This is a genomic window from Arthrobacter koreensis, from assembly GCF_009193255.1.
GTDB classification, from domain to species: Bacteria; Actinomycetota; Actinomycetes; order Actinomycetales; family Micrococcaceae; genus Arthrobacter_B; species Arthrobacter_B koreensis.
In genome coordinates this window covers 401,413-459,083 of record NZ_WACG01000002.1, presented here as the reverse complement: position 1 = coordinate 459,083, position 57,671 = coordinate 401,413, and the positions used below count along the sequence as shown (strand labels likewise).

Sequence of the window (57,671 nt, the reverse complement as noted above, 5' to 3'; positions counted from 1 at the left end):
GGGTCCCGCACCGGGACGGTAAAGCTCGCGGGAGATACCTGGACCGCGCGCACCGGAGACGGCTCCCTGCTGCCTGCGGGCGAGCAGGTGGAGGTAACCCGGATCGAAGGCGCCACCGCGGTCGTGGAGCCGCTGCGCGCCGCTGATACCCGGTCCATCGACGGGCACCCCGAAGACGACGGCGGTGTGAACGGCCGCCGCTAACTACCACCACGGGAACCCCGCCAACCGGACGGGGTCCCAGCGCTCCTTGGCACGGGGCAACAACCAGGCCGGACACCAATGCTGTCCGGCCGCAATGCAAGGGGGAATATGGAAACCACCGTCCTGTTAGTCATCCTGGCTGTCCTGGTCATCTTTGTCCTGGTCGTCCTGGTCAAGTCCATCCGGATCATTCCGCAGGCCCGGGCCGGCGTCGTTGAACGCCTTGGCAAGTACCTGCGCACGCTGAATCCGGGCCTGAATATCCTCATCCCGTTCGTGGACCGGCTGCTTCCGCTGCTGGACCTCCGCGAGCAGGTTGTGTCCTTCCCGCCGCAGCAGGTGATCACCGAGGACAGCCTCGTGGTCTCCATCGACACCGTGGTCTACTTCCAGGTCACTGACGCCCGTGCCGCGACCTACGAGATTGCCAACTACATCCATGCCGTGGAACAGCTGACCACGACGACCCTCCGCAACGTCGTCGGCGGCCTGAACCTCGAAGAAGCGCTGACCTCCCGCGACCGGATCAACGGCCAGCTGCGCGGCGTGCTCGACGAAGCCACCGGACGCTGGGGCATCCGGGTTTCCCGGGTTGAGCTCAAGGCCATTGAGCCGCCCCTGTCCATCCAGGACTCGATGGAAAAGCAGATGCGCGCCGAGCGTGAGCGCCGGGCAACGATCCTCACTGCCGAAGGTACGAAGCAGTCACAGATCCTCACCGCTGAGGGCCGTCGCCAGGCAGCCATCCTTGCCGCCGAGGGTGATGCCAAGGCTGCGATCCTCCGCGCTGACGGTGAAGCCCAGGCCATTCAGAAGGTCTTTGACGCGATCCACAAGGGCAACCCGGACCAGAAGCTCCTGGCGTACCAGTACCTTCAAACACTGCCCAAACTCGCCGAAGGTGATTCAAACAAGCTGTGGATCATCCCCAGCGAACTCGGTGAAGCGCTCCGCGGTGTCGGTTCGGCCCTGGGCGACTACCTGCCGGATGTCCGGCCGGCGGCTGGCTCCGGGACCGGAAGGCCTGCCGACGCCGGAACCGCGTCTACCGATACCACCGCAACCCTCCGTGCCGACACCGGCGACGGCGCTTCCTAGGCTGCCAGTCGCCGCAGTGCCCGTCTCCGGCTATAATTGACTGTTCGCCGGGGTTCTGGGTCTGACGGGAACAGGATTCGCGGTTCTGGCGTTGAACCGGATGAGAAAAGCCGGTGTGCAGCCGGCAGCAGCTTGAGCGGCTGTCCCTACGGGCAGCGGGCATTACTGATGGGCCCCTGGGCCTTTCGAAACTGATGAGGGAGAAAAGATGAGCGATCGTAGCCTGCGGGGTATGCGACTGGGTGCGCAGAGCATGGAGACGGAATCCGGCGTCGAGCCGGCTCCCCGCCAGCGTGTCGAGTACCGCTGCGAGGACGGCGAACGCGTGTTCGTAACCTTCGCCGCCGAGGCAGAGGTTCCCCCGGTCTGGGTTTCCAAGACCGGTAAGGAAGCGCTGCTGGTTGACGGCGAGAAGCCGGACACCAGCAACGACAAGCCGGTGCGTACGCACTGGGACATGCTGCTCGAACGCCGCAGCATCGAAGAACTCGAAGTGATTCTCCAGGACCGGCTGGACAAGCTCCGCGAACGCCGCGGAGAACGCGCCGCGTCCTAGGCAGGTGCCGCACGGCATCCCCCACGGCGAAGGCCGGCAGCTCAACGCTGCCGGCCTTCGCCGTTTCCCGCGGCAGCCTCCTCCAGGCCGCCGGGATGGGCCTACCCCCGCTTCGTCAGTTTGTTCCAGCGAGCTGCCATCCCCCACTTGGTGACGTTGGCAATCGCCTCGAAAACGATGTTGCCGCTCATCTTGGAGGCACCGAACTCGCGCTCAACGAAGGTGATGGGCACTTCGGTGATCTTCAGGCCGAGCCGGGCCACCCGGAAGGTCATATCAACCTGGAAGCCGTAGCCCACTGATTCAACGGCGGACAGGTCCAGCTTCTCCAGGGTGGTCCGCTTGAAGGCACGGTATCCTGCGGTGATGTCCCGGACCGGGATGCCGAGCATCAGCCGGCTGTAGGTGCTGCCTGCACGGGAGAGCAGCTTGCGGCGCAGCGGCCAGTTCACTACCGATCCGCCGGGAACCCAGCGCGAGCCGATCACGAGGTCAGCACCTGCAGCGGAGGCCTCCAGCAGCAGCGGGAGCTGCTCCGGTTTGTGGGAACCGTCAGCGTCCATTTCCACCAGGACGTCGTAGCCGTGTTCAAGGCCCCAGCGGAACCCTGCAATGTATGCCGCTCCCAGGCCTTCCTTGCCCTTGCGGTGCAGCACGTGCACCGCCGGATCGAGTGCCGCCTGTTCGTCGGCGTAGGCGCCGGTGCCATCCGGGCTGTTGTCGTCGGCAATGAGCACATCCGAGTCCGGTACGGCCGCGCGGAGCCGCTGAAGCGTTTTGGGCAGCGATTCTATCTCGTTGTAGGTGGGGATGATGGTGAGGACGCGCACTCAAAGGCCTTTCAACGAACACGAGCCGCGCTGATCGCGGCTCGGAAGGGGTCTGCGGACGGGGGCAGAACCACCAGTATATGGGACGGTGCCCGACGCCGGCCTGGCGAGGCGTGCGCCTGGTCCGGACGCAGGCGCACAAAGGGACAGGCACCTCCGTCTTCGGGCCAGTTCCGGAGGCTCCGGACCTGTTTTCTACTGACGGTTGAACCTGTCCCCAAGTGCGCAGCGAAAGTTGCTGCAGATGGCCCTGCACCGCTTCCGGGTGGAGGACCATCACCCCCACACAAACGTGCCCGGGCCGGGGCAGCTGGGTTCCGGCGTGGTGCCGGTCCGTGCCGCGGTCTGTCTAGACTACGTCCTGAGCGGGAGGTGTCAACATGTTTCCTGACTAGGCGCTAATGTGTATCGCCGCAGGTCAGAAGCCACTTCATAGGTAAGTAGACGTACTAATTTTTTTCGGGGGCCTAGCTAAAATCGGCTGCCCGGTACAGCTCGGTCCCCAGGTGGACGGTCTGCAGGCAGCGCGGCAGCTGCTCGGTGTCCAGTGCGGGCAACAGCGGAGTGCCGGCACGCGGATCGGTGCTCCAGGAAGCTACCGATGCATCCGGGGTCTGCACCATCAGCTCATCGGCCTCCCACACGGCGAAGGAGGCCGGCGTACCCGGAGCGAGCTGCCCGAGCATGGGATTGCCGGTTCCTGCGGCACGCCAGCCTGCACGCGTATGCGCAATGAACGCTGCACGGGCGGAGATGCGCTGTGCGGGATTGTTGTGCATGACTGCAGCGCGGACGGCGCGCCACGGATCGAGGGCCGTTACCGGGGCATCGGAGCCGAAGACGACGGGGACGCCGGCGGAGAACAGAGACGCGAACCGGTTCATTGCCGTGCTGCGCTCCCCCAGCCGCTGGGCGTACATGCCGCCCTCGTTGCCCCAGAGCGCGTCAAAGGCAGGCTGCATGCTCGCAGTGGTCCCGAACCGGACCAGGTCCGCAATGGCTGAGTCGTCACTGAGCTCAAGGTGCTCCAGCCGGTGGTGTGCGGCACGGATGGCCGGCTCGCCAACGGAAGCTGCCGCCAGGTCCAGTGCCTGGATGACGGTGTCCAGTCCGGCGTCGCCGATGACATGGAAACCCGCCTGCAGGCCCGCCCGCGTTGCGAGTTCCACGTGCCTGGCTGCCTGCTCCGCGCTGAGGTACAGGCTGCCCTCCGTCTCCGGAGCGTCAGCGTAGGGTGCGCGCAGCGAAGCCGTCCGCGCACCGATGGAACCGTCAATGTTCAGGTCCCCGGCCAGCCCCAGCAGGCGGCCGTCGAAGGAGGAAACAATCTCCGCGAGTTCGGACTCGCTCTGCGCCAGCTGGCCCCAGTACGGCAGCACCTGCGGTGACGGTGCCTCGCCGAGGCTGCCTTCAAGTCCCAGGAGCTGCCGGAGGTCCTCTGCCGGAGCAATATGCGGGGCGGCCATCTCTGCCACGGCAACAATTCCCTGCGAAGCGGCGAGGTCCAGGGCCGCGCGCTGGTAGCGGGCCCGCTCGGTCAGGGAGAGGCTGCGGGAGACGGTACGCGCAGTTTCGTGCGCATCCCGGATTACAAAGCCGTCCTCCCAGCCGTCCCGTGCCGAGAGCCCAAGTTCGGCGGCAAGGGTGCCGGACACCACCGCGCAGTGCACATCTGCGCGTGCCAGGTAAACGCTGCGGTTCCCCGATGCCCGGTCCAGTTCAGCGGCGGTAGGCACGCGGCGGTCGGGCCAGCCGGACTCGTCCCAGCCGTGCCCAATAATCAGGCCGGTCGTTCGCCCAGCCTCGGCCGCCACGGCGTCCAGCATCTCGGCCAGGCTTCGCACACCGGAGAGGTCCACTGACGAGGCCGCCAGTCCGGTCTCCGTCAGGTGGACGTGGGAATCCACGAAGCCGGGGGCTACCAGCGCACCCTGCAGGTCCACCACCTGCATCTTGTCATCCTGGATGGAAGTGGCTGCCTGCTCTGAACCGACCCAGGCGACTGTGCCGCCGTCCACCAGCATGGCCGTGGCGAAGGGATCTGCTGAGCTGTAGACCGAACCGTTGCGGTAAAGGGTCAGGGCATTGGCCGGGGCCGTGCTGTTCAAGGACTCACCTGTTCTGTGGTTTGTTTCGAGGTTCTCGTGGAAGGGAACGCAGACGGGCCGGAAGTTATTCACTCACTGCGGAGTAGGCGACGACTCCGCGCTTGATCAGGTCGATTGCTTCACGGCAGCGCCGGCGCAGGTCGGTGGAAATATCCGGAACCTTGGCCAGCTGGTCGATCAGGTCGATGACCTGCTTGGACCACCTGACGAAGTCGCCGGCAGCCAGCTCGGTGCCGTTCAGCGCCACCTGCAGGTGCTTGCCCCGGACCCACTTGTACATTGGCCACACCAGGCCCAGTTCCGGTTCGCCCGTGACGGGGAGCTTATCCGCTTCCTCCAGGTCCGTCAGCTCGGACCACTGCCGGATGAGGATGTCCACGGCTCCGTCCAGGACGGCGCTGGGCATCTTCGGGCGCAGGCCCCGTTCTTCCCGCTTGGGCTGGTACACCAGTGCGGTGGCGAGGCAGGCCAGCTCGACGGCGTCGACGTCGTCGAAGGCCCCGTTCTCCAGGCCGAGGGCGGCCAGCAGGTCCTTCTCGCCGTAAATTCGACGAAGCTTGCTGCCGGCGGAGGTAACCTTCAGGGCGTCCTCTCCGTCCGACGCAACGTAGCCGTAGTGTTCCAGGACTGAGCTGACGCGGTCGAAGGTCTTCGCGATCGTGTTGGTACGGCCGCGGATTTGCGCCGCGAGGTTGTCTGTTTCGCGGCGCAGCTTCCACCAGCGTTCGGCCCAGCGGGCATGGTCCTCACGGTCGCTGCAGCCGTGGCAGGGGTGGGCGCGCATCTTGCGGCGCAGCTCGGCTATGGCCTGTTCCTGCCGGTCGGTGCCACCGGCGTGCAGGGATGCGCCGCGGGTGCCTGCTGGACGCGGCGGACGGTGCTCCCGCAGCGCGTTGCGCAGGGACGCGGCCAGGTCCCGGCGGTCCTTGGGGCTCCGGGCGTTGAAGGACTTCGGGATGCGGATTTGGGACACCACATTCACGGCGCCGTCCAGGTCCTGGACGTGCAGGCGGCGCAGCTGCTTGTCCTCGGTCAGGATGGCCGGGCGTGGATCGCGGGCACCGGAGTCTGTGGAGAGCACCACCGCGTGGCCCGGGTTCCGCCCGCCGGGGATGTCCACGACGTCGCCGGGACGAAGAGTTTCCAGGGACGCGGCGGCAGCGCTGCGCTGGCTTCGTGCCCTGGACCGCGACGCATTGTGCTCCAGGTCCGAAAGCTGGCGCCGCAGCGCGGCGTACTCGGTGAAGTCTCCCAGATGGCAGGTCATTGCCTTCTCGTAGCCGGCCAGGGATTCCTCGCGTGAGCGGACCTGGCGGGCCAGGCCCACCACCGAACGGTCGGCCTGGAACTGGGCAAAGGACGATTCAAGGATCTCCCGCGCACGGTCCCGGCCGAACTGGGCGATCAGGTTGATGCTCATGTTGTAGGTGGGGCGGAAGGATGAGTTCAGCGGATACGTCCGGCGGGACGCGAGCCCGGCTACAGCCGCGGGATCAGTGCCCGGCTGCCAGAGCACCACGGCGTGGCCTTCGACGTCGATTCCGCGCCGGCCCGCGCGCCCCGTGAGCTGGGTGTACTCCCCTGCCGTCACATCGACGTGGGCTTCCCCGTTGAATTTGTCCAGCTTCTCCAGGACCACTGAGCGTGCGGGCATGTTGACGCCCAGGGCCAGGGTTTCAGTCGCGAACACCGCCCGTACCAGGCCGGCAGCGAAGAGCTTCTCCACTACTTCCTTGAAAGTCGGCAGCATCCCGGCGTGGTGGGCGGCAAAACCACGGATCAGCCCTTCACGCCAGGTCCAGAAGCCCAGGACTTCCAGGTCATCCTCGGGGATGTCCCGGGCGGCCTGATCCACGGTCCTGGCGATGACCTGGCGCTCCGCCTCACTGGTGAGGGTCAGGCCGGAATCCACGCACTGGCGGACAGCGCCGTCACAGGCGTTCCGGGAAAAAATGAAGGTGATGGCCGGAAGCAGTCCCCGCTTGTCCAGCTGGCTGATCACCTGCGGGCGGGACGCCCTCGGGGTACGGGTCAGAGCGTTGGAGCCGGACGGCCCGCGGCGGGCATTGGCGGGCTTGCGGCCGCCCGGACCGGACCGCGGCCCGGACCACCGGCCGCGCTGGTTCAGCCGCGACTCGCTGCGGGCCAGCTCCTGCAGTTCGGGGTTGACCTTGACCTTGCCTCCGGAGCCGGACGGTCCGGCATCGGCACCGGCCGTCTCGTCAAAGGACACGTCAGTGGCGAACAGGTCCAGGATGTCCCGGCCAACCATCACGTGCTGCCAGAGCGGCACCGGACGGTGTTCGGTCACGACGACGTCGGTATCACCGCGCACTGTGTCCAGCCAGGCGCCGAACTCCTCGGCGTTGGACACGGTGGCGCTCAGCGAGACGAGCTGGACGTCGGAACCCAGGTGGATGATGACTTCTTCCCAGACGGCGCCGCGGAAACGGTCGGCGAGGTAGTGCACCTCGTCCATCACCACGTAGCCGAGGTCATCCAGGGTGTCCGAGTTCGCGTAGAGCATGTTGCGAAGCACCTCGGTGGTCATCACGACGACGGGCGCGTCCGGATTGATGCTGGTGTCTCCGGTGAGCAGGCCTACGTTTTCAGCGCCGTAGGACGCGGAGAGTTCCGTGTACTTCTGGTTGCTCAGGGCCTTGATCGGCGTGGTGTAGAACGCCTTTAGCCCGCGTTCGAGGGCCATGTAAACGGCGAACTCCCCCACCACGGTCTTTCCGGCACCGGTCGGGGCGGCAACCAGGACGCCGCGGCCTGCCTCCACCGAGCGGCACGCCTCGAGCTGGAAGGGATCAAGCTCGAATCCCAGGGACTGCTCGAAGACTCCCAGACGGGTACGTGCGTGGCCGGTGCGTTCCTTGGCGGCGAGATACCGTTCAGACGGGGAAGTCATATCTCCAGCCTAGACGCTCCGGCGAGCGTCTTCGTCCTGCCGGCTGCGGGTACCGGCCCCGAGCGAAGCACGGAACCGCTCCCCCCCCCCCCCCCCGGGGGGCCGGGGCAGCTACGCGTCCGGGAGGACCGATGCCTTGTCCGCCTCGGCCTCGACGGCGGCTTCACGCGCTGCACTGCGCCGTGCCCGCCGTTTGTCATTGATGAAGCACAGGCCCGCCGCTACGGCGAAGAGCACCAGCAGCGGCGCCGCAAGGTAGAACATGCTCAGCGCGTCTCCGCCCGGCGCTGCCATGGCAGCGAAGAGGCAGATGATGAAGACCGTGATCCGCCAGTACTTCACGATTGTCCTGCCGCTGAGCAGGCCCAGGAGGTTCAGCCCGACCATGACCACCGGGATCAGGAAGGCAATGCCGAATGCCAGCAGCAGCCTCAGGACGAAGGCCAGGTACACCGAGGCGGTGATGACGTTCGCTGCACCTTCCGGCGTGAAATCAGTGAGGACGCCGACGGCGTTGGGCAGGATCAGCCACGCCAGGTACACGCCAGCCAGGAACAGCGGAACTGCGGCGGAAAGGAAGCCCAGGGCAGCGCGCCGTTCCTTGGTCTTCAGGCCAGGCGTGATGAAGGCCCAGAGCTGGTAGAGCCAGAAGGGGCTCGAAACCAGCACGCCAATGAACACGGAGACCTGGATCATCTGGTCGAACGATGTAGCCACACCGTCGAAGTTGATGGTCGCCAGCCGGCCCTGTTCCTCGGAGAGTTCCCGCACCGGGCGCGTCAGTTCGTTGAAGACGGGCATGTAGAGGAAGAACCCGCCTACGGTGCCCAGGACCACCGCGATGGCAGCCTTGAACAGCCGGTTGCGGAACTCCTTCAGATGCTCCTTGAGGGCCATCCGCCCTTCAGGGTTGGATTTGCGCCCCCGTTTCAGCGCCACAGCCGCTACGGGTTGGCGGGCGGGTTACCGCTGCCGGTATGGGGCCCGGAAGGCGGCGTGTGTCCCGCGGCCGGTCCCTGCTGGCCCGTCGCCTGGCCGGGGTTGTTGACCACGCGGCCTTCGACCGGGTCGCCGTCAGCGGCGGAAGAGGTGTTCTCGTCCTTCATCTGGCGTACTTCTGACTTGAAGATACGCAGTGACTGCCCCACGCTCCGCGCAAGTCCCGGCAGCTTCGGAGCACCAAAGAGCAGGATCGCAATAACAATGATGATGACAATGTGCCAGCCTTCTAGGCGCATGCCGGTGTCCTTTCGTTTACGTGCATTTTATGTCAGAGCCCGGGAATGTCGCGCCAGGCCCGCGGTTGTCCGCGCAGGATCCGGCGCTGTACACGGCGTTCGCGCCGTGCTTCTTTCCTGGCTAGTTTGCCCTCGTCGTACCGGCGGCGTTCAGCCGCCGGATCTTCGAAGACCGCCGGCCGGAACTCCAGGGAAGTATCGGGCTGAACAGGTCCCGGGGCGAAGGACAGCCGGGCTCCGGCTGACTGGACTTCGCGCAGCACTGCCATGAACTTGCGGAAGAGCCGGTAGCCGATCAGGACATAGAGCAGCAGGGCAACCGCTGTAAGAGCAACCCATATCAGAATCCACGACCACCAAGGCATGCTTCCAGCATAGTGGAGGGTTCTGGGAAAGCAGTGTCAATGGCGGCGTGCCGAAACGGGGCTTCACCGGCTGTTCACGCGTAGTTCGCTGCCGCTGCGGACAACCAGGCGGCGGTTTCGTCCCGCAGTGCGGCAGGTTCCAGGACCGCCGCTGATCCGCGCAGACGTGCAATGAAACCCGGAATCCAGCCGGTGCTGGCCGTCCGCAGCACCACGGCCTGGCCGCCGTCGGGCAGCTGGGCGCGCTTCTCGGCGTGGTAGGCGTCGGCGACCCAGGAAGCGTCCGGGAGAAGGCGGATTGTGACAAACTCGTCGGACTCCCCCGGGGTGAAAAGACTGGACGGGAACTGTGCATCCGGTTGCGGAAGCCCGGTTGCGGCTTTCCCGCTGTCCGTCGCTGACAGGATTCTGTCCACCCGGAAGAACCGTCCTGCCTGGGCCCGGTGGCACCACGCGTCCAGGTACCACGTGTTGTTGTCGGAGAAGATGCGTCGCGGATCGACAACCCTTTCGGAGACTTCGTCCCGGCTCGGCACGACGTAGCGGATTGTCAGGCTCCTGGCACCGGTGACGGCTTGCTGGAGCTCAGTGAGCAGATCCGGCGGCGTGCCGGCCGGCAGGAGTTCTGCCGCGAGAGAGGTGCCGGCGGCAGCCGCAGTCCCGGCAGCCTCGGTGAGCTTGGCATGGGCCGAGGCGACGGCGTCCGTGGGGGCGGCGCCGGGCAGCGCAGCCAGGGTATCCAGGCCTACTACCAGGGCTGCGGCTTCGTCCATGGAGAGGCGTACCGGCTGGGAGAGGTTCTCCGCGTTATCGATGTAGATGTCCCCGGTCTCGAAGTTCACGTCCATCAGGCCGTTCGGGTAGTACCGTGGTCCGCTCACGAAGAGCAGGTTCAGGTCCGAGGCCAGCTGCTCCTGGCTGATACCGAACCGGTCGGCGGTTTCCGCCATTCCGGCTCCCTGGTTGGCCAGGATGTAGGGAACCAGGTCCAGGAGCCGGCTGAGGCGCTCCTGCGCCCCGGCGGTCTTGGCGGCCGTTCCGCGCGCCGCTGCTGCCGGGACGTATTCCGGAACCGGTTCCGCCTGGAACTTTTGGGCCTGGTCCAGTGCCGCGGAAACGGCGTCCCTGAGTTCGGGCGGATGGACTGCGCGTGCAGCAGTACCCAGGGCAGCGGCGTCGGACGCCAGGGACTCCAGGTCCGTGACTGCGAACCAGAGGCGGTCCCATCCGGCTGGCGGTTCCGCCAGGCCCGCGGCTGGATCGGCGTCGCCGCCGGCGCGGAGACGGAGTTCGGCGCCTGCGCCGGACTGGACATCCACTGCAGCCGAACGGGGGGCAAAAACGTGGTCCAGGGAAGCCAGCGACGCATGGATGTCGAAGTCCGGCGGAACACTGTAGTTTCCCCTTCCGGCCTGAACTGCGGTGGTCATGCGGGAGAGCCGGAACCACCGTTCTGCGTTCCTGCCGGTGTCCCAGCCAACCAGGTACCAGTGGCCGTAGCGGGAGCCCATGCCCCAGGGCTGGACGCTTCGCGTCGATTCCTCGCCGGCGGATGCCCGGTAGCCGAAGGAGATCGGGGTCCGGTCCGTAACGGCACGGAAGACCTTGGCGAAGTTTGGGTCCGATGTCCGGATCGCCGGATGAACCGGGCTGGATGCTGCGTCTTCGGCCAGGACACCGCGGGCGCGGAGCTTGCGGAGCGCCCGTGCCGCGGCTGATCCAAGAGCCGCCTGCTCCCACATCTGGGCCGCCAGGGCCAGCACGGCCGATTCGGCGGGTGTGAAGGAAACTTCGGGCAGCCGGTACTCCTCGCTGCGGATGCGGTAGCGCTGCAGCGAGTTGTCCTGCTCGTAGAGCGGGTCTTCGCCGTAGGACTCCACCGGAATGCCCTGCTCGCGCAGGAAGGCCTTGTCCCGGTCGAAGAGCTTCTCACGGGCTTCAAGCGATGCTGCCTCGGAGTAGAGCTCGATTTCCTCGAACAGTTCGGCCTTGGTGAACCCGCGCCGGGAAGAGAGCAGGGCTATGACAAGGTTCAGCAGGCGTTCGGTGCGTTGTTCGGCTGGTTTCGGAGACACACGGCTAATCTACAGCCGTTGGCGCCCGAAGCGCGCAAAGGGCGGCCCTCCGGTGGCATGCTGACCGGAGGGCCGCCCTGTAGCGAGCGGGGTTTTCCCTGCTAGCGGACCCCGAGCAGGTCCACGACGAAGATGAGGGACTCGCCCGGCGCGATTGCCGAGCCGGCTCCCCTGTCGCCGTACGCCATGTGGGAAGGGATCTCGAGCCGGCGGCGTCCGCCGACCTTCATGCCCAGCAGGCCCTGGTCCCAGCCCTGGATGACCTGGCCGATGCCGACCGTGAAGTCCAGCGGGGCGCCGCGGTTCCAGGACGCATCAAACTCTTCACCGGTGGAAAAGGCCACGCCCACGTAGTGGGTTGAGACGGTATCTCCGGGCTTTGCCTCGGCTCCGTCACCGACAATGAGGTCTTCGATGACGAGTTCCGTCGGGGCATCGTGCTCCGGGAAATCGATCTCCGGCTTCTGGCGGTCGTACTCGCGCTTTCCGAATGACATGGGACTCCTTCGTTTTGGGACTGCCAGCAATCTTATCCGGATTATCCGGCTACTTGGCCTCGAGGATGTCGACGACGAAGACCAGGGTTTCGTTCTGGAGTTCGTTGCCCTCGGAGGAACCGTAGGCGGTGGCCGGCGGCGCCACGATCAGGACCTGGGATCCGACCGTCTTGCCGGCAAGGCCGTCGGTCCAGGCGGAGATGACCTGGTTCAGTCCGAAGGAGGTGGGGGCGCCGCGTTCCCAGCTGGAGTCGAAGACGGAACCGTCGGACCACTTCACGCCGTGGTACTGGACGGTCACGGTGTCGTCGGCTTCCACGACCTTGCCGTCGCCCTTCTTCAGTTCCTGGGCGATGAGCTCGGTGGGTGCGTCGGTGTCAGGGACGGTGATGGTCGGCTTGCCGTCGTCATCCAGTGTCACGGTGGGCTGGCCCTCGACCGGGTCGACGTCGGTGCCCCAGGCACGGGTGGGAATGTCCCGGGCGTCGGTCAGCGTGAAGACGATGAACTGCGTGGCAGTGCCGGCCTCCTCGTTGCCGGGAACGTAGTAGGCGAAGTCGGATCCGACCGGGGCGCCAACGAGGGCGCTGTACATCTGCTCGTTGCCCTGCTTGAGGGTCTCATCCACGGCAATGTCTTCAGCGGTTTCCGCGGTGTAGGTTTCCTGGCCCGCTTCGCCGCTTTCGGGGTCCATGACCACGAGCCGCACGGAAGCGGTCTGGCCGTCAACCAGTTCAGCGCCGTCGCCGTCGTTCACCCGAACCAGGGTCGGTTCCTCCGCAGTGAGGGGCGTGTCAAACTCCACCGTGGGGACGGAGCCGTCACCGTTGGAGGTGACCTTGACGGAGGAGAGCGGATCGCTGCTGCCGTCCCCGGAGCATGCGGTGAGCAGCAGGAGCGCGGGCAGGAGCAGGGCTAGTACTTTTCGCACAGTACTTCTTTCAGTGGCGGACAAATGTCTTCTGCCGGCAGCATGCGGGAACGGATGTGCCCGCACCCTCTCCGGGCAGCAAGACCAACCCTAACGCCTCCACCTGAAAGGAGCCTAGATTCGCTCCGGGGCTGCCCGGGCGGCCAGCCGGCTCACAGAGTGGACAGCAGTGCCTCCACTCTTTCATCCACCGCGGCGAACGGGTCCTTGCACAGGACGGTCTGCTGGGCCCGGTCATTGAGCTTCAGGTGGACCCAGTCCACGGTGAAGTCGCGGTTGGCGGCCTTGGCCCGGCGTACGAAGTCCCCGCGCAGCTTGGCACGCGTACTCTGCGGCGGCACGTCCACGGCCTCCTTGACCGCGCTGTCCTCCACCACCCTGGCCGTTTCACCGCGCGACTGCAGCAGGTAGAACAGACCGCGGCGGCGCGAAATGTCGTGGTACGTGAGGTCTATCTGGGCCAGGCGGGGCGAACCCATGTCCAGTCCTCCCCGTTCCGCGTACCGGTCCACCAGCTTCTTCTTGATGGCCCAGTCGATTTCAGTGTCGATGCCCGAAGTGTCCCCGGACTCCACGGCGTCCAGCGTCCGCTCCCACAGGTCCAGCACCCTCGGCACGTGCCGGTTGTGCGGGCCGTTGTCCCGGACGAAGTCCTGCACCCGTTCCAGGTAGATGCGCTGGAGTTCGAGGGCCGTCATGGTGGAACCGTTGGCCAGCTTGAGCGGTGCCGAACCGGTGAGGTCGTGGGAAATCTCGCGGATACTGCGGATCGGGTTCTCGAGGCGCAGGTCCCGCATGATGACCCCGGCTTCGATCATGCGCAGCATGAGGTCTACGGAGCCGATCTTGAGCATGGAGGTGGTCTCGGACATGTTCGAATCCCCGGCGATCACGTGCAGGCGCCGGTAGTGCTCGGCGTCGGCATGCGGTTCGTCCCGGGTGTTGATGATGGGCCGCGACCGCGTCGTGGCTGATGACACGCCTTCCCAGATGTGGTCTGCCCGCTGGGAGAACGCGTAGAGGGAACCTGACTGGGTCCGCAGCACCTTGCCGGCGCCGACCAGCAGCTGGCGCGTGACCAGGAACGGGATCAGGATGTCCGCCAGCCGGGAGAATTCGAGGCGCCGCGGAATGAGGTAGTTCTCATGGCTGCCGTAGGAGTTCCCCGCCGAGTCGGTGTTGTTCTTGAAGAGATACACGCTGCCGTTGAACCCCTCGGCGGCAAGGCGTTCCTCCGCCTCTTCCACCAGGTCGTTCAGGATCAGCTCTCCGGCGCGGTCATGGGCGATGAGCTGCGCCAGGTCATCGCACTCGGCAGTCGCGTACTCCGGATGGGACCCTACATCCAGGTAAAGCCTGGAGCCGTTGGTGAGGAAGACGTTTGAGGAACGCCCCCAGCTCACCACCTTCCGGAACAGGTAGCGGGCAACCTCTTCCGGTGAGAGCGGCCGAGAATCCGGACCGGAGTAGGCAATGCCGAATTCGGTTTCGACGCCGAAGATCCTGCGTTCCATCAGTCTCCTTCCGCGCTGGACAGCAAACGGTCCAGCTCGACGGTCCCTATCCTGCGGAACGCCCTGACGGTTCCCCGGGTCGACAGCGGATCACGGTCCAGGACCGCGACTTCCAGCAGGCCGGCACCGAGGACTTCCGTTCCCTGCGCCGGGTCCTGTGCCGCCTGGACGGCCTCTGCCGCCTGCCCGGATGTGCCCTCCGGCGGCTGGCGAGTCGCGGAAAGCGCCCGTACGGCCACCCTGATGGCTTCATGGAAGGTGGTGTCCGGAGACCAGGTGCGCGCGAGTGAGTCGTTGACCACCTCGGCCTGCCCGCCCATCACCACGTAGTTGCTTTCATCCGCTATCGAACCGTCATAGGTGAGGCGGTACAGATGGTCCGCGTAGGGCTCCTTGCCTACTTCAGCCACAGCCAGCTCAACCTCGAACGGCTTGCCGTCCGCGGTGAAGACGGAGCCCAGGCTCTGGGCGTAGACACTGGCCAGCCCCCGGGCCGTAACGTCCTCCCGCGCGTAGGAGTAGCCGCGGACATCCGCGTACCGCACCCCCGCCTGGCGAAGGCTTTCGAACTCGTTGTACTTCCCGACGGCGGCGAAACCGATCCGGTCGTAGATCTCGCCGAGCTTGTGCAGTGACGGCGAGGGGTTCTCCGCCACGAAGGCGATCCCGTCGCGGCAGGTCAAAACCACCACTGACCGGCCCCGGGCGATTCCCTTGCGGGCAAAATCGGCCCGGTCCTTCATGAGCTGCTCGGGCGAGACGTAGAACTGCTGTGTCATCTCCTACGCCTCCCGTCCGGCGGCTGAGCGGCGGGAGACCAGGTCCTCGGCGAGCTGGTGCAGTTCGCGTTCGGGGATCTCCCGCATGCCGGCGGAGTTGACCACGTAGACCACGGGCCACAACTGGCGGACCAGGTCCGGCCCGCCCGTGGCGGAATCGTCGTCCGCCGCGTCATAAAGGGATTCGACGGCGATCCGCACCGCTTCGTCCTGGTCCAGCCCGGGGCGCCAGAGTTTCTTGAGGGCCCCCCGCGCGAAGACCGAGCCGGATCCCACGCTGTGGTGTTCGTACTCCTCGTACCGTCCGCCGGTCACGTCGTAGGAGAACATGCGTCCGGTGTGCCGTTCGAGGTCGAAGCCGGCAAAGAGCGGGATGACCGCCAGGCCCTGGAGTGCCAGCGGAAGGTTTTGGCGGACCATTGCCGCGAGCCGGTTGGACTTGCCGTCCAGGCTCATCGGTGTGCCCTCGATCTTTTCGTAATGCTCCAGTTCAACCTGGAAGAGCCGGATCATGTCCAGCGCCAGTCCTGCGGTTCCGGCGATGCCCAGCACTGAATAGCTGTCCGCCGGAAAAACCTTGCGGATGTGCCGGCTGGCGATCATGTTTCCCATGGTTGCCCGCCGGTCCCCTGCCATGAGGACGCCGCCGGCGTACGTCAGGGAAACGATGGTGGTGGCCTGGGGCGCAGCGGCGGATGCCGATCCTGCGGGAGCTGTTCCGAGCCTGCGCGCCGAAGGCAGCAGCTCCGGGTGGTGGCGGCTGAGGTGTTCGCTGAAGGATGAGCCCGCCTCCGCGGCCACCGTGTGTGCAGGATCCGTTGGCACCATCCCCTACTGACCGCCCTTCTGGATGAACCCGCGGACGAACTCTTCGGCGTTGTTCTCCAGCACGCCGTCAATCTCGTCCAGCAGGTCGTCGACACCTTCGGTCTGTGCCGAAGACTGCTCAGCCGGTTCGGCGGCGGGAGGAGCGGTCTCTTCGGTTTCCTCCACGTCCTGGGGACGTGCTCCGGTATTCCTGCGGTCCTGGGTTGCCATGATGCCTGCCCTTTCCGGCTCACGCCGTGCTGCGGAATGTGTCCTGGGTCCTATGGTGCCACGGTAGGTTCCGGACCGGTCAGCAGACGGGCCACAAAATCCTCCGCATCAGCGGAAACGTCAAACAGTTCACCCGTGAGTTCCCTCGTCCCCCGAAGCGGCTCCCGCGTGGGGATACGCTGCAGCCGGCGCCGGGACGGGAGCTCGAAGATGATCGAGTCCCAGCTGGCACCAATCACTTCGGCCGGGAACCGGGTGATGCACCGGCCGCGGAAATAGGCCCGGGTATCTTCCGGAGGCTCCGCCACGGCGGCCGCTATCTGCTCGTCCGTGAGGATCCGTTCCATCTGCCCGCGCGCGGCCAGGCGGTAATAGAGACCCTTCTCCGGGCGCATGTCCGAATACTGCAGGTCGATCAGGTTCAGCCGGGCATCGTTCCAGGCCAGCCCGTCGCGGTCCCGGTACGCCTGCAGCAGCCGGAGCTTCGCAACCCAGTCAACCTGGGCGGATGCAGCCATGGGGTCCCGTTTGAGGGTTCCCACCACAGATGTCCACCGGCTGAGGATGTCCTCCGTGGCGGCGTCGGCCCCGCCCTCCCTGCGAGCATGGGTGGCGGCGGCCTCGAGGTACATTTCCTGGAGGTCCAGGCCGGTGACGCTTCGGCCGTCCTTCAGCTCCACCAGCGCGGTAAGCGTCGGGTCGTGGCTGATGGCCTGCAGCGCGCCCACCGGGTCGCGGAGTTCGATCTGCGGAGCGGCTGCGTCCTCAATCAGGGACAGCACCGCGGACGTGGTTCCCATTTTCAGCAGTGCCGAAACTTCGCTGAGGTTGCCGTCGCCGATGATGACATGCAGGCGCCGGTACTTCTCCGCCACTGCATGCGGTTCGTCCCGGGTGTTGATGATCGGCCGCCGGATGGTGGTTTCGAGGCCCACTTCGGTTTCAAAGAAGTCTGCCCGCTGGCTCAGCTGGTAGCCCTGGCGCTGGTTGCTGGTCCCGATTCCCACGCGGCCGGAGCCGCAGATCACCTGCCGGGAAACGAAGAACGGCAGCAGGCCCGCCACCAGGCGGGTAAACGGAACGCTGCGCGGCACCAGGTAGTTCTCATGTGCGCCGTAGGAGACGCCCTTGTTGTCGGTGTTGTTCTTGTACAGGTGCACCGGCGCGAAGCCCGGGGTCCTGGCGATATGCCGCATGGCCGTCAGCACAACCGCGTCCCCCGCCTTGTCCCAAAGCACCGCGTCATGGGGATTGGTGGTCTCGGGCGAGGAGTATTCCGGGTGGGCGTGGTCCACGTACAGCCGTGCACCGTTTCCCAGCACCATGTTCATCAGCACCGAGTTGTCTTCCTGCTCCCCGTACAGGGCTGACGGTCCCCCGCCTTCCATCGCGATCTGCTCGGCGTCCAGCACGGGCGGTGCGTCCGTGAGCTGGGTGGGGTCCGCTGCCGTCCGGGGCACCGTGTATCCGCGGGCGTCGTTCAGCGGCGCTTCGTCCGTGTAGTCCCAGCGCGTGCCGGACAGGTTGCCCAATCCGGCACGGACGCTGGCGGCGTAGGCATTCACTACCTGGCTCGAAAGCACGGTGGCGTTGGCGTTCGGCAGGGCCGGAGCCAGTACGCCGTACTCGGTCTCCGTGCCCATCACCCTCCGGACCGTCACAGATACTGTCCCGGATTGGCTGCGGTCTCGATGGTCCGGCCCGGTTCCTGCCCCGCCTTGCCCTGGATGATCGTGCGGATGTAGGTGATGCGTTCGCCCTTCTTGCCGGAGATGCGTGCCCAGTCGTCCGGGTTGGTGGTGTTGGGCATGTCTTCGTGTTCGCGGAACTCGTCGACGACGGCGCGCATCAGGTGCTCGATGCGCAGGCCCCGCTGGTGCAGCATCAGGAAGTCCTTGATAGCGTATTTCTTGGCCCGGTCAACGACGTTCTGGATCACTGCCCCGGAATTGAAGTCCTTGAAGTAGAGCATTTCGGTGTCGCCGTTGGCGTAGGTGACTTCCAGGTACTCGTTGGACTTGTCCTCGGCGTACATCTTCTCCACGGTCCGCCGGATCATCTCCTTGACCGTAGCCACGGGGTCATACCCGTGCTCGGCGAGGTCATCGCGGTGCAGCGGGAGGTCCGGCGTGAGGTATTTGGCGAAGATTTCACCCGCGCCCTCGGCATCGGGGCGCATGATCTTGATCTTTACGTCCAGCCGACCGGGCCGGAGGATGGCCGGGTCGATCATGTCTTCCCGGTTGGAGGCGCCAATGACGATGACGTTCTCGAGTTTCTCAACCCCGTCGATCTCGCTCAGCAGCTGGGGAACAATCGTGGTTTCGACGTCGGAGGACACACCGGTGCCTCGGGTACGGAACAGTGAGTCCATTTCGTCGAAGAAGACGACGACGGGGCTCCCGTCCGATGCCTTCTCGCGGGCGCGGGAGAAGATCAGCCGGATGTGCCGCTCGGTCTCCCCCACATACTTGTCCAGCAGCTCCGGACCCTTGATGTTCAGGAAGTAGCTGCGTGTGCCGGGCGTGCCGGTCTGTTCCATGACGCGGGCTGCCAGGGAGTGCGCCACCGCCTTGGCAATCAGGGTCTTGCCGCACCCGGGAGGACCGTACAGCAGGATGCCCTTGGGGGCTTTCAGCCCGTGTTCCCTATACAGGTCCGGGTGCATGAAGGGCAGTTCCACTGCGTCGCGGATCTGCTCGATCTGCGGGCCAAGGCCGCCGATGTCCGAATAGGAAATATCCGGTACTTCTTCCAGGACCAGGTTTTCAACTTCGCTGCGCGGGATCTTCTCCAGCGCGTAGCCGATCCGGGTATCAACGGTGAGGGCGTCCCCCACGCGTATCCTTTCCTGAACCAGGGGGCCGTTGAGCCGGACCACCCGTTCGTCGTCGGCCCGCCCCACAACCAGGGCGCGGTCGCCGTCGAGCAGTTCCTGGACGGTGAAAAGCTCTCCAGCCTTTTCAAACCCGAGCCCCGCCACAACGGTCAGCGACTCGTTGAGCAGCACTTCCTGGCCCGGGACCAGCAATCCCAGGTCCAGCAGGGGGCTCACGGCTACCCGCAGCTTGCGGCCGGACTGGATGATGTCCACGCTCTCCTGAACCGTGGCCGCGGTAGTCACTCCCGGCGCGGCCTCGGACCGCGGATTGACGGCAATCACCGTCCCAAAACTGAACGGCGTGGCCCCCTCTTTCTCCAGGGCATCCTTGAGGCGCACGATCTCCGCCCGGGCCGTCTCCAGCATGGCCACGAGGCGGGCGTTGTTGTGGGTCAGCGCTGCGAGCTGGCGGTCCAGGTTCCGCAGCTTGTCCCGAAGAACGTTGAGCTGCCGTGATTCCTGGCCGTCAGTGCCGTATCCGCCGTCCATTCCGCCGCCCACCGGGGCCCCGCTGGTGTTTTCCGCATCAACCATTTTCCGACCGCCTTTATCGCTGTGGTCCCTTCGTTTGACGATAACGCAGTGACGCACGCAATACACCGGGGGCGGTCTCTTGAGTTGAGCCGCGGCCCGGATCAGGCGCCGGGTTAGCCCTGGGGGCCGTCGTCGGAGTGCTCTTCCTGGAAGCGTTCAGCCTTGGCCAGCGCGCCCCGCTGGACGGTGGAGCTGGCGTCCTTCGCTGCGCGGCGCAGCTTCTTGTCGGAGACCTCGCGCTCCCCCACGGCTGCAGGGGTCCAGGCGTTCAGGTCTTCCTGGCTGAAGTCGGTCTTGGAGGCGCGGCGCTTCGCCACCAGGCCGGTGGCTCCTTCGGCCAGGCGGCGGGCGGAGAGGAGGAATCCGGTGTGGGCCACCATGCGGTGGTCGGGGCGGACGGCCAGGCCTTCGAGGTGCCAGCCGCGGACCATCGACTCCCACCCTTCCGGTTCGGTGAACCGGCCGTCGGCCCGGATCGCCTCCGCGGTGCGGGAGAGCTGGGTGACAGTCGCGACGTAGGAAATCCAGACCCCGCCCGGTGCCAGCACGGTAGCCACCGCGTCGGTGCATTCCCAGGGCGCCAGCATGTCCAGTACCACGCGGTCCACGCTGCCCGGTTCCTGGGTGCGGACCACCTCGTCCTGGAAGTCGCCAAGCGTAATGTTCCAGGCCGGGTGCGGTCCGCCGAAGAAGGTCTCAACGTTGCCGCGGGCAATGTCCGCGAATTCCTCGCGGCGTTCGTAGGAGTGCAGGGATCCGTTGTCGCCCACCGCGCGGAGCAGGGAGATGCTGAGCGCGCCGGAGCCGACTCCGGCTTCCACGACGCGGGCACCGGGGTAAATGTCCGCCATCGTCACGATCTGGCCGGCATCCTTCGGATAGACGACGGCTGCACCGCGCGGCATGGACAGAACGAAGTCGGACAGCAGCGGGCGCAGCACCTGGTACTGGTGCCCGGTGGTGTTGGTGACGATGGTTCCCTCGGGGACACCGATAACCGCCTCATGCGGGAGGTAGCCGCGGTGGGTGTGGAATGCTCCGCCCTCGGTGAGGGTGATGGTGTTCCGGCGTCCTTTTTCGTCGGTGAGCTGGACGCGTTCACCGGGCCGCAGCGGTCCGCGGCGCATGTCGGCGCCGTGCGCGGCAGGGGTTTCGGGGGTACCCGGGTTGTTCATGAGTGGCTGTCCTTTAGTTTCTGACGGGCTTGTCTGGTCTGTCTGGCTGGTGCCTCAGGCGCGGCGGTTGGGTGTCCTGCCGGTGATGGCGGCTACCACGGTGTCCTGGCGCAGAAGGCCCACGACGGTGCCTTCGCGGTTGATGACTGCGTACTCGCTGCCTTCAAGCTTGGAGAGGTACGCAATGAGTTCCTGGCCGCTGGCGGCGTCCGGAACATAGGCGCCGGGCGCCAGTGCGCGGGCGACGGCGCTGGCCGGTGTCTGGCCCGAGAGGTGTTCCGGTACGGCGAAGAGGGCTCCTGCGTCCACCACGGCCTCCGGCTGCCCGGTGGGAGCCGTGAGGATGATTGCCGTACCAGGCCCGGCTGCTTCCGCCGCCTGGCGGACGTAGCTGACCGTTGCTGCGGCGGGGACCTGGGCTGCCGGTTCCATAAGGGCCGCGGCGGAAACCGACGGCAGGCGCATCCGCATCCGTGCATTGCTGATGGATGCCCCGGCCCCCATCCACAGGAACCCGGACACCACGGCCGTGATCAGCAGCAGGCCGAAGTCGGGAGTCCTGCCCTGGAGGAACGGGGGAACGATGATGGCCGCCGCCAGTGCGGCGGCGATGATCCGGCCGGCCCAGCCAGCGGCGAGCGTCCCGCGGTCCTGGCTTCCGGTTGCCTTCCAGACAATCGTCTCCACGATCCTGCCGCCGTCCAGGGGAAGCCCCGGTAGGACGTTGAAGATGGCCACCAGGAAGTTGGCCCACACGAAGATGTCCGCCAGCAGCCAGGACACGGTGCCCGGCTCCAGGAACACCAGCAGGCCGAGTCCCGCCACAGCGAGCAGGAAGTTTGCCGCCGGGCCGGCCAGTGCGACGACGAGGGACTTCCCCGGGGTGGCGCGGACATCGCCGAACTGGGTGTGCCCGCCCCACAGGGTCAGCACGATCCGCGGTGTTGGCCAGTTCCAGGCCTTCGCTGTGAGCGCGTGGGCGAGCTCATGCACCAGGACCGAGAACAGAAGCAGCAGCGCGTAGCCCAGTGCAACGCCGTAGGCGGCCGCAGTGCCGAGCCCGGAAACTGCCCCGGCGACCCGGGGGCCGAAGAGGAAAACGATCACCGCGGCGATGACGAACCAGGACCAGGCAAGGGTTACCGGGACTCCGCCGATTCTGCCCAGCGGAATGCCTTCGCTGCGCTGTTTCCGCGTTGGATCCTGGGTCAACGTGCCGCTCCTTCCCACGATGAGACCAGGGCTTCCAGGTCCCGGACACTCCGGCCTTCCAAGGTGTCCCATTGGATACGCCGAGGGTCTGCCGGAAGGGCGGTGATATGCGGAACGGCTACAGCGCACAATCCGGCCGCATGTGCCGAGGTATATCCCGGGTAGGAGTCTTCCAGCGCGGCACAACGCGCCTTGGACAGGCCGGGCACCTCTGCTGAAAGCTGGTCGAAGGCCAGCTGGTACGGGTCCGGGTGCGGTTTGCCGCGTTCGGTCATCTCTCCGGTCACGAGCAGCCGGAAGGTGCCCGCCGGGAGCTGCTCGGCGATGATCTGTGCCAGGAAGCGGGGAGACATGGTGACCATCGCGCAGGGAATTCCGGCCGTTGCCAGTTCTTCCAGGAGCTCGCGCGCGCCGGGGCGCCAGGGGACCTGCCGCCGAATGTGTACGGCCACAGCATCAGTGAGAGCCCCGATGACTCCCTCCACGGTGAGGCGCACCCCGGCCTGCTGGAGGCGCCGGGCCGAATACGGAAGCGCCTGCCCCACAGACTCGATGGCGTCCTCGTCGGTCCAGGTTCCGCCGTGCTGCCGCGCCAGGTCCTTCTCTGCCTGGATCCAGTACGGCTCGGTGTCCACGATCGTTCCGTCCAGGTCCCAGAACACGGCCTGCAGCGCAGGTGCGGGTCCGTCGGGCAGGACGGGAATTCCAGGCAGGGGCATAACGCCAGTCTACGGGGCGGGGCGCCGGATCCTCGCGCAGCGCCCGGGCTCCGGCGGCGCGCGGGACTGACAGTGCGCAGCGGGGGGCATAAGGTGAAATCGTGAGTTATACCGAAAATGGCCCGGCAGCAGGCCTCCAGGACTTCTTCGCCGGTGGAACCGGTGAACGGGTAACCGTGATGCTGGCTGCCTTCGAAGGCTGGAATGACGCCGGAGAAGCGGCGTCGGACGCCCTGAACTTCCTGTCGCTGTACTGGGACAGCGAGAAGATCGCCGGGATCGACGCCGACGAGTACTATGACTTCCAGTTCACTCGTCCGGCGATCGAGCGCACCACCTCCGGCAAGCGGCGCATCAAGTGGCCCACCACACGGATTTCGCGTGCAGAAGTGCCCGGGTCCAACCTGGACCTCATCCTGGTAACCGGCGTCGAGCCGTCATACAAGTGGCGGGCGTACACGGCAGAGCTGATCGGGCTGGCCAAAGAACTCGACGTCGACTGCCTCGTGCTGGCAGGCGCGCTTCTGGCGGACGTGCCGCACACGCGGCCCATTCCTGTCACCGCAACCTGCGAGGAAGAGGACCTGCGCGCCCATCTCGATGTTGAACCGTCAGAGTACGAGGGCCCGATTGGCATTGTGGGAGTCCTGGCCGAGGTGGCCGCGCTGGCGGACATCCCCACGCTTTCACTCTGGGCAGCAGTACCCCACTACGTAGGCCAGCCGCCGTCGCCCAAGGCACAGCTGGCCCTGCTGCACCGGATCGAAGAGCTCCTGCAGGTTCCCGTGGACACGTCGGTGCTCACCGAGGAAGCGGAAGCCTGGGAACGCGGAGTGGATGAACTCGCCACCGAGGATCCGGAGATCGCCGCCTATGTCCGGCAGCTGGAAGAAGCGAAGGACACTGCCGAGCTTCCCGAGGCAACCGGCGAATCGATTGCCAGGGAGTTCGAGCGCTACCTGAAGCGACGCCGCCGGGACTAGCTGTGGCGCGGTGCCGCCCGGTTGCCGGCACCGCACCTTCGCTAGCGGAGGGTAATGCCCAGCAGGGCGTCGAAGGCAGCTGCGGCCAGGTCCGCCCCGGAGCCGGCTGATGCCGCCGGTTCGGAGAGTGGAAGGCGTGCGGCCCATTCATCGGCGGCGGCCAGTGCCGCCGGTGCGTTCAGGTCATCGGCGAGGCAGAGCCGGAAGCGGCTGAGGAGATCCTCGGCGGCCTGGACGTCGGTGAGGGCCAGAGCCTGGCGGTAACGGCTGAGCCGTTCCTCGGAGCGCGCCAGGTCCCCGGCCGTCCAGAACCAGTCCGAACGGTAGTGGTGTCCGGCCAGGGTGAGTCGGATAGCCGCCGGGTCGACTCCCTCGGCACGCAGTTTCGAGACCAGCACCAGGTTGCCCAGGGACTTGCTCATCTTTTCCCCGTCCAGCCCTACCATGCCTGCGTGGGCGTAGTGCTCGGCCAGGGGTTCACCCGAGCAGGCCCAGGCGTGTCCGGCGCTCATTTCGTGGTGCGGGAAGACGAGGTCCGATCCCCCCGCCTGCACCGTGAACGGCGCGGGCAGGAACCGTCGGGCGATGACTGAGCACTCAATGTGCCAGCCGGGGCGTCCGTCACCAAGGGCGCCGCCGGGCCACTGCGGTTCGCCCGGGCGGGCCACCCGCCACAACAGGGCATCCAGGGGATTGCGCTTGCCGGGACGTTCCGGGTCTCCGCCGCGTTCGGCAAACACGGGCATCATTTGTTCCGGGGTCAGGTTTGACACCTGTCCAAGCCACCACGCGTCGCTGCCGTCCGCGGGCATTGCCGCGGCGGCGTCGACGGAGAAGTACACATCGCCGTCGGGCTCCTGGCCGGTGCCGGGAACACGGTAGGCGATGCCCCGCTCCAGGAGGTCTTCAACCACCGGAACGATCCATTCGATCGATTCGACGGCGCCGATGTAGCTGCGCGGCGCCAGCACGTTGAGGGCTTCCATGTCTTCCCGGAAGAGCTGCGTCTGTTCCTTGGCCAGGATGGTCCAGTCAACACCGGTGGCGTTCGCGCGCTCCAGGAGCGGATCGTCGATGTCCGTGACGTTCTGCACGTAGTTCACAGTGTGACCGGCGTCCCGCCACTGGCGGTTCAGCAGGTCGAACGCTGCGTAGGTTGCCGCATGGCCCATGTGGGTTGCGTCGTAGGGGGTAATTCCGCAGACATAAAGCCCGGCCTCGGGGCCCGGAGTCACGGGGACGGTGCGGCGCAGCGCTGTGTCGAAAAGGACCAGTTCCGGGGAATGTCCGGGCAGTTCGGGAAGGGGGCGGGAGTTCCAGGCGATCACGTATTCACTCTACTTACTTGGCAGGCTTGGTTCATTTCGCGGCGGACGGGGCCGGCGGCGTCAGGGCTGCAGGACGCCGAAGGCCAGGGCGATGTAAATCGCGACGCCGAGTCCGATGCGGTACCAGACGAACAGCTGGTAGCTGCGCGTGGAAACGTACCGCAGGAACCAGCCGATGATGACGAATCCGACAACAAAAGCCACGACGGTGGCCAGCGCGGTTTCGGCGCCGCCATACGGGCCGGTATCGCCCCAGGACTTCGCCAGCTGGTAGAGGCCGCTGCCGAAGACGGCCGGTATAGCCAGGAGAAAGGCGTAGCGGGCTGCTGCTTCACGGGTGTAGCCCATGAGCAGGCCTGCCGTGATGGTTCCGCCCGAGCGGGAGACGCCCGGGATGAGGGCCAGTGCCTGGGCGAAGCCGTAGAGGATGCCGTGCTTGTAGGTGAGCTGGTCCAGCGTGCGCTGCTGCTTCCCGACGGCGTCCGCTACCGCCAGGATCACACCGAAGACGATGAGCATGGTCGCGACGATCCACAGGCTGCGGAAGGTTGATTCAATCTGGTCCTGGAACAGGAGGCCAAGGATCACAATGGGCAGGGTTCCCACGATGATCAGCCAGCCCATCCGGGCATCGGGGTCTGAGCGGGGCACCCGTCCGGCGAGGGAGCCGAACCAGGCCTTGACGATCCGGACAATGTCTTTCCAGAAGTACACGGCCACGGCGGTCTCCGTGCCCAGCTGGGTAATAGCCGTGAAGGCCGCCCCCGGGTCCTGGGCTCCGGGAAGGAGTTCCCCGGCGATGCGCAGGTGGGCGCTGGAGGAAATGGGCAGGAACTCTGTCAGGCCTTGCAGAAAGCCCAGAAAAATTGCTTCGAACCAGTTCACCCTACGACTCTAGGGCACACCCGGCCCACGTTCCGCCAGGCAGGGCCGCGGCCGGTGCCGGCTAGCGGTCGCTCCGCGTGTGCGGGTAGGAGGACCGGCTGCCGGCCGTGCCGTCCTCGGCATCATCCGGCTCGGAGCCGTACGCCACGCCGTCGACGCCGAAGTCCGGTCTGCGCAGGAGCTCCTCGTCCTCGTCCAGCAGGTCCTCGTCGACTTCTTCTTCGTCGTCGTAGATCTCCAGCGGAGTCACCTCGCCGTAGGCGTCGTACAGGACCTCCTCGTAGACTTCGAACGCGTCGGCGATGGCCAGGTACGCGTCCTCTACGGCCGGATCCTTTTCTCCGCGGCGTGCGGCGGCAGCAGCGAGGTGCTCTTCGAAGGCAGCGACCAGGGACTGGAGTGCAACGCGCGGATCTATGGTCATGGACTAGACGTTAGCCCCAAAGGAGGCAAAATGGGATGGAAATGCGAGAACAAATTCTGAGACCGGACGTCTCGTTCAAGACCGCTCCCGCCAAGGACTATGAGTATCTGGTCCTCTCCGTAGGGCCCCATGAGTCGCTTCCCGATGCCCGGAGGCTCATCACAGACCACGCCGAATACGGCAAGTGGGAACTGCAGCGAACCCGCATTTACCGCGGAGGTACCCACCGGTACTGGCTGCGGCGCAAGATCATGCGGGTAACGCGCACCGCCTAGCGCACGTACTGTGCAGGCTACTGTCCGTCCACCGGCCCCAGTACTGCCCTGGCCATCGAGTCATGGGCCGAGTCTTCGCTGGAGGGATGGAACATTCCGGCGAGGACATCGCGGTAGAGGCGTTCGATCTCGCTGCCCCTGAAGTAGCCTGCTCCCCCGGCCACCTGCATGGCTGTCTCCACGATGCCGCGGGCGGTGTCGGTGGTTCGCAGTTTGAGGCCGGAGAGCCGCGGGAACCAGAAGGGGCCGTGGTCGGTACCGGACTCAAGGTCGCGTGCCACGGCGTCGAGCTGGAGGATCGCCCCGTCGAGGCGGATGGCGGCGTCGGCCACCCGCCAGCGCGTGTGCGGATCGCGGGACGCGGGCTCACCCTGGACGCGCCGCTTCCCCGCGGCCTCTGCGGCCAGGTCCAGCGCGCGCCCTGCAAGCCCTGCGTAGACGGCGGAAAGCAGGGTTTCGAAGAGGCTGAAAATACCGAACACAAAGGCATCCGCATGTGGCCCAACGGGAGTGTGCCGCACTATCCGCGCGGCCGGAACCACGGCCTCCTCCAGCAGGGTGGTCCGGGACTGGGACGCGCGCATTCCCATGGTGTTCCAGTCGTCCAGCGCGCTGATGCCTGCCGTGCTGCGGTCCGCGAAGCCGAAAACCAGCCGCGGTTCCTCCTCACTGGAACTGTCCTTGCCGAAGATGCCCAGCCTGGTCCAGGCCGGGGACAGGCTGGTGAAGATCTTGCGGCCGGTAAACGCGTACCCGCCGCCGTCCTGCGGGACGGCGGCGGTCTTCGAGTCGAAGAGGACCGCCGGGTTGCCGGGTTCCGAAATTCCGAACGCGAACAGTTCCCCCTGGGCGGCTTCCTCGAGGACGAAGGAGAGCGAGTCATCCCCGCCGCGTGCCAGCAGGTGGGCGACGCCGCACCAGACCAGGTGCATGTTCACGGCCAGCGCGGTGGCCGGGGCCGCAGACGCCAGCCGGCGCTGGCACTTCACGACGGCGGGAATGTCCAGGCCGTACCCGCCCTGCTCCACCGGGGTGAACAGCGCCAGGTAGCCTGCGCTGCGGAGGTCTTCCAGGTCCTCGGAAAAGAAGGAGTTGTCCCGGTCATAGCGTGCTGCACGTCCGCGCAGCGTCTCCAGGAGGTCCGGCGGCAGGATTTCTTCAGGGGACGTCAAAGCAGCTTCCTTTCAGTTGGCGGGGGCCGGGCCGGAACCTACGATCCGCGCAGCAGCCGGCCCAGGACGCGGGTTCCGAACTTGAGGGACTCAACCGGGACACGCTCGTCCACGCCGTGGAACATGCCCGTAAAGTCCAGGTCCTCGGGCAGGCGCAGCGGCGCGAAACCGTAGCCGGTGATGCCCAGCCGGGACAGCGACTTGTTGTCGGTGCCGCCGGAGAGCGTGTACGGGAGTACCGGAGCGCCGGGATCTTCGGCCTGGAGTGCTGCCACCATCGAGTCGACGAGGTTCCCGGTGAAGGGAACTTCAAGTGAAACGTCGTTGTGTTCGTAGCTTACGTCTATGCCCTCGCCCGCCAGCGACTTCACGATTTCCAGCAGCTGTTCCTCCTGGCCGGGAAGGGTTCGGGCGTCGATGAACGCTTCTGCCGTGCCCGGAATGACGTTGTGCTTGTAGCCGGCTTCCAGGAGCGTCGGGTTGGCGGTGTTCTGCAGCGTCGCGCCCACAAAACGGGCAACCGTGCCCAGTTCGGCCAGGAGCTTCTCCGGATTCTCCGGATCGAATTCGACGCCGGTGAGTTCGGTGACCCCGTCAAGGAACGCACGGGTGGTATCCGTCAGTTCGATAGGCCACTCATAGGAGCCGATGCGTGAGACGGCGCCGGCCAGGCGGGTAACCGCATTGTCCGTGTTGATCTGGGAACCGTGCCCGGCCCTCCCATGTGCCTTGAGGCGCAGCCAGGAGATTCCCTTCTCCGCGGTCTGCAGGAGGTAGGTGCGGCGTCCGCCAATGGTCGCCGAGAACCCTCCCACTTCGGAAATGGCTTCGCTGGCGCCTTCGAACAGCTCAGGCCGGTTTTCAACGGCCCATCCGGCTCCATAGCTGCCGCCGGCTTCCTCATCGGCGAAGAAGGCGAAGATGATGTCCCGGCGGGGCCGGGTTCCGGTGCGTGCCATCTCCCGCATGACCGCCAGGATCATGGCGTCCATGTCCTTCATGTCCACCGCGCCGCGGCCCCAGATCAGTCCGTCCAGTTCCTCGCCGCTGAACGGGTCCACACTCCAGTCCTGCTTCTGCGCCGGCACTACGTCCAGGTGCCCGTGGACCACCAGTGCGGGCAGCGAAGAGTCCGTGCCGGCCATCCGGGTGACAACGGATGCGCGTCCGGGCGCGGATTCGAAGACGTCGGCTTCGAGGCCCACCTCTTCGATGAGGGCGGCAACGTACTCTGCCGCCTTGCGCTCGCCCGGCCCGGACCCGTCGCCGTAGTTGGAGGTGTCGATGCGGATCAGGTCCCGGCAGATGCGGGCGACTTCGTCTTCGGCGCGGATGCTCATGGGGCTCTCTCCTTGCTGGGCAGCTTTACGGCCCAGCCTAGCCACCTTGGACCGTTTCGGCGGATCTTTGTTCCGGCCCATGTCCCGTAACACTCGGGCCCGAAATGCCCGATTCGTTGTTCTCGTGGAAACCGTGTTAGAGTTTTTCCCGTTGCAAACGAAGAAACGGAATAAAAAACGCTCTTCGGAAGACACCTAAGCGCGGGTGGCGGAATGGCAGACGCGCTAGCTTGAGGTGCTAGTCCTCTTATTGAGGGTGGGGGTTCAAGTCCCCCTCCGCGCACAACTGATGGTCCTCACATCAACGAACACCCCGGTCCCTGGACCGGGGTGTTTTTGTTTCCCCGACGTCCTTCCGTTACTGGTGTGTATCTGCTTCCAACAACCTCGCCCGCCTGCTGCTGTGGCCCGGACCCGCGGTTGATACCCTCGCACTATGGACGGCAGCGGGTTACTGAACGTCATACTGGTGCTCTTCTTCATCCTGCTCGGTGGTTTGTTTGCGGGCGCGGAGATGGCACTTGTGTCCCTGCGAGAGGGACAGATCCTCCGCTTGGAGGCTTCCGGGCGCAGGGGCGCCAAAATCGCAGCCCTGGCCCGCAACCCGAACCTGTTCCTGTCAGCGATCCAGATCGGCGTGACCCTCTCCGGCTTCTTCTCAGCTGCATACGGGGCCTCCGCCCTTGCCCCTGCCGTGTCCCCCGTGCTGGAAGGCTGGGGGCTGAACGCCGCAGCAGCGCAGACGTCGGCGTTCATTGCCATGACCCTGGTTGTTGCCTACCTGTCCCTGGTGTTCTCGGAGCTTGTACCCAAACGCCTTGCGATGCAGAACGCCGAAGGATTTGTCCGGGCCCTTGCCCCGCCGCTTTCGGTGTTTGCCGCCGTGATGCGTCCGGTCATCAAGCTGCTCTCAGTCTCTACCAACGGCGTCGTACGTGCCCTGGGCGGTGACCCTAACCTGAAGAGCGTTCCGATCTCCCAGCAGGAGCTCCTGGAGATGGTGAAGGCGAGTCCGGTCCTGGCCGATGAGAGCCGGAGCATCCTCGCTGACGTTTTCGGGGCCGGCCAGCGGCTGCTGCAGGAGGTGATGCGGCCCCGGCCGCAGGTCCGGTTTCTCCAGGCCAGCCTGAGCGTGGCAGAGGCGCGAGCAGCAGTCCATCTCCTGCCCTACTCGCGGTATCCGGTGATTGCTGACTCGCCGGACGATGTCCTGGGCTTCGTCCACGTCCGGGACCTGCTTGGCCAGGACCCGGTGGCTGCCGGGCAGACCCGGCTCAGCGCGATCCTGCGTCCAATCCTCTTCCTCCCCGGCACCGCCACCGTACTGCCCACCCTGACCCGGATGCGCAGGGAGAACAGCCACATCGCCGTCGTTGCTGACGAATACGGCGGAACCGACGGGATAGTTACCCTCGAGGACCTCGTAGAGGAACTGGTCGGTGAAATCTACGACGAATATGACACGGGCAAGGATCCGGAGGACCAGCACCGGGCAATGGAGGGCGAACTGGTTGTTGACGGAGGCCTGATCCTGCAGGAGTTCGACCGGCTTACCGGAATCCAGCTGCCTGAAGGGCAGTATGAGACCGTGGCGGGCTACATTCTGGACCGGCTGGGGCGGATGGCGGTGCCGTCGGATACCGTGGCGGCGCCCGGCGGCAGGCTCCGGGTCCTTGAGGTTGAGCACCACCGGATCCGTTCGGTTCGGGTGATTCCCGACCCCGGTGCAGGCTAGCCGCTCCTGTTCCGCACCACCGGCACACGCGGCGATTCAGGATGCGGGGAGGATAAATGTCCCCGGTGCATTGCAGGGCGGCAGACTGCGCGCGCAGAATACCGGGCATGAGTGCACCCGGAACAGGCGAGGGGAAGACTGCCAGCGGCGTGCCGCAGTCCGGCAGCGGTCCGCAGCTGAAGCGGGTGATGGGCACCAGGCTCCTGCTGCTGTTTATTATCGGTGACATCCTTGGCACCGGTGTGTACGCCCTGACCGGGCGGATCGCCGGCGAGATCGGCGGAGCCGCCTGGGCGCCCATCCTCATCGCCTTCGCCGTGGCTACCATTACTGCACTTTCCTACCTGGAACTGGTCACCAAGTATCCGCAGGCGGCAGGCGCGGCGCTCTACACGCACAAGGCCTTTGGAATCCACTTCGTCACCTTCCTCGTGACCTTCGCGGTCCTGTGCTCCGGGATTACTTCGGCGTCTACGGCAGCGAAGTTCCTGGCCGAGAACTTCCTGGTTGGCTTCGGCCTCGGCTGGGGACAGTTCGGCGTCACGGCGATCGCCGTCGGGTTCATGGTCCTGCTGGCCCTGATCAACCTGCGCGGGGTGGGCGAAAGCATCAAGTTCAACGTGTTCCTCACCGTCGTCGAGCTCACCGGACTGCTGATTGTGATTGGCATCGGCTTCTGGGCCATGGGGCAGGGCAACGTGGACTTTTCCCGCACGGTGGTCTTTGAGACGGAGAGCGGCAAGTCGATTTTCCTGGCCCTGACGGCAGCGACGTCCCTCGCCTTCTTCTCGATGGTCGGATTCGAAGACAGCGTGAACATGGCGGAAGAAACGAGGGATCCGGCACGCATCTTTCCCAAGGTGATGCTCACGGGACTGGGGATCACGGTGTTCATCTACCTGCTGGTCTCCGTGGCCGCCGTGGCAGTCGTCCCGGTGGGACAGCTTGCCGAAAGCCAGACGCCCCTGCTCGAGGTGGTGCAGGCAGGTGCCCCCGACTTCCCCATTGACGTCTTCTATCCGTTCCTGTCCATCTTCGCGGTCGCGAATACGGCGCTGATCAACATGCTCATGGCCAGCCGCCTGCTCTACGGGATGTCCAAGCAGGAGGTCCTGCCGCGCCCCCTGGCGCTGGTCCTGCCCGGCCGCCGGACACCGTGGGCCTCGATTGTGTTCACTACGCTGATCGCCGTCGGCGTTATTGTCCTGGTGACCAACGCCATGGGACCGGATACCGTTTCAGCCCTTGGCGGCACCACTGCCCTGCTGCTGCTGTGCGTCTTCACCGTGGTGAATGTTGCCTGCCTCGTTTTGCGGAAGTCTCCGCCGGACCCCGTGGAGGGCGAGGACGTGGAGGACGGCGGCGCCGGACGGAAGACGTTCCGCTCCCCCGGCATCATGCCCTGGATCGGCGCGCTGAGCTGCGCCTTCCTGGTTGGGCCATGGGCTCAGGACCCCATTGAGTATTCAATTGCGGGAATCCTGCTCGCGATTGGCGTGGTGCTGTGGTTCTTCACCTGGCTCTGGAACCGCGGAGTCAAGGCCAAGCGCACCCGCTTTACAGACCCGGAGGAGCTCCATGGCTAGCGTGATTGTTGGATACGTCCCCGCGCCGGAAGGCGCAGCAGCCCTGGACCACGCCCGCCGCGAGGCCGACCTTTCCAAGAACAGGCTGGTGATCGTCAGCGTCCGCACAACGGGGCGGGGACTTGGCCACGGGCACGGCCACGAAGACGCCTCGGATGAACTCGAGAGGATTGCCGGTGAACTCGAAGCCTCGGGCTCGGACTTTATGGTGATTCATCCGGAGGGCGACTACGACCCGGCGGACGAGATTCTCTCCGCGGCCGCCCTGAACGACGGCCGGCTGATCGTCGTCGGCCTGCGCCACCGCACACCGGTGGGAAAGCTCATCCTGGGCAGCACCGCCCAGCGGGTGCTGCTGGAGGCACCCTGCCCGGTGCTCTGCGTCAAGGCCGGGCAGTAGCGCCCAGCCCGGCAGCCACCGCCTCGATGCCGGTCCGGGTTTCCTCGAAGGACGTGGAGAGCGGTGAGAGGCCCAGCCGGATGCCGTTCGGATTCCGGTAGTCCGGAATCACGCCCTGCTCCCACAGGCGGGCAGTAACGTCCCGGGACAGCGGATGGTCAATGGTGATGTGGCTGCCGCGCAGGGCCGGGTCCCGGGGAGACGCGAGGACGCCCCCCAGCGGGGCAAGGAGTTCGTCGAAGGCTGCGACGGCGAAGGACGTCAGCTGCACGGACTTCTGCCGCACTGCGTCCATGCCGGCTTCGGCAATGAGCCCAATCATGTCCTGCATGGCAAGCATGCCCAGGATGGGCGGCGTTCCGGAGACAACCCGCTGGATGCCGGCTGCGGGAACGAACTCCCGGCCCATGCCGAAGGGATCCCCAGCCCCAAGCCAGCCGCGGATGGGCTGGTTGAAGTCCGCCAGGTGACGGGAGGCGACGTAGGCCCACGCGGGAGCTCCGGGGCCGCCGTTCAGGTATTTGTAGCTGCAGCCGGCCGCGTAATCAACATTCCAGGCATCCAGTTCGGCGGGCACGGAACCGGCGGAGTGGCACAGGTCCCAGAGGACCCGTCCCCCGGCGCGGTGGACCACGTCGGTGATCGCAGGGACGTCTGCGGCGAACCCGGAACGGTAGGCAACGTGGCTGAGCACCACAAGCGCGGTCTGCGGGCCCACGGCACTGGCTACCGCTTCCGGGGTGACGCCGCCGTCGTACTCCGCCTCGACCCAGCGAAGGGTCATGCCGCATTCTGCTGCGATGCCCTCCATGACGTAGCGGTCCGTGGGGAAGTTGTCCCGGTCCAGGACAATTTCATTCCGGACCCCGTCGCCTGAGACGGCTGCCACCGCAGCGCGGGCCAGCTTGTAGAGCAGGACGGTGGTTGAATCGGCGACCACACACTGTCCGGCCGCCGCGCCGAGCACGTGCTCCCCCAGCTGGTCACCGATCTGCCGGGGAAGCGCGAGCCAGCCCTCGTCCCAGCCCCGGATGAGGCGGCCGCCCCACTGGTGGCGCACAAAGTCGTTCAGGCGCTCCAGGGTGGCGGCCAGCGGCCGGCCGAGTGAGTTGCCGTCCAGATAGGCCGGAACACCGGCGTCGTCGTGGCCCAGGAACCGCTTCCGCAGTCCTGCCAGCGGATCGGCGGAGTCGAGTTCCCGGGCGCGGACAGACAGGCGCGAAGTAGTTTCCATGGCGGGAACTTTAGCAGCCGCTCCTAGGCTCCGGCGGGTTGTGTCCCGGCGTCCAGCGGACGTGCCCAGCCGTGGAAGTGGCGGCGCCGGCTGCGCTGGTTCCACCCGGTGAAGGTGGTGGTACCGCGCTCCCCCGGGCTGCCGGATTCGGAGATGCGGATGCTGACCGTTGCCGGCAGGAAGACCGGTGACTCAAACTCGATGTTCCACTCGAACGGTTCCTGCATGGCGGGGCCCGTTTCACCTACTACCCGCGAAGCCATGTACATGCCGTGGGCAATCGAACGCTTCAGGCCCAGGGCCTTGGCCGAGAGCGCGCTGAGGTGGATCGGGTTGAAGTCGCCGGAAACGCGGGCGTAGTTGCGTCCCGCGTCCGGGCCCAGCCGCCATTGGGCAGTGGGATTCGGCGGGACGAACTCCGGCCGGGGACCCGGAGCAGCAGGACGGTCGAACCGCGGAAGGAAGACTCCCTTGGCCAGGTAGACCGAACGCCCCGTCCATACCAGTTCATCCCCGGAACGTACCTCGGCAACCAGATCTACCTGCGTGCCGGCACGGTGGCCGGCGAGGTTCTCCGCCCACGCCGTCACGGACAGCGGTTCAGCGTAATGGATGGGCCGCAGGTGCTGCACCTCGTTGCGCAGGTGGACCAGGCCCAGCAGCGGCAGCGGGAAGTCCTCCCGGGCCATCACGCTCATCGCAACCGGAAACGCAAACGTGTGCACGTAGCCCGAGGGCAGGCTGTCCTGTGCGCTGTGCAGGACCAGCCGCTGGAAATTGGTCAGGTTCTCCAGGTCAACCCGGGCCCGCTGCACGGTGTGCCGGGCGGAGGGGAGAGTCTTCGGTGCTGCGGCGGAGGAAAGGCGGCTGCGCGCGGCGTTCGATGCAGCGGTGAGGTACAGCCGTCCAAGCGCCGGTATGGCTTCGAGTTCCTGGACGCTCATGCCCCCACCATATTCTGTCCGCACACCCGCAGCACCTGGCCATTGACGCCTGCTGCGGCGTCGGAGGCGAGGAACGCAATGGCCTCGGCAACGTCAACGGGCTTGCCGCCCTGCTGCAGGCTCGAAAGCCGCCGTGCAACCTGGCGGGTCAGCGCAGGCATCCGGGCCGTCATGTCCGTTTCAATGAACCCGGGGGCGACGGCGTTGATGGATCCGCCGCGCGGCGCGAGCAGCGGAGCCGTGGCCCGCACCATGCCGATGATGCCGGCCTTGGACGCAGCGTAGTTGGTCTGTCCGCGGTTTCCCGCGATGCCGCTGGTGGAAGCCAGGGAGACGATCCGCCCATCGGGGCTGAAGGTCTCCGATTCCAGGAAACGCTCGTTCATCCGCAGCTGTGAGGCGACATTCACGGCAATAACGGAGTCCCAGCGGGACGCATCCATGTTGGCCAGCAGCTTGTCCCGGGTGATACCGGCGTTGTGAATGACAATGTCCAACTTGCCGTAGCGCTCGGCGGCATGGGCCAGGATCCTGTCCGCCGCGTCGTCGCGGGTGATGTCCACCTGCAGTGCGGTGCCGTGGATTTCATTCGCGACGGCGGCAAGCTGCTCACCGGCGGCCGGCACGTCCACCACAATCACGTTGGCGCCTTCGCGGTGGAGGACGCGGGCAATCGAGGCGCCGATGCCGCGTGCGGCACCGGTGACGACGGCGGTCTTGCCCGCCAGTGAGGCGTTCCAGTCCTCCGGCAGCTGCCCGGCGTCGGACCCGACGGTGATGAACTGGCCGCTGACGTAGGCACTGCGTCCCGAAAGCAGGAAGTGCAGGGCGGCAGCAACGGACGGTGCCGTCGCTCCGGTCCCGTTGGCGAGCACGATTCCGTTGGCGGTCGCACCGCCGCGCAGCTCGTGGGCCAGCGAACGCAGCGTGCCGTCTACGCCCTGGCGCGCGGCGGCCGCGGCAGGATCCTGGGCCTCGGAGGCCGGACGGGAGACGGTGACCACCCGTCCGCCCGGTGCCAGGTCCCGCAGGCTGGCTCCGGCGTCCAGGCTGACGGCGCCCAGGTCTTCGGGACCAGAGGCTTCGTCAAGCACCATCAGGATGGCACCGAGCTTCTCCTTGGGCGTCGCGTGCCTTCGCACGTCCTGCTGCCAGGAGAGCAGCAGCGACGCCAGGGTGTCTGCGCTTTCACCCTTTCCCAGGACCAGGACCGGGCCCGGAACCAGCGGCTTGGACGGATCGAAGCGGCGCAGTACGGCGGGACGGGGCAGGCCGAGCTTCTTGGCAATCTCCTTGGTGATGCCTGAATTGACGAGGGTCAGGTAGGTATCCGTCATGGTCAGCGTGCCTCCAGGATCGCTACGAGGCCCTGGCCGCCTGCAGCGCAGACGGAGATCAGGCCGCGGCCGGAACCCTTTTCGGCGAGCATCTTGGCGAGGGAAGCAACAATGCGCCCGCCGGTTGCGGCAAACGGGTGGCCGGCGGCAAGGGAAGAGCCATTGACATTGAGCTTGCTTCGGTCGATGCTGCCCAGCGGTCCCTCGAGTCCAAGGCGGGTGCGGCAGAACTCGTCGTCCTCCCAGGCCGCGAGCGTGCTCAGGACCGTGCCGGCAAAGGCTTCGTGGATCTCGAAGAAATCGAAGTCGGCGAAGGTCAGGCCGTTTCGTGCCAGCAGGCGCGGTACTGCAAAGGCGGGTGCCATCAGCAGGCCGTCGCGGCCATGGACGAAGTCCACGGCGCCGGCTTCCGCATCGACGATGTTCGCGAGCATGGGCAGGTCATTGGCCCGTGCGTAGTCCTCGGAACCGAGCAGGACCACGGAGGCCCCGTCGGTGAGCGGCGTTGAGTTGCCGGCCGTCATGGTGGCTTCATCGCCCAGGGAGCGGCCGAAGACCGGCTTGAGCTTAGCGAGCTTCTCCAGCGAGGTGTCAGCGCGGAGGGGCGAGTCCCGGGACAGGCCGCGGTAGGGGGTGATCAGGTCATCGAAGAAACCGCGGTCGTAGGCGGCAGCAAGGTTGCGGTGGCTGTTGTAGGCCAGCTCGTCCTGGCTTTCGCGGGTGATCTTCCACTGGGCGGTGGTCAGCGCCTGGTGCTCCCCCATGGAGAGGCCGGTGCGCGGCTCACCCGTGGTGGGTGCGTTCGGTGCCAGGTCCCGGGGGCGGATCTTCGCGATGGCAGCGAGCTTTTGCTTGGTGGACCGTGCACGGGACAGGTCCAGCAGTGCGCGGCGCAGGCCTTCGCTCACGGCAATCGGGGCATCGGAGGCGGAGTCCACGCCGCCGGCAATTCCGGATTCGAGCTGGCCCAGCTTGATCTTGTTGGCGAGGGAGACGACGGTTTCGAGTCCGGTGGCGCAGGCCTGCTGGACGTCGTAGGCCGGGGTCTCGGGCGAAAGGGCAGATCCGAGGACGGCCTCACGGGTGAGGTTGAAGTCACGGGAGTGCTTCAGGACAGCACCGGCAGCGACGGCGCCGATTCTCTCATCCTGCAGTCCGAAACGTGCCACGAGTCCGTCCAGCGCAGCGGTCAGCATGTCCTGGTTGGAGCTGTGTGCGTAGGCGCCGCCGGAGCGCGCGAAGGGGATGCGGTTGCCGCCAATAACGACGGCGTTGCGGACGGCGGGTCCGGCGCCGGGGGCGGGTGCCGGGGCGGACGTGGATTGTGCAGCCATTCGAGCGTCTCCTTGGGGGATCAATATGTGACAGGAATTACTGTAACCCACCGTACCTGATACGCTGGGTATCGTGAACATGGCAGTGAAACAAGACACACCCTCCCCGGACGGGCGCTCCGTCCGCTGGGAGGCGCACCGCATCGAACGCCGCAGTGCCTTGATTAAGGCCGCCCGCCGTGCAGTCCACACGCTGGGCGCGCAGGCTTCCATGGAGGAAATTGCCGCAGCTTCCGGAACCTCCAAGTCTGTGTACTACCGGTACTTCGGAGACAAATCCGGGCTGCAGCAGGCCATGGGCGAGGTGGTCATCAAACAGATGCAGGACAAAATCCTGGCTGCCGGCCGCAGTGCGGACTCCCCGCGGTCCGGACTCCGGGCGATGGTCTCCGCTTACCTCCAGATGGCACAGACCTCCCCCAACGTGTACGCCTTCGTCACCGGCAGCGCGGGAGAAGCCCCCGGCACGAGCGAGCCGGGCGTCGCCGTCGCGCTCTCCGATTTCTTCGCCAACATCAGCGCAATGATGGACCACGCCGTGCAGGCATATCTTGAGGGCCACGGAACCCGTTCCCTGACCCAGGCCGCCGCCGCCTTCTGGCCCAGCGCCGCGCTCGGCATGGTCCGGGCCGCCGGTGAGCGCTGGCTTGCCGCGCCTGCCCAGGACCGGCCTTCCGAAGCCGAGATGACGGACCAGCTCACCGCCTGGCTGTTTGACGGAATCGGCTGGGACTCCCCCGGCCGCCAGGCCCGCGAAACCTCTTCATCCACCACTGCGCCCGGAAGCAGCGGAATATCCTCCGCAGCGCCGAACGCCGACCAGTAAGGACACGCAATGACGCAATCAGTCTCTACCCCGCAGCGCCAGCTTCCCGCCAGCACCGTCATCCGCGAAGACGACTCGGCAACGGTCAACGTCGAAGCGCTGGGCCGCACCCTGCTGGGCAAGTGGCATGACATTCGCCTTCAGGCGCGCAGGCTGGCCGGAACGGAAGAGCTGCACGCCCCCGCCGGGCTCTCCCACACCGAGCACCGCCTCCGCGTCATGGACCAGCTCAAGGTACTGGTGGACGCGGACGCCGTGCACCGGGCCTTCCCCGCTTACGTAGGCGGGCAGGACAACCACGGCGGCAACATTGCCGGGTTCGAAGAACTTGTGGTGGCCGATCCCTCCCTTCAGATCAAGGCCGGCGTCCAGTGGGGCCTCTTCGGCTCCGCAGTCCTGCACCTGGGCAACCGTGAGCACCATGAAAAGTGGCTTCCGGGCATCATGAGCCTGGAGATCCCCGGCTGCTTCGCCATGACGGAGACCGGGCACGGCTCGGACGTTTCCAGCATCGCCACCACCGCCGAATACGATGAGGCGGCGCAGGAATTCATCATCAATACACCGTTCCGGGCGGCCTGGAAGGACTACATCGGCAACGCCGCCGTGAACGGCAAGGCTGCCGTCGTCTTCGCACACCTCATCACCAGGGGCGTGGACCACGGCGTGCATGCGTTCTATGTTCCGCTTCGCGACGAAAACGGCTTCCTGCCCGGAGTCGGCGGCGAGGATGACGGCGTCAAGGGCGGCCTGAACGGGATCGACAACGGCCGGCTGCACTTCTCCAACGTGCGGATCCCGCGCACCAACCTCCTGAACCGCTACGGTGACGTTGCGGAGGACGGCACCTACACCTCCTCCATCGAGAGCCCGGGACGCCGTTTCTTCACGATGATCGGCACCCTGGTCCAGGGCAGGGTCTCCCTGGACGGTGCCGCCGTGGCTGCGTCCAAGCTGGGCCTGAACATCGCCATCAAGTACGCCACCGAACGCCGGCAGTTCAACGGTGCCTCCGACACGGTCGAAGAAGTACTGATGGACTACCAGCAGCACCAGCGCCGCCTGCTCCCCCTGCTGGCCACGACGTACGCCGCCTCCTTCGCCCACGATGAGCTGCTGTCAAAGTTCGACGACGTGTTCTCCGGTGCGGATGACACGGACGAGAACCGCCAGGACCTTGAGACCCTCGCCGCTGCGCTGAAGTCACTGTCAACCTGGCATGCACTGGACACCCTGCAGGAGTGCCGCGAGGCAACCGGCGGCGCCGGCTTCCTGGCGGAGAACCGGCTCACCGCGCTGCGCTCGGACCTGGACATCTACGTCACGTTCGAAGGCGACAACACGGTGCTGCTGCAGCTGGTCGCCAAGCGGCTCCTCGCAGACTACGCCAGGGAATTCCAAGGTGCCGACTTTGGGGTCCTGGCCCGCTACGTCGTGGGCCAGGCCACCGAACGCACGGTCCACCGCTCCGGCCTGCGCCAGATTGTGCAGACCGTCGCGGACACCGGATCCGAGAAGAAATCCGCCATCGCCCTGCGGGATCCACGGACCCAGCACGACCTGCTGGCAGACCGGGTGGCCACCATGGTTGCCGAGGTTGCCGGTGAACTGCAGAAGGCCCGCAAGCTGCCCAAGGCTGAAGCCGCCGCAGTGTTCAACCGGAACCAGCATGACCTCATCGAAGCCGCCCGCGCGCACGCCGAACTGCTGCAGTGGGAGGCCTTCACCCGCGGCCTGGAGCGCATCGAGGACGAAGGGACCCGGCAGGTTGTTACCTGGCTGCGTGACCTCTTCGGGCTGGGGCTGATCGAGAAGAACCTGGCCTGGTACCTGATGCACGGCCGGCTCTCCTCGCAGCGCGCCCGCACGCTTGGGGAGTACATCAACCGGCTGCTCGCCAAGATCCGCCCGCACGCCATGGACCTGGTGGACGCCTTTGGCTACGGTCCGGAACACCTCCGGGCAGCCATTGCCAGCGGTGCGGAAAAGCAGCGTCAGGACGAATCGATGGAGTACCAGCGGCTGCTCCGCGCCTCGGGTGCCGCTCCGGTGGACGAAAAGATCCTGATCCAGCGCCGCAAGCAGGCTGCGAAGGGCAAGCGGTAACACCGCAGGACCCGCACTGAGCGGCGAAGGGCCCGGCACCGGTGGACTCCGGTGCCGGACCCTTCGCCGTGCCCATAGTGCCCACGGTCCCTACGGAAGGACCGAGCGGTACACCTGCAGCGTCGCTTCGGCGATGGCGTCCCAGGAAAAGTGGTCAGCGGCGCGCCGCCTGCCTGCCTTCCCCATCTGCCGCGCCCTGTCCGGGTCGGAAACGAGCACGGTCACGGCGGCGGCGAAATCACGGACGAACTTTTCCGGATCCAGCGGCGTGCCGGTTCCGTCCTGCACCTGTTCGAGGGGCACCAGAAGGCCGGTGACGCCGTCGTCCACTACCTCCGGAATGCCGCCGGTGGCACTGGCCACCACCGCCGTGCCGCACGCCATCGCCTCCAGGTTAACGATCCCGAGCGGCTCGTAGATGGAGGGGCAGGCGAAGACCGTGGCGGAGCTGAGCACCTTGATCAGCTCCGTGCGCGGCAGCATCCGTTCAATCACGACGACGCCGGTGCGCGAGCTTCTCAGCTCACCGATCAGTGCGGCCGTCTCGGCGGCGAGTTCCGGAGTGTCCGCCGCCCCGAGGCAGAGAACGAGCTGGACCTCCGGCGGCAGCAGCGCCGCCGCCCGGAGCAGGTACGGAACACCCTTCTGCCGGGTGTTGCGGCCAACGAACACTACTGATGGGGCATCCGGATCGATGCCAAGCGCCCGCAGGCCGTCCGGATCCTCATCCGGATGCCAGGCCTCGGTATCGATTCCGTTGTGGACAACGCGGACCTTTCCGGGGGTGACTTCCGGGTAGGCCCGCAGGATGTCCTTCCGCATCCCTTCGGACACGGCGATGATGGCGGAGGCGGCGTCGTACGCGGTTTTCTCGACCCAGGAGGAGAGGGCGTATCCGCCGCCAAGCTGCTCGGACTTCCATGGGCGCAGCGGCTCCAGGCTGTGGGCACTGAGGACGTGCGGAACACCGTAGAGCAGTGAGCCCAGATGGCCCGCCATGTTGGCGTACCAGGTATGCGAGTGGATGAGGTCTGTTCCGTCAAGCCCCTGGAGCATGTCCAGGTCCGTCCCCAGGGTCTGCACTGCGGGGTTGGCGGCCCCCAGGTTGGCCGGAACCGGATAGGCCTGCACGCGGGCGCCGTGGTAATCAGCCTCCCGCGGCGCACCGAAACAGTGAACCCGCAGGTCAGCCCGGGAGGCCAGGACACGGCTCAGTTCCGCCACATGCACTCCGGCACCCCCGTAGATGTCCGGGGGGAATTCCTTGGAAACGATATCTACTCGCACTTGTTCAACGTAGTGCACTTTCGCCGCAGTGATCTAGTGTGTTTGTCAGCAGGCTTCCCAGTCAGCACGGCTTAACCGATTTCCCGGCACCCGGGAGCAGTCAGGAGCAGACCCATGGCACCGAAGAAAGTCCTGTCCGTCGTCCTCGCCGGCGGCGAAGGTAAGCGGTTGATGCCGCTGACCGCCGACCGGGCCAAACCTGCGGTGCCCTTCGCCGGCAAATACCGGCTGATCGACTTCGCCCTCTCCAACCTGGTCAACTCCGGTTACCTGCAGATCGTGGTGCTGACGCAGTACAAGTCCCACAGCCTGGACCGCCACATCTCCGAGACCTGGCGCCTGTCCACCCAGCTGCAGAACTACGTCGCTTCGGTCCCGGCCCAGCAGCGGGTCGGCAAGAGCTGGTTCCTTGGCAGTGCCAACGCCCTGTACCAGTCCATGAACCTGATCGACGACGCGCGGCCGGACATCGTCGTCGTCATCGGGGCGGACCACGTCTACCGGATGGATTTCTCCCAGATGGTGGATGCGCACATCGCCTCCGGTGCCCCGTGCAGCGTTGCCGCCGTCCGGCAGCCGCTGGCCATGGCGGACCAGTTCGGCGTCATAGAAACCGATCCCGGAGACCCGGACCGGATCGCCGCCTTTGTCGAAAAGCCGTCGAGTACGCCCGGCCTGCCGGATGATCCCGGCAGCTTCCTCGCCTCCATGGGCAACTATGTCTTCACGACCGATGCGCTGGTGGAGGCCCTGCGGATAGACGCCGAACGCCTCATCACCAAGCACGACATGGGCGGGGACATCATCCCGTGGTTCGTTGAACGCGGCGAAGCCAATGTCTATGACTTCACCGAGAACGTGATTCCCGGGGCCACTGAACGCGACCAGCGGTACTGGCGGGACGTCGGCACCCTGGACTCCTACTACGACGCGCACATGGACCTCATCTCGCCGGTGCCGTCCTTCAACCTCTACAACCTCCAGTGGCCCATCTACACCCGGCAGAGCACTTCCCCGCCGGCCAAGTTCGTTCGGGATTCGACGTCGGCTCCGGGTACGGCGGTCGACTCGATCGTCGCCAACGGGGCGGTGATTTCCGGCGGTACGGTCAGCGGGTCCGTCCTGGGCCACGACGTTTATGTCGATGCCGGCGCCACCGTCAGCGACAGCGTCATCATGGACGGTGTGCGCATTGGGAAGGGCGCGGTGGTCAAGCGGGCGATCGTGGACAAGTTCGTGGAGGTTCCGCCGGGCGCGACCGTCGGGGTGGACCGCGAGCTGGACCTGGCTCGGGGCTATACGGTCACGGCGTCGGGACTCACCGTGCTCAGCAAGGGGCAAACCGTCCGGGTGGAGTGACGGGGACCGCGCGATAACGGGCGTCGGCCTGGATAGCGGTAAGGTCGAGGTGCACCAGTTTGCCCTCCGCCGGAACACCCCGGCGGACCCACCGCAGAAACGTGATCCATGAGCAGCACAGACCTCAGCCCCGAAGACCTCAGCACCTGCCTTCGGGTTCTGTCCACCATCCATGCCCTGGACGAGGACCATCCGGACCACGTGGCCGTCCGCCGCGCCACGGCGAAGATGTTCAAGGCCGTGAAGAAACACCGCAAGGTGACCAAGCGCGAAGCGGTGGCAGAAGCTGACCGCGCCGTCGTGGCCCGCACCGCCACTGGCGCTCCGGACCGGATCGATGACGAAACGAGGGGCGCCCAGCTGCGCAGCGCGGCCCACGGTCCGTCCGCAGGCACCCTGCTCAAGCCGCGGAACTGCTACATCTGCAAACAGCCGTACACCCTGGTGGATGCCTTCTACCACCAGCTGTGCCCTGAGTGCGCTGCCTTCAGCCATGCCAAGCGCGATGCCCGGACAGACCTCACCGGCCGGCGTGCACTGCTGACCGGCGGCCGCGCCAAGATTGGCATGTACATCGCACTGCGGCTGCTCCGCGACGGCGCGCACACCACCATCACCACCCGCTTCCCCAAGGACGCAGCCCGCCGCTTCGCTGCGATGGAGGACTCCGCGGACTGGCTCCACCGCCTGAAGATCGTGGGAATCGACCTTCGTGACCCGGCGCAGGTCATCTCCCTGGCCGACGCCGTTGCCGCCGACGGCCCGCTGGACATCCTGATCAACAACGCTGCACAGACCGTCCGGCGCAGTTCCAATGCCTACCAGCCGCTCATGGACGCCGAGCTGGAAGAGCTGCCGGCGAACCGGCCCATGCCTGAACTGGTGACCTTCGGCAACACCTACAACGCACACCCCACCGCCCTGGCAGGTTCGGTGGCCGAGCACCCCGTCCTGGCGGGCGACGCCGTGACGTCCCTGGCCTTGACCGCCGGCTCATCCTCCCTGGCCAAGCTGGGTGACGGCACGGCGATCGACGCCGGCGGCCTGGTGCCGGATACCGCACCGATCAACTCCTGGACCCAGGTGGTGGACCAGGTGGAGCCGCTGGAAATGCTCGAAGTGCAGCTCTGCAACGTGACCGCACCGTTCCTGCTGGTCAACCGGCTCCGTCCGGCGATGGCGGCCTCCCCCGCCCGGCGCAAGTACATTGTGAACGTTTCCGCCATGGAGGGGCAGTTCGCCCGCCGCTACAAGGGCCCCGGACATCCGCACACCAACATGGCCAAGGCGTCGCTGAACATGCTCACCCGTACCAGCGCCGGAGAAATGCTCGAAACCGACGGAATCCTCATGACTGCCGTGGATACCGGCTGGATCACGGACGAGCGTCCGCACCCCACCAAGGTGCGGCTGGCCGAAGAAGGTTTCCATGCGCCCCTGGACCTGGTGGACGGAGCTGCGCGCGTCTACGACCCGATAGTCATGGGTGAGGCCGGCGAGGACCTCTCCGGGGTCTTCCTCAAGGATTACCGGCCTTCGCCCTGGTAGCCGCCCGGCGCCGGAGGGCGCCTACCCCCTTGCTCAGCTCCGACACGACGACGATGGTGGCGGCCACGCCGAGGCACAGCAGCCACTGGTCCGCGTACAGCGGGACCGTGTCGAAAAGGTCCTCGAAGAATCCCAGCTGAACCACGAGGACCTGCAGCAGGACCACCGCGCCCAGTGAGAACCAGATGGTTCGGTTGGTGAACGTCTGCAGTGAGAACACGGAAGACGTTTCGCTGCGCACGTTGAGCAGGTTGAAGACCTGGTAGAAAACGAACGTCGTGAACGCCATCGTCGTGGCGAAATTGGCGCTGGCGGCGGCCGCTTCGGGGAAGAGCGACGGCGACGCCAGCAGCACCCAGCAGGTACCGGCGGCCATGACCAGCCCGGAGACCGCCAGCGCGGCCAGCCGCTGGCCGGTCAGCAGCGGCTCGCGGGGCCTGCGGGGGGCCTGCCTCATCACTTTCGGGTCGGTTGAGTCCACGCCGAGAGCCAGGGCGGGCGGGCCGTCCATGATGATGTTGACCCACAGGATCTGGATGGCGGTGAACGGCGCGCCCCCGGCAAACCCGAACGTGGCAGCAGCCAGGAAGATCAGCACGAAACCCCACGCCGTGGTCAGCTGGAACCGGACAAACTTGATGATGTTCGCGTAGATGCCGCGGCCTTCCCGGACCGCGGCAACAATGGTGGCGAAATTGTCATCGGTCAGGATCATCCGGGCGGCGCCCTTGGACACGTCCGTTCCGGTGATGCCCATGGCAATGCCGATGTCCGCACGCTTCAGGGCAGGTGCGTCGTTGACGCCGTCGCCCGTCATTGCCACCACCGATCCGTCGGCCTGCAGCGCCTCGACGACGCGCAGCTTGTGTTCCGGCGAGACGCGGGCCAGCACGCCAACCTGAGGGGCGAGTTCCTGCAGCTGCGGTCCATCGAGTCCGTCCAGCGCCGAGCCGGCCACTGCCTCCCCCGGGATGCCCAGGTCCTTCGCGATGGCCGACGCCGTCACCAGGTGGTCACCGGTGATCATGTGCACGCGGATCCCTGCGGCACGCGCCTCTTCGATGGCGTCCTTCGCTTCGCGGCGCGGCGGATCCATGATGCCAACGACGGCGTACAGCACCAGTCCGGCCACCTCCCGGCGGAGCCGCTCCGGTTCAGCAGGAGGAAGCTCCTCGAAGGGGCGCCCGGCCACGGCGAGGGTGCGCAGGCCTGCATCGGCGATGAGCTCTACTTCGGTCAGTACCCGTTCCCGGTGCTCCGGGGTGAGCGGTTCAACGCCTTCAGGCCCGGCGAAATGCGTACACAGCTCCAGGACGACGCCCGGTGCGCCCTTCACGTTGCACCAGTTCCTGTCCGCATGGCGCCGGTCGGAGTTGAACGTGGCCATGAACTTGTATTCCGAGTCGAACGGCACTTCCGCCAGCCGCGGATGCTCTGCCCGTGCACCCACCGGGTCTATGCCGGCCTTCTCCGCCAGCACCACCAGGGCGCCCTCGGTGGGGTCACCGCTCAGCAGGCCGTCCGTCACGGATGCGTCATTGCACAGCACCATGGCCAGGTAGGCCTCCGTCATTGCCGGAACCTCGCCGCCGTCCGGACTGAGGATCTTGCCGTCCAGCCCGTAGCCGGTACCCGTAACGCGGCACCGCAGGCCATAGGCGGAGACCAGCCGCCGCACGGTCATCTCATTCAGGGTGAGGGTGCCCGTCTTGTCGGTACAAATGTGCGAGGTTCCGCCCAGCGTCTCCACGGCCGACAGCTGTTTAATGATCGCGCCGCGCGCAGCCAGCCGGGAAGCGCCCATGGCCAGGGTGAAGGCGACGACGGCGGTCAGCCCTTCCGGGATGGTGGCCACCGCGAGGGATACCGAGGTGAGCAGCAGGGAATTCAGGTCTTCTCCGCGGAGCAGCCCGAGGACGAAGACGAGTGCCACGACGCCCAGGGCGATCCAGGTCAGCAGTGCCGCGAGCTGGTCGATGCTGCGCTGCAGCGTCGTCTTCTCGTCCCGGGTGCTGCCAAGCAGGTGGGCAATGCGGCCCATCTGCGTGTCCATGCCGGTGCCGGTGACTACCATCATGGCCCTGCCGCGGCTGATGTCGGTGCCCATGTAGAGCATGCCATGGCGGTCAGCTACCGGTGAATCGGCGGGCTGCAGGGAGGCTGCGTCCTTGTTGACCGGCTGCGACTCCCCGGTCAGCGCGGCCTCTGCCGCCTGCAGCCGCACGGCTTCCAGCAGCCTGCCGTCTGCCGGTACCGAGTCCCCGGCTTCCAGCAGCACGATGTCCCCCGGTACAAGGTCCGTGCGGGGAATGGTGGTGAGGCTGCCGCCCCGGCGGACCCGGGTGGTCCCCACGTCTGTCCGGCGCAGTGCTTCCAGGCTGTTCTCGGCCCGGCGTTCTTGGACGAAGTTGAGGCAGGTGTTCAGGATGACCACGGCAAGGATGACGATGGGCGTTTCAAGTTCCCGGGATACGACGGCGCTGATCACCGCGGCCGCTATCAGGACCAGGATCAGCCGGTCAGTCAGCAGGCCGAGGACCTTCCGCCAGGTGGGAACCGGAGGCTTTCCTGCCAGCTGGTTGGCCCCGAAGGCCGCCAGCCGGCGGTCAGCCTCGCCGGGGCTGAGCCCGGACGCCGGATCACTGTTGAGGGCGGCCGCGACGTCCGGTCCGGGCCGGGTCCAGGGATCGGACACCTGGAGGCCGGGCACTCCGGCGGCAGGTGTTCCGGCTGCGGAGTTGCTGCCATGGTGCATGGGATGCCCCTGTGCTCGGCTCGCCAACTGGTCCGGTTCAGTCTACCAACGGGGTGCCGGAGGGGTAATGGCGCAGCTAGGAGTTGGTGCCGCGGCGCGTTCTCGGACAAGGTTGGAGAATGCCAGCGCCCAACGCCCTCCGAGCCAGCCTCCCCGGCCTCGCCGCCGCAGCCGCCGCCGTCGTGCTCTGCCTGCTTCTGCACCGGATGTTCCCGGCAGTTCCGGTTCTGACCGCCGCCGTCCTCCTGGGTCTGCTCGCAGGAAACGTACCTGGTCCGGCAGCGGTTGCAGCGGGCCGCTGGCGTCCCGGGCTGGCGTTCTCGGCGAAGAATTTCCTGCGGCTTGGCATCGTGCTGCTGGGGCTGAAAGTCTCCCTGCTGGACATCGCTGAACTGGGCTGGCTTACCGTGGCCCTGATCATTGCCCTGGTGGCGTTTTCCTTCGGTGCCACGTACCTGGTGTGCCGTGCCTTCCGGCTTCCCGGGGAAGAACCCGTCCTGGTGGCTGCGGGGTTTTCAATCTGCGGGGTCTCCGCGGTTGGTGCCGTTGCCGCCGCGAGGGGAATCCGGGCCGAACGGACCGCGGTCCCGGCGGCCATGGTGACCCTGTGCGGCACGCTGGCCATTGCCGTGCTGCCGCTGCTCGGTGCGGTACTGGGTCTGTCACCGGAACGGTTCGGGTTCCTGGCCGGCGCGTCCGTCCACGACGTGGGACAGGTGGTGGCCACCGCCCAGACCGGCGGCGCAGCCGCACTGGCGCTCGCCGTCGTCGTTAAGCTCGTGCGCGTGCTGATGCTGGCGCCGGTCAGTGCCCTCGCCGGCCTGCATCACCGCCGGACCGCCGGAACAAGTGCAGGAAAGTTCCCCCCGTTGGTGCCGCTGTTCGTGGCCGGTTTCGTCGCCGCTGTAGCGCTGAGGACCACCGGGCTGCTTCCGGCCGGCATGCTCGACGCCGCGGCGCTGGCTCAGGAACTGCTCTTCGCCGCGGCACTCTTCGGGCTGGGCGCATCAGTGAACCTGCGCAGCCTTGCCCGCACCGGCGGCCGGGCCGCTGCTGCGTCCCTGGTGTCCTGGGCCATCATCGTGGCTGCCGCCCTCGGCCTCGCAGTGCTGCTGGTTCCTGCGTAATCACCGTGCCCGGTCCATGCCGGCAGCCTTACCCGTTGCCGGGCCGCTGGGGTCCGAATAGTCTCAGACCGTCCGGCACCCGGCGGTGGACCACAAGGGGGCGGTATGGCTCGCGCTGTTGTTCCAGCGACCCTGGCACCTGACCGGGGCCGGTTCCAGCAGGTTAGGAAAAGGGCCGGGCTGCTGCCCCGGTTGGCCGGCGGTTTCTGGTGCGCGCTGGTTCTCTGGCTCCTCGTTTCAAATGTGGTCCTCCCTTCTTACGGTTTTTCACGCTACGAGACCTGGGCGGCAGCGCTGCTGGGCGTCCTGGTTCTGGGAATGACGCTCTTTTTTGCATGGCTTTTGGACCGGTTCGACCAGTGGGTGCGGGTGCGGTGGGTACAGGGGTTTGGCTCCGTGCTTGGCTGGGGCGCCGTCTTTGCCGTGCTGGCCAGGCTGGCCGATGCAGTACGGCTGCCTCCGGACTGGGACGCGGCTGCCGTCTTCTATTCGGCGTACGGGCTTGCAGACCAGGGGGTGCCGGAAGCCGTGGACCGCGCCTACTTTCAGGTCAATCCCAACAACCTCCTCCTGATGCTGCTGCTGAGCCGTTATCTGGGAGCGGCGGAGGCACTCGGTTCCCCGGACCTCAGGCAGTCAACGGCCTACCTGGGGGCGGCGCTGCTCTTCGCCGGCATGGTGCTCACGTACACCGCGACATGGCTTCTCGGCGGGCGGCGTGCGGCCAGGCTGACACTGGTTCCCTCGGTGTTCCTGATAGTGCTCTCCCCCTGGCTGACGGTTTTCTACTCCGACGTTGCGGCGCTCCCTTTCACCATCCTTGTGTTCTGCCTCCTGCTCGGGGCAGCCAGGTGCCGGCTGCCTGCCCGGCTGCTGCTGTGGGCGGCCGCGGGAGCAGTGTCCGCGGTGGGCTACGGAATCAAACCCACTGCGTTGATTGTCCTGGTGGCCGCGTCGGTGGTGATCCTGTTTTCGGTGCGCCGGGCCGCGTGGCGGAGGGACCTCGCCCTCGCCCTGCTGTCCGCAACCACGGCTGCAGCCGCCTTTGCCGGGGTGCACGCCGGCATTGGTGCGTGGGTGCGCAGCTCCGGGGTCCCTGCTGAAGGTGTCTCCGCGGATGAGTACGCCCTTCCTGTGACGCACTTCCTGAAGGTGGGGGTCCAGCAGTATCCGGGCCCGCACGGGAACTATTACGGTGCGTACAACGAGGAAGACAGAAGCACCACGCTTGCGGTTGCCGAGCCGCAGGAACGCTTCGATGCGGCGCTTCAGGTCTATCTCGACCGCGTGGGCGAACGCGGCCCGGCGGGCTACGCAGGATTCCTCAACGCCAAGCTTCGCTGGATGACAGGTGACGGGTCCTTCTTCGCCTGGGGTGAAGGCCGGATGACGGCTGACAGCTTCATCGCGGATGATCCCCTCAGCCGAAGCATCCAGGACTTCTTCGGCCCGGAACGCCCCGGCTTCGAACTGCTCCTTAACCTGTGGCAGGGAACCTGGTTCCTGCTGCTGGTCCTGTGCGGAGCGGGCTTGTTCCTGCGCGGGCCGCCCTTTGATTCGCGGGCGGTCGCAACGGCCCGCGTTGCGCTGCTGGGCCTCTTCGTGTTCCTGCTGCTCTCCGAGGGCAGGGCACGGTTCCTGTACCTCTACGTTCCGTTCTTCATCGTGCTGGGCAGCCTGTCCCTGCAGCGGCTGGCAGCTGCCGGCGGTTGTCCGCGGAGCCGGCGGCTGTCCTGGCCGAGGCACCGACGGGACACGCCGCCTCCCTCATCAACCGCTGAGGTGGTTGAATGAACTGGTGCCTAACGAAAACCTCAGCCGCGATGAAGCAGCCGCCCGTTCCACCCTCCTGCGAGTTGACTCCTACGACGTTGAACTTGACCTCGGTGACGCCGCCGATCCCACCGTTGCGGGATTCCGGTCGCGGAGTACCATCACGTTCGACTGCGCCGTAGCGGGAGCTTCGACGTTCCTGGACTTCATTCACGGCGGTGTGGACGCCGTCGTCGTCAATGGGAAAGCGTATGACCCGGCAGAGACGGTCAGCGGTTCACGGATCATGCTCCACAACCTGGTGACCGGGACCAACGTGGTCAGCGTGGAAGGCACTGCGCTGTACAGCCGCAGCGGGGAGGGCATGCACCGCTTTACCGATCCAGCGGACGGGCGCACTTACCTCTACACCCAGTATGAGCCGGCCGATTCCCGGCGGGTGTTCGCCAACTTCGAGCAGCCGGACCTCAAGGCGTCCTTCACCTTCCACGTCACTGCCCCGGCGGGCTGGGAAGTTGTGTCCAATTCACCAGAGACGGCACGCACACCGGTAGGTGGCGACCTCAGCCGCCGGGACTTCGCTCCCACTCCGCGGATCTCCACCTACATCACCTGTGTCCTGGCAGGACCGTACTTCAAGGCAGAGGACTCGTGGACCGTCGGGCTGCCCGGCGGTGACCAGCTCGTGGTCCCGCTCGGTGCCTACTGCCGTGCCTCCCTCGCGGAACATTTCGACGCCGACGCGATCTTCGACACCACCAAACGGGGACTTGAATACTTCCACGAGCTCTTCGCCTACCCTTACCCCTTCGGTAAGTATGACCAGGCGTTCGTGCCCGAGTACAACCTCGGCGCCATGGAGAACCCCGGCCTGGTGACGTTCACCGAGGCCTACGTGTTCCGGACCAAAGCCACAGAAGCGCAGTACGAGGCGCGGGCGAACACCATTATGCACGAGATGGCGCACATGTGGTTCGGGGACCTGGTGACCATGCGCTGGTGGGATGACCTGTGGCTGAAGGAGTCCTTCGCGGACTACATGGGGGCACTGGCGGTGGATGAAGCCACGGACTGGACCAATTCATGGGTCAGCTTCGCCAACCGCCGCAAGGCCTGGGCCTATGTGCAGGACCAGCTGCCCACCACGCACCCCATCGTGGCGGACATCCCCAACCTCGAGGCTGCCAAGCAGAACTTCGACGGCATCACCTACGCCAAGGGTGCATCGGTGCTCAAGCAGCTGGTGGCGTACGTCGGTTTCGACGCGTTCATTGACGCCTCACGCACCTACTTCGCACGGCACGCGTGGGGCAACACCACGCTCGCGGACCTGCTGGAAGTCCTCGGCTCCGCGTCCGGCCGGGACATGAGCGAGTGGTCCCGGATGTGGCTGCAGACCGCCGGAGTGCCCGTCCTGTCCATCGATGCCGAAACCGCGGCAGACGGCACCTATGGCTCCGTCGCCGTACTGCAGGATGCACCGGACCCGGTCAGCGGGGAGCAGATGCCGAGGCCGCACCGGATTCGCCTGGGCTCCTACGAATTCGACGCCGACGGCTGGCTGGTACGCACCGGATCGGTGGAAATCGACGTCGCCGGCCGCCGCACGGAGGTCCCGGAACTTGCGGGCAAACCCGCGCCGGCGCTGCTGCTGCCGAACGACGGCGACCTGACCTACGCGAAGATCCGCTTCGATCCCGCGTCCCTGGCCACGCTGCTCGAGTTCCTTCCCCGACTGCGTGATCCGCTGGCCCGCGCGATCTGCCTGTCCGCGCTCTGGAACAGCGTGCGCGACGGCGTCCTCTCCGCCAGGGACTATCTGCGCCTGGTCATCCGGACCGCCCCGTCCGAGCCCGGTGCCGGGGTGAAGCAGGTGCTGCTTGATAACGCACGTACCGCCGTTGAGCGTTACGCTCCGGAGGAGATCCGGGACGCGCTGAGGGAACAGCTCTTCACGGCTGTCACGGACCAGCTCGCCGATGCGCCGGCCGCAAGCGACAGCCAGCTGATCCTGGCCCGGGCCGCAGCAGCGCTGGGCAGGCACAGCACCAGCCACAACGAACTCCTGCGCGGACTGCTCTCCGGCAGCGTCAGCTACCCGGGACTCACGGTCGATTCCGACCTGCGCTGGCGTCTGTGGCAGGCGCTGGCCGGCACAGGTTCCGCAGGCATGGAGGAGCTCAAGGCCGAACTGAAAGCCGACAATACGGCTGCCGGAAGGGTGGGCTACACGGTCGCTGCCGCAGCCCTGCCGGACCCCGGAGTTAAGGCTGCTGCCTGGGCGGCCGCCGTGAACACAGCGGACCTGTCCAACGAGCTGCTCTCCGCCACTATCGAGGGGTTCAACCTCGGACGCCATGAGCTCCTGGACGCTTTCATTCCCCGGTACTTCGCCGCCCTGGAGACCGTCTGGTCCAGCCGCAGCATAGAGATCGCCTCGCGCGTGGTTGCCGGGCTCTACCCGTCCGCACAGGACCTCGCTCCGCATATGGTGCCGGCAGACCATCCGGTCCTGCAGCGAAGCCAGGAATGGCTCGAATCCAACCCCGCTGCTCCGGCGGCGCTGCGCAGGATCATTCTTGAAGCACAGGACCAGCTGCTCCGTGCCCTGCGTGCTCAGGCTGCCGCCCGCTAGGCAGCTCGCGGCGTCAGCGCTCCGGTTAGTGCACCGGCCGGGACAGCAAGCGGCGGGCTAACGCCGTTTGGCCACGCTGAGCAGGAAGGCCGAGTCCTCGACGGCGTTGACGGCATGCCGGGCCTGCGGCACGATCAGGTGGTCGCCGGCGGAGCCTTCCCAGCTTTCGCCTTCGGAAAACAGGGTAATGCGCCCCTTGAGCACAGTGATGGTAGCTTCGCCGGGGTTGTCATGTTCATCCAGGCTGAACCCGGCGGCAAGGGCGATAACGGTCTGGCGCATCACGTGCTCGTGACCGCCGTAGACCGTCGCCGCACTCCTGCCGGAGGACGCCTCCCTGGCTGTCTCCAAATGGTTGCGCACCAGTGCCGTCAGCGACTTCTTCTCCATGCCGGGAAGTCTAGATGCCGGCAGGGCCGATAGGTAGCGCGAACTACGGGACCCGGTTGATCCACTCCGGAGTATCGAACTTGGCGGCAACCTTTTCCGCGGCACGCTCCATCTCGGCGTCGGAAATGCCCGTGGTCCGGGCGCCGTAGCGTGCGGCGAAGGTCTGCATCATGGTGTCCAGGATCTCCTCCCGGCTCAGCCCGGTCTGCCGGCGCAGCGGATCCACTCGCTTCTTGGCGCTGCGGGTCCCCTTGTCGGAGAGCTTCTCCTTGCCGATGCGCAGCACCTGAACCATCTTGTCCGCGTCGATGTCATAGGACATGGTGACGTGGTGCAGCATGGCACCGGAACTGAGGCGCTTCTGCGCTGCGCCGCCGATCTTGCCCTGGTCCGTCGCGATGTCATTGAGCGGCTGGTACCAGGCTTTGATGCCCAGGCGTTCCAGGGATTCCATGACCCAGGCGTCAAGGAACGGATACGAATCGGCGAAGCTCAATCCGTCGACGAGGGACTGCGGGACGTAAAGCGAATACGTAATGGCGTTGCCGTGCTCCATGAACATCGCACCGCCGCCGCTGATCCGGCGGACAACCGTCACGCCGTGCCGTTCGGCGCCTTCCGGATCCACCTCGTTGCGCAGGGACTGGAAACTGCCGATCACCACGGAGGGAGATTCCCATTCCCAGAAGCGAAGGGTCGGGTTGCGTCGTCCGGCCGCGACTTCCTCCGCCAGGACTTCATCCATGGCCACATGCATGTGCGTAGAGAGCGCAGTGGGCGGGATGATCTCCCATTCGTGGTCGCCCCAGCTGGTGGCCTTGGCCAGCGCACGCCGGACAGTGATGGCGACCGCTTCCGGGGAAAAACCGAAAAGTACCGCATCGGGGCGCAGCCGGGACCGGACGGCGTCGGCGATCTGCTCTGCGCTGCTCTCTGCGGAAAGGCCGGTCAGGGCTGCATTGATTTCATCCAGTGCATCATCGGGTTCGAGGAAGAAGTCTCCGCTGAGGGAGACGGTGTCCAGGACACCGTTTTTCACGTCGAGGTCCACCACGACCAGTTTGCCGCCGGGAACCTTGTATTCCCCGTGCCGGCTGCCGTCGTGTGCTTCACTCATGCTGATCCTCCTGGAAGAACTCTTACCCTCGGCCCATCGCGCCGGGTGTGGACGTAAACGAAAGGTCCGTCCGGAACATTCCGAACGGACCTTTCAATTCTAAGGCTGTAAAGCTAAGGCTACTTCTTGCCGCCAAAGCCCTTGAAGCGGGCGTTGAAGCGCTCCACACGGCCGGCGGAGTCCATGATGCGCTGCTTGCCCGTGTAGAACGGGTGCGATGCGGAGGAGATTTCCACCTCGATCAGCGGGTAGGTGTTGCCGTCTTCCCACTCGATCGTCTTGGAGGACGTCGCCGTGGAGTTGGTCAGGAACGCGGTGTCGGACGCAAGGTCACGGAAGACAACCGGCGCGTACGAGGGGTGGATGTCAGACTTCACAGTAATACCTTCTCTAGGTGACTGGATTTTGCCAGGCACAATGGGGTTCAAAGCTCTTCTGGCCAATTGGCCAACAATCAATCTTAGCGCAAGGACGGCACTGATGCGCAAAAGGGGCGCACGAACCGCCGTGCAGGACTCATGGGACCACCTGCACTGCCAGCCTAGCCCAGGTCTCACCCGCTTCCCCAGCCCGTGATGTCAGCCCTGATCGACGTGCTGATCCCTCGTGTGGTCCCGGAGTAGTCGATGAGCAGCGGCCGGTACAGCTCATCGAGGGTCAGGACGACCGAACCGGCAAAGTCGCCGGGATTCTCGGGTTCAATGACGGCGGTGAGACGGGTCGCAGCAGTGCCGAGGTATTCGACTCCGTACTCGGCGCGCACTGTTGCGGCAGTCTGCATCAGGGACCGGAGCCGGTCCGGGTTGGCGGTCAACTCTGCGGCGTCGGCCAGCACTGCGGCATAGGCTTCCTCAGCGCCGCCGGACGGATCTGCGTTGGCTACGGCCTCTCCGGTACGCAGCGTCCGGCCGGCTTCGGATACGGAGATGCTAAGGTCACCGTCAGTTCTTCGAAGTTCCATGGCGAACTCCGGCGCAGTGCGGAACTGCATGGTGTATGTTCCCGGCGGAAGCCAACTCGCCGTGGTGCTGACCTGCTGTTCAGCGCCGATTCCGGCTTCCATGGCTGCGGCGACGCAGTCCGCGGCCCCGTTGAATTCGCCGGAGTTTTCGCGAAGCAGGAACTGGCACGCGTCCTGGACACTTTCCGCCATGCCGGCCTGGGCGCCGCTCACCGTCACGTCCAGGGGCTCAGGGGTGACCGTGGGCTCGGGTTCCGCAGTGCGCGCCTTCGCCGGCTGCGGTACCGGATCGGGGGACGGCGGCTTCGAAACCGCGTCCTGTGTCCGCGCTGTCATCTGTTCCGCGGTTGGGCCGCAGGCTGCCAAGGCGGGCAGCAGTGCTGAGACCAGGCACAGCGCAGCGATGCGCCGGTAGCCGGGCTTGTGTGCTGGCATGGACTGTCCCTGTGCTCGAAAGTGTCAAAAGCGCCTCGTGCACGGCAAGTGTGACACCAACAAGCTCCGGATATAAGCGTGGGACGGCTAGGAAATGCGGCACTCCCAAAAAGCCACTGCGGACGCTGCGGCAACGTTGAGCGAGTCGACTCCGCGCTGCATGGGAATCCGGACCGTCAGATCGACTTCAGCCAGGGTGCTGCGGGACAGGCCATCGCCCTCGGTGCCGAGGATCAACGCCAGCTTCTCGTACCTGCGGGCACCGAGTTCCTCCAGGGTCAGCGAATCCTCTTCCAGGGCAAGCGCTGCCGTGGTGAATCCCGCCGTCCGGAGGTCTGCAAGGGCACCGGGCCAGGACCCGAGCCTTAGCCACGGCACCTGGAACACGGTTCCCATGCTGACCCGGATTGCCCGACGGTACAGCGGGTCGGCGCACTGCGGGCTTACCAGGACGGCGTCGACGCCGAGCGCGGCTGCCGACCGGAAGATCGCCCCGATGTTGGTGTGGTCCACGATGTCTTCAAGGATGGCGATCCGCTGGGCGTTCGCCAGTATGCCGGCGAGTTCCAGGGGCGCCGGGCGCTGCATGGCTGCCAGTGCCCCGCGGTGCAGGTGGAACCCGGTGATGGCCTCAAGGATGTCCGGAGTGCCTACGTAGGCGGGCACCTCCGGGAACCGTTCCAGGATGTCCTGCAGGTCCGGCAGCCATTTTTCGGCCAGGAAGAAGGACCTGGGTATGTGCCCGGCCTCGACCGCCCGGCGCAGGACTTTTGACGATTCGGCAATGTACATACCCTCGGCCGGCTCGCGCAGGCGGCGCAGGGACGTGTCCGTCAGCCGGGTGTAGTCCGAGACGCGGGGGTCCTCGGCGGATTCAAGATGGATGAGGCTCACTTAGAAAACCATAAACCAGAGGGCTGTCAGGCCGAGGAGCACGATCACGGCGCGCAGGGCCACCGGAGGCAGCCGCCGGCCCACCGCCGCACCCACAAAGCCGCCGATCAGCGAACCGACCGCAATCAACGCGACCACAGGCCAGATAATGCGGTCGAAGGCGAAAAGCAGGTAGGACGAGGCAGCCACCACGTTGACCCCCAGCACCAGGACGTTCTTGACCGCGTTCGCGTTCTGCAGTGTCCCGTGGAGGAAGATTCCCAGGATGCCCACGAGGAGGATGCCCTGCGCGGCAACAAAGTATCCGCCGTAGATGCCGGCCAGGAAAACGAGCACTGTCAGCTGCCAGGAGGGGCGGCCGGGTCCCTCTGCGACGTCGCCGGGCTGCACCCTGCGTGCCGCCCGTTCCCGGGCCCAGGACTGGAGCCTCGGCTGGAATATGACGAACAGGAGCGCCACCACAATGAGGAAGGGCGCAATCGTACCAAAGACTTCCTCTGGCAGGTGCAGCAGCAGCCACGCCCCGGTGATGCCGCCGAGGATCGACGCAGGCAGCAGCCTCAGCAGCGTTCCGCCGAGACCGGCAAGCTCGCGCCGGTAACCCCATGAACCGGCCACGTTGCCGGCAATCAGTCCCATGGCATTGCTGATGGTGGCCGCAACCGGGGCATACCCCAGGGCCACGAGCACCGGAAAGGTCACCAGGGTGCCTGAACCAACAACTGCGTTGATTGTTCCGGCCCAGAGGCCGGCAAAGAGAATCAGGGCGTCATGGAGCCACCCCGCCGAAGACAGGAACATGCAGGCGGACGC

General features: G+C 66.3%; 48 protein-coding genes, 1 tRNA gene and 2 pseudogenes (1 of these 51 running past the window's edge). 16 read left to right on the top strand and 35 right to left on the bottom strand.

All coding sequences use genetic code 11. The features are described 5' to 3' along the window. The 3 genes from GD628_RS09045 to GD628_RS09035 all read left to right on the top strand — a co-directional run. Window positions 1–204 carry the final stretch of an NfeD family protein gene (locus GD628_RS09045; protein ID WP_338083414.1) on the top strand. Its footprint begins 318 nt before the window's first position, so 204 of the gene's 522 nt are visible here — the last part of the coding sequence; the start codon falls outside the window, past its left edge; its stop codon occupies window positions 202–204. A gap of 108 nt (window positions 205–312) precedes the next feature. Further along, entirely contained in the window at window positions 313–1,302 is a 990-nt protein-coding gene (locus tag GD628_RS09040; RefSeq protein WP_152274477.1) for an SPFH domain-containing protein, read from the top strand. A gap of 208 nt (window positions 1,303–1,510) precedes the next feature. Next, complete coding sequence (locus tag GD628_RS09035; RefSeq protein WP_091604785.1) at window positions 1,511–1,858, top strand: RNA polymerase-binding protein RbpA; 348 nt, start codon at window positions 1,511–1,513, stop codon at window positions 1,856–1,858. A 101-nt stretch (window positions 1,859–1,959) separates the two neighbouring features. Here GD628_RS09035 and GD628_RS09030 read toward each other — a convergent pair whose 3' ends face one another. The 18 genes and pseudogenes from GD628_RS09030 to GD628_RS08945 all read right to left on the bottom strand — a co-directional run bounded on the left by GD628_RS09030 (window position 1,960) and on the right by GD628_RS08945 (window position 22,668). Continuing rightward, on the bottom strand, window positions 1,960–2,688 hold the full coding sequence (locus GD628_RS09030) for a polyprenol monophosphomannose synthase (protein WP_152274476.1): 729 nt from the start codon (window positions 2,686–2,688) through the stop codon (window positions 1,960–1,962). A gap of 467 nt (window positions 2,689–3,155) precedes the next feature. Then, entirely contained in the window at window positions 3,156–4,796 is a 1,641-nt protein-coding gene (locus GD628_RS09025) for an amidohydrolase (protein WP_226802449.1), read from the bottom strand. A gap of 64 nt (window positions 4,797–4,860) precedes the next feature. After that, the gene (locus GD628_RS09020) at window positions 4,861–7,710 is read right to left on the bottom strand and encodes a DEAD/DEAH box helicase (protein ID WP_152274475.1); all 2,850 of its coding nucleotides are present in this window, start codon (window positions 7,708–7,710) and stop codon (window positions 4,861–4,863) included. Window positions 7,711–7,821: 111 nt separating this feature from the next. After that, window positions 7,822–8,607 carry a twin-arginine translocase subunit TatC gene (gene tatC / locus GD628_RS09015; protein WP_193313231.1) on the bottom strand — a complete coding sequence of 262 codons (786 nt, stop codon included), beginning with the start codon at window positions 8,605–8,607 and terminating at the stop codon, window positions 7,822–7,824. A gap of 47 nt (window positions 8,608–8,654) precedes the next feature. Next, window positions 8,655–8,948, bottom strand: coding sequence for a Sec-independent protein translocase subunit TatA (tatA, locus tag GD628_RS09010; protein WP_091604797.1), 294 nt, complete (start codon window positions 8,946–8,948; stop codon window positions 8,655–8,657). Between the two features lie 32 nt (window positions 8,949–8,980). Next, window positions 8,981–9,313, bottom strand: a complete 333-nt coding sequence (locus tag GD628_RS09005; RefSeq protein WP_091604800.1) for a hypothetical protein — start codon at window positions 9,311–9,313, stop codon at window positions 8,981–8,983. A gap of 74 nt (window positions 9,314–9,387) precedes the next feature. After that, a complete protein-coding gene (locus GD628_RS09000) occupies window positions 9,388–11,388 on the bottom strand; it encodes a helix-turn-helix transcriptional regulator (protein ID WP_152274473.1) in 2,001 nt (666 codons plus the stop codon). Between the two features lie 101 nt (window positions 11,389–11,489). Next, window positions 11,490–11,885, bottom strand: a complete 396-nt coding sequence (locus GD628_RS08995) for an FKBP-type peptidyl-prolyl cis-trans isomerase (protein ID WP_091604806.1) — start codon at window positions 11,883–11,885, stop codon at window positions 11,490–11,492. Window positions 11,886–11,934: 49 nt separating this feature from the next. Then, a complete protein-coding gene (locus GD628_RS08990; RefSeq protein ID WP_091604809.1) occupies window positions 11,935–12,816 on the bottom strand; it encodes an FKBP-type peptidyl-prolyl cis-trans isomerase in 882 nt (293 codons plus the stop codon). A gap of 152 nt (window positions 12,817–12,968) precedes the next feature. After that, a complete protein-coding gene (gene pafA / locus GD628_RS08985) occupies window positions 12,969–14,330 on the bottom strand; it encodes a Pup--protein ligase (RefSeq protein ID WP_091604812.1) in 1,362 nt (453 codons plus the stop codon). Then, window positions 14,330–15,109, bottom strand: coding sequence for a proteasome subunit alpha (gene prcA / locus GD628_RS08980; RefSeq protein WP_152274472.1), 780 nt, complete (start codon window positions 15,107–15,109; stop codon window positions 14,330–14,332). Before prcA ends, pafA begins: the two co-directional genes overlap by 1 nt. Before the next feature lie 3 nt (window positions 15,110–15,112). Continuing rightward, complete coding sequence (gene prcB, locus GD628_RS08975) at window positions 15,113–15,937, bottom strand: proteasome subunit beta (protein WP_091604818.1); 825 nt, start codon at window positions 15,935–15,937, stop codon at window positions 15,113–15,115. Window positions 15,938–15,940: 3 nt separating this feature from the next. Then, a complete protein-coding gene (locus GD628_RS08970; RefSeq protein WP_152274471.1) occupies window positions 15,941–16,147 on the bottom strand; it encodes a ubiquitin-like protein Pup in 207 nt (68 codons plus the stop codon). Window positions 16,148–16,197: 50 nt separating this feature from the next. Continuing rightward, window positions 16,198–17,790: a depupylase/deamidase Dop gene (gene dop / locus GD628_RS08965; RefSeq protein WP_091604823.1), complete on the bottom strand. Its 1,593-nt coding sequence runs from the start codon at window positions 17,788–17,790 to the stop codon at window positions 16,198–16,200. Between the two features lie 14 nt (window positions 17,791–17,804). Continuing rightward, a pseudogene (arc, locus tag GD628_RS08960) lies at window positions 17,805–19,481 on the bottom strand (proteasome ATPase); the annotation flags it as partial. A gap of 194 nt (window positions 19,482–19,675) precedes the next feature. Continuing rightward, entirely contained in the window at window positions 19,676–20,737 is a 1,062-nt protein-coding gene (locus tag GD628_RS08955; RefSeq protein ID WP_091604826.1) for a tRNA (adenine-N1)-methyltransferase, read from the bottom strand. Window positions 20,738–20,791: 54 nt separating this feature from the next. Then, a complete protein-coding gene (locus GD628_RS08950; protein ID WP_091604829.1) occupies window positions 20,792–21,949 on the bottom strand; it encodes a site-2 protease family protein in 1,158 nt (385 codons plus the stop codon). Beyond that, window positions 21,946–22,668, bottom strand: a complete 723-nt coding sequence (locus GD628_RS08945; protein ID WP_152274470.1) for an HAD family hydrolase — start codon at window positions 22,666–22,668, stop codon at window positions 21,946–21,948. The genes GD628_RS08950 and GD628_RS08945 overlap by 4 nt, the downstream gene beginning before the upstream one ends. A 101-nt stretch (window positions 22,669–22,769) precedes the next feature. On the opposite strand from GD628_RS08945, the gene GD628_RS08940 reads away from it, so the two are divergent. Continuing rightward, window positions 22,770–23,651, top strand: a complete 882-nt coding sequence (locus GD628_RS08940) for a PAC2 family protein (protein WP_226802448.1) — start codon at window positions 22,770–22,772, stop codon at window positions 23,649–23,651. Between the two features lie 41 nt (window positions 23,652–23,692). Here GD628_RS08940 and mshC read toward each other — a convergent pair whose 3' ends face one another. The 3 genes and pseudogenes from mshC to GD628_RS08925 form a co-directional block, all read right to left on the bottom strand. After that, complete coding sequence (gene mshC / locus GD628_RS08935) at window positions 23,693–24,979, bottom strand: cysteine--1-D-myo-inosityl 2-amino-2-deoxy-alpha-D-glucopyranoside ligase (RefSeq protein WP_152274469.1); 1,287 nt, start codon at window positions 24,977–24,979, stop codon at window positions 23,693–23,695. A gap of 60 nt (window positions 24,980–25,039) precedes the next feature. Next, complete coding sequence (locus tag GD628_RS08930; protein ID WP_091604838.1) at window positions 25,040–25,864, bottom strand: undecaprenyl-diphosphate phosphatase; 825 nt, start codon at window positions 25,862–25,864, stop codon at window positions 25,040–25,042. Window positions 25,865–26,042: 178 nt separating this feature from the next. Further along, window positions 26,043–26,288, bottom strand: a pseudogene (locus GD628_RS08925) (hypothetical protein); the annotation flags it as partial. Window positions 26,289–26,329: 41 nt separating this feature from the next. On the opposite strand from GD628_RS08925, the gene GD628_RS08920 reads away from it, so the two are divergent. Beyond that, a complete protein-coding gene (locus tag GD628_RS08920; protein ID WP_091605923.1) occupies window positions 26,330–26,563 on the top strand; it encodes a DUF5703 family protein in 234 nt (77 codons plus the stop codon). 17 nt (window positions 26,564–26,580) lie between these two features. Here the strand turns inward: GD628_RS08920 and GD628_RS08915 are convergent, their stop codons facing one another. Together GD628_RS08915 and GD628_RS08910 are read right to left on the bottom strand one after the other, a co-directional pair. Further along, complete coding sequence (locus tag GD628_RS08915; RefSeq protein ID WP_152274468.1) at window positions 26,581–27,735, bottom strand: acyl-CoA dehydrogenase family protein; 1,155 nt, start codon at window positions 27,733–27,735, stop codon at window positions 26,581–26,583. 38 nt (window positions 27,736–27,773) lie between these two features. Next, window positions 27,774–29,075, bottom strand: coding sequence for a M20/M25/M40 family metallo-hydrolase (locus GD628_RS08910; protein ID WP_152274467.1), 1,302 nt, complete (start codon window positions 29,073–29,075; stop codon window positions 27,774–27,776). A 199-nt stretch (window positions 29,076–29,274) separates the two neighbouring features. Here GD628_RS08910 and GD628_RS08905 point away from each other — a divergent pair. The 4 genes from GD628_RS08905 (at window position 29,275) to GD628_RS08890 (ending at window position 32,796) form a co-directional block, all read left to right on the top strand. Continuing rightward, window positions 29,275–29,358 (top strand) — tRNA-Leu (locus tag GD628_RS08905). Window positions 29,359–29,511: 153 nt separating this feature from the next. Further along, window positions 29,512–30,810 carry a hemolysin family protein gene (locus GD628_RS08900; protein ID WP_091604847.1) on the top strand — a complete coding sequence of 433 codons (1,299 nt, stop codon included), beginning with the start codon at window positions 29,512–29,514 and terminating at the stop codon, window positions 30,808–30,810. Between the two features lie 107 nt (window positions 30,811–30,917). Further along, window positions 30,918–32,396 (top strand): APC family permease, encoded by a 1,479-nt coding sequence (locus GD628_RS08895; RefSeq protein WP_386887325.1) that lies wholly within the window; start codon window positions 30,918–30,920, stop codon window positions 32,394–32,396. After that, window positions 32,389–32,796: a universal stress protein gene (locus GD628_RS08890; RefSeq protein WP_152274466.1), complete on the top strand. Its 408-nt coding sequence runs from the start codon at window positions 32,389–32,391 to the stop codon at window positions 32,794–32,796. The genes GD628_RS08895 and GD628_RS08890 overlap by 8 nt, the downstream gene beginning before the upstream one ends. Here GD628_RS08890 and GD628_RS08885 read toward each other — a convergent pair. Genes GD628_RS08885 through GD628_RS08870 form a run of 4 tightly spaced genes read right to left on the bottom strand, consistent with a single transcriptional unit; the run spans window position 32,780 to window position 37,645 of the window. Further along, entirely contained in the window at window positions 32,780–34,030 is a 1,251-nt protein-coding gene (locus GD628_RS08885) for a kynureninase (protein ID WP_152274465.1), read from the bottom strand. The genes GD628_RS08890 and GD628_RS08885 overlap by 17 nt on opposite strands. Before the next feature lie 23 nt (window positions 34,031–34,053). Beyond that, complete coding sequence (locus GD628_RS08880) at window positions 34,054–34,974, bottom strand: MaoC family dehydratase (RefSeq protein WP_152274464.1); 921 nt, start codon at window positions 34,972–34,974, stop codon at window positions 34,054–34,056. Further along, complete coding sequence (locus GD628_RS08875; RefSeq protein WP_152274463.1) at window positions 34,971–36,311, bottom strand: 3-oxoacyl-ACP reductase; 1,341 nt, start codon at window positions 36,309–36,311, stop codon at window positions 34,971–34,973. The genes GD628_RS08880 and GD628_RS08875 overlap by 4 nt, the downstream gene beginning before the upstream one ends. A gap of 2 nt (window positions 36,312–36,313) precedes the next feature. Continuing rightward, complete coding sequence (locus GD628_RS08870; protein ID WP_152274462.1) at window positions 36,314–37,645, bottom strand: acetyl-CoA C-acetyltransferase; 1,332 nt, start codon at window positions 37,643–37,645, stop codon at window positions 36,314–36,316. Between the two features lie 79 nt (window positions 37,646–37,724). Here GD628_RS08870 and GD628_RS08865 point away from each other — a divergent pair, with 79 nt between their 5' ends. Next, window positions 37,725–38,471: a TetR/AcrR family transcriptional regulator gene (locus tag GD628_RS08865; protein WP_152274461.1), complete on the top strand. Its 747-nt coding sequence runs from the start codon at window positions 37,725–37,727 to the stop codon at window positions 38,469–38,471. 9 nt (window positions 38,472–38,480) lie between these two features. After that, window positions 38,481–40,577, top strand: a complete 2,097-nt coding sequence (locus tag GD628_RS08860) for an acyl-CoA dehydrogenase family protein (protein ID WP_152274460.1) — start codon at window positions 38,481–38,483, stop codon at window positions 40,575–40,577. 90 nt (window positions 40,578–40,667) lie between these two features. Here GD628_RS08860 and glgA read toward each other — a convergent pair whose 3' ends face one another. Beyond that, entirely contained in the window at window positions 40,668–41,864 is a 1,197-nt protein-coding gene (gene glgA / locus GD628_RS08855; RefSeq protein ID WP_091604872.1) for a glycogen synthase, read from the bottom strand. A 114-nt stretch (window positions 41,865–41,978) separates the two neighbouring features. Here glgA and glgC point away from each other — a divergent pair, with 114 nt between their 5' ends. Both glgC and GD628_RS08845 read left to right on the top strand, forming a co-directional pair. Continuing rightward, window positions 41,979–43,223, top strand: a complete 1,245-nt coding sequence (glgC, locus tag GD628_RS08850; RefSeq protein ID WP_152274459.1) for a glucose-1-phosphate adenylyltransferase — start codon at window positions 41,979–41,981, stop codon at window positions 43,221–43,223. 108 nt (window positions 43,224–43,331) lie between these two features. After that, entirely contained in the window at window positions 43,332–44,771 is a 1,440-nt protein-coding gene (locus GD628_RS08845) for an SDR family oxidoreductase (RefSeq protein WP_152274458.1), read from the top strand. Here the strand turns inward: GD628_RS08845 and GD628_RS08840 are convergent. Continuing rightward, the gene (locus tag GD628_RS08840) at window positions 44,743–47,526 is read right to left on the bottom strand and encodes a cation-translocating P-type ATPase (RefSeq protein ID WP_152274457.1); all 2,784 of its coding nucleotides are present in this window, start codon (window positions 47,524–47,526) and stop codon (window positions 44,743–44,745) included. The two genes, GD628_RS08845 and GD628_RS08840, sit on opposite strands and share 29 nt — an antisense overlap. 119 nt (window positions 47,527–47,645) lie before the next feature. Between GD628_RS08840 and GD628_RS08835 the strand changes: the two genes are divergently transcribed. The 3 genes from GD628_RS08835 to pepN all read left to right on the top strand — a co-directional run bounded on the left by GD628_RS08835 (window position 47,646) and on the right by pepN (window position 53,061). Then, the gene (locus GD628_RS08835; RefSeq protein ID WP_152274456.1) at window positions 47,646–48,653 is read left to right on the top strand and encodes a YeiH family protein; all 1,008 of its coding nucleotides are present in this window, start codon (window positions 47,646–47,648) and stop codon (window positions 48,651–48,653) included. A gap of 243 nt (window positions 48,654–48,896) precedes the next feature. Continuing rightward, a complete protein-coding gene (locus GD628_RS08830; protein WP_152274455.1) occupies window positions 48,897–50,447 on the top strand; it encodes a hypothetical protein in 1,551 nt (516 codons plus the stop codon). Between the two features lie 4 nt (window positions 50,448–50,451). After that, window positions 50,452–53,061: an aminopeptidase N gene (gene pepN, locus GD628_RS08825; protein ID WP_091604891.1), complete on the top strand. Its 2,610-nt coding sequence runs from the start codon at window positions 50,452–50,454 to the stop codon at window positions 53,059–53,061. A 57-nt stretch (window positions 53,062–53,118) separates the two neighbouring features. Here pepN and GD628_RS08820 read toward each other — a convergent pair whose 3' ends face one another. From GD628_RS08820 to GD628_RS08795, 6 genes are all read right to left on the bottom strand, one after another. Beyond that, window positions 53,119–53,451 carry a cupin domain-containing protein gene (locus GD628_RS08820; protein WP_091604895.1) on the bottom strand — a complete coding sequence of 111 codons (333 nt, stop codon included), beginning with the start codon at window positions 53,449–53,451 and terminating at the stop codon, window positions 53,119–53,121. Window positions 53,452–53,494: 43 nt separating this feature from the next. Then, window positions 53,495–54,568, bottom strand: coding sequence for a lipoate-protein ligase LplAB (locus GD628_RS08815; protein ID WP_152274454.1), 1,074 nt, complete (start codon window positions 54,566–54,568; stop codon window positions 53,495–53,497). 119 nt (window positions 54,569–54,687) lie between these two features. After that, the gene (locus GD628_RS08810) at window positions 54,688–54,945 is read right to left on the bottom strand and encodes a type B 50S ribosomal protein L31 (protein ID WP_091604901.1); all 258 of its coding nucleotides are present in this window, start codon (window positions 54,943–54,945) and stop codon (window positions 54,688–54,690) included. A gap of 176 nt (window positions 54,946–55,121) precedes the next feature. Continuing rightward, window positions 55,122–55,964 carry a hypothetical protein gene (locus tag GD628_RS08805; protein ID WP_152274453.1) on the bottom strand — a complete coding sequence of 281 codons (843 nt, stop codon included), beginning with the start codon at window positions 55,962–55,964 and terminating at the stop codon, window positions 55,122–55,124. Between the two features lie 87 nt (window positions 55,965–56,051). Then, the gene (locus GD628_RS08800; protein ID WP_152274452.1) at window positions 56,052–56,858 is read right to left on the bottom strand and encodes a TrmH family RNA methyltransferase; all 807 of its coding nucleotides are present in this window, start codon (window positions 56,856–56,858) and stop codon (window positions 56,052–56,054) included. Continuing rightward, window positions 56,859–57,659 (bottom strand): sulfite exporter TauE/SafE family protein, encoded by an 801-nt coding sequence (locus tag GD628_RS08795; protein WP_091604911.1) that lies wholly within the window; start codon window positions 57,657–57,659, stop codon window positions 56,859–56,861. Window positions 57,660–57,671 lie beyond the last annotated feature (12 nt).

What these genes read in the sequence shown, in the direction of transcription:
- GD628_RS09040 (WP_152274477.1), top strand. Translation starts at nt 313, where the DNA reads ATGGAAACCACCGTCCTGTTAGTCATCCTGGCTGTCCTGGTCATCTTT.
- GD628_RS09035 (WP_091604785.1), top strand. Translation starts at nt 1,511, where the DNA reads ATGAGCGATCGTAGCCTGCGGGGTATGCGACTGGGTGCGCAGAGCATG.
- GD628_RS09020 (WP_152274475.1), bottom strand. Translation starts at nt 7,710, where the DNA reads ATGACTTCCCCGTCTGAACGGTATCTCGCCGCCAAGGAACGCACCGGC.
- tatC (WP_193313231.1), bottom strand. Translation starts at nt 8,607, where the DNA reads ATGGCCCTCAAGGAGCATCTGAAGGAGTTCCGCAACCGGCTGTTCAAG.
- tatA (WP_091604797.1), bottom strand. Translation starts at nt 8,948, where the DNA reads ATGCGCCTAGAAGGCTGGCACATTGTCATCATCATTGTTATTGCGATC.
- GD628_RS09005 (WP_091604800.1), bottom strand. Translation starts at nt 9,313, where the DNA reads ATGCCTTGGTGGTCGTGGATTCTGATATGGGTTGCTCTTACAGCGGTT.
- GD628_RS08995 (WP_091604806.1), bottom strand. Translation starts at nt 11,885, where the DNA reads ATGTCATTCGGAAAGCGCGAGTACGACCGCCAGAAGCCGGAGATCGAT.
- pafA (WP_091604812.1), bottom strand. Translation starts at nt 14,330, where the DNA reads ATGGAACGCAGGATCTTCGGCGTCGAAACCGAATTCGGCATTGCCTAC.
- prcA (WP_152274472.1), bottom strand. Translation starts at nt 15,109, where the DNA reads ATGACACAGCAGTTCTACGTCTCGCCCGAGCAGCTCATGAAGGACCGG.
- prcB (WP_091604818.1), bottom strand. Translation starts at nt 15,937, where the DNA reads ATGGTGCCAACGGATCCTGCACACACGGTGGCCGCGGAGGCGGGCTCA.
- GD628_RS08970 (WP_152274471.1), bottom strand. Translation starts at nt 16,147, where the DNA reads ATGGCAACCCAGGACCGCAGGAATACCGGAGCACGTCCCCAGGACGTG.
- dop (WP_091604823.1), bottom strand. Translation starts at nt 17,790, where the DNA reads ATGGGCACGGAGACCGAGTACGGCGTACTGGCTCCGGCCCTGCCGAAC.
- GD628_RS08955 (WP_091604826.1), bottom strand. Translation starts at nt 20,737, where the DNA reads ATGAACAACCCGGGTACCCCCGAAACCCCTGCCGCGCACGGCGCCGAC.
- GD628_RS08945 (WP_152274470.1), bottom strand. Translation starts at nt 22,668, where the DNA reads ATGCCCCTGCCTGGAATTCCCGTCCTGCCCGACGGACCCGCACCTGCG.
- GD628_RS08920 (WP_091605923.1), top strand. Translation starts at nt 26,330, where the DNA reads ATGCGAGAACAAATTCTGAGACCGGACGTCTCGTTCAAGACCGCTCCC.
- GD628_RS08910 (WP_152274467.1), bottom strand. Translation starts at nt 29,075, where the DNA reads ATGAGCATCCGCGCCGAAGACGAAGTCGCCCGCATCTGCCGGGACCTG.
- GD628_RS08900 (WP_091604847.1), top strand. Translation starts at nt 29,512, where the DNA reads ATGGACGGCAGCGGGTTACTGAACGTCATACTGGTGCTCTTCTTCATC.
- GD628_RS08895 (WP_386887325.1), top strand. Translation starts at nt 30,918, where the DNA reads ATGAGTGCACCCGGAACAGGCGAGGGGAAGACTGCCAGCGGCGTGCCG.
- GD628_RS08890 (WP_152274466.1), top strand. Translation starts at nt 32,389, where the DNA reads ATGGCTAGCGTGATTGTTGGATACGTCCCCGCGCCGGAAGGCGCAGCA.
- GD628_RS08885 (WP_152274465.1), bottom strand. Translation starts at nt 34,030, where the DNA reads ATGGAAACTACTTCGCGCCTGTCTGTCCGCGCCCGGGAACTCGACTCC.
- GD628_RS08880 (WP_152274464.1), bottom strand. Translation starts at nt 34,974, where the DNA reads ATGAGCGTCCAGGAACTCGAAGCCATACCGGCGCTTGGACGGCTGTAC.
- GD628_RS08875 (WP_152274463.1), bottom strand. Translation starts at nt 36,311, where the DNA reads ATGACGGATACCTACCTGACCCTCGTCAATTCAGGCATCACCAAGGAG.
- GD628_RS08870 (WP_152274462.1), bottom strand. Translation starts at nt 37,645, where the DNA reads ATGGCTGCACAATCCACGTCCGCCCCGGCACCCGCCCCCGGCGCCGGA.
- GD628_RS08865 (WP_152274461.1), top strand. Translation starts at nt 37,725, where the DNA reads ATGGCAGTGAAACAAGACACACCCTCCCCGGACGGGCGCTCCGTCCGC.
- GD628_RS08860 (WP_152274460.1), top strand. Translation starts at nt 38,481, where the DNA reads ATGACGCAATCAGTCTCTACCCCGCAGCGCCAGCTTCCCGCCAGCACC.
- glgC (WP_152274459.1), top strand. Translation starts at nt 41,979, where the DNA reads ATGGCACCGAAGAAAGTCCTGTCCGTCGTCCTCGCCGGCGGCGAAGGT.
- GD628_RS08845 (WP_152274458.1), top strand. Translation starts at nt 43,332, where the DNA reads ATGAGCAGCACAGACCTCAGCCCCGAAGACCTCAGCACCTGCCTTCGG.
- GD628_RS08840 (WP_152274457.1), bottom strand. Translation starts at nt 47,526, where the DNA reads ATGCACCATGGCAGCAACTCCGCAGCCGGAACACCTGCCGCCGGAGTG.
- GD628_RS08835 (WP_152274456.1), top strand. Translation starts at nt 47,646, where the DNA reads ATGCCAGCGCCCAACGCCCTCCGAGCCAGCCTCCCCGGCCTCGCCGCC.
- GD628_RS08820 (WP_091604895.1), bottom strand. Translation starts at nt 53,451, where the DNA reads ATGGAGAAGAAGTCGCTGACGGCACTGGTGCGCAACCATTTGGAGACA.
- GD628_RS08815 (WP_152274454.1), bottom strand. Translation starts at nt 54,568, where the DNA reads ATGAGTGAAGCACACGACGGCAGCCGGCACGGGGAATACAAGGTTCCC.
- GD628_RS08805 (WP_152274453.1), bottom strand. Translation starts at nt 55,964, where the DNA reads ATGCCAGCACACAAGCCCGGCTACCGGCGCATCGCTGCGCTGTGCCTG.
- GD628_RS08795 (WP_091604911.1), bottom strand. Translation starts at nt 57,659, where the DNA reads ATGTTCCTGTCTTCGGCGGGGTGGCTCCATGACGCCCTGATTCTCTTT.